The 57671-nt window shown below is 60.6% G+C and carries 41 protein-coding genes and 2 tRNA genes (2 of these 43 cut by a window edge); 15 read left to right on the top strand and 28 right to left on the bottom strand.

The annotated features are described in order from the left end of the window. Positions 1–710, top strand: the 3' portion of a protein-coding gene (locus BBSC_RS01305; RefSeq protein WP_033519736.1) for an AEC family transporter. It extends 220 nt beyond the left edge of the window; only the last 710 of its 930 coding nucleotides appear in the window; its start codon lies beyond the left edge, outside the window; its stop codon occupies positions 708–710. A gap of 853 nt (positions 711–1563) precedes the next feature. On the opposite strand, the gene BBSC_RS01300 is transcribed toward BBSC_RS01305, so the two are convergent. The 8 genes from BBSC_RS01300 to gluQRS all read right to left on the bottom strand — a co-directional run bounded on the left by BBSC_RS01300 (position 1564) and on the right by gluQRS (position 14979). Beyond that, a complete protein-coding gene (locus BBSC_RS01300) occupies positions 1564–2379 on the bottom strand; it encodes a fumarylacetoacetate hydrolase family protein (RefSeq protein ID WP_033519737.1) in 816 nt (271 codons plus the stop codon). Between the two features lie 10 nt (positions 2380–2389). Further along, positions 2390–3175, bottom strand: coding sequence for a hypothetical protein (locus tag BBSC_RS14135; protein WP_231649163.1), 786 nt, complete (start codon positions 3173–3175; stop codon positions 2390–2392). Between the two features lie 716 nt (positions 3176–3891). Beyond that, on the bottom strand, positions 3892–5073 hold the full coding sequence (locus BBSC_RS13550) for a hypothetical protein (RefSeq protein ID WP_144414385.1): 1182 nt from the start codon (positions 5071–5073) through the stop codon (positions 3892–3894). Between the two features lie 117 nt (positions 5074–5190). After that, entirely contained in the window at positions 5191–6717 is a 1527-nt protein-coding gene (locus BBSC_RS01290) for a SpaH/EbpB family LPXTG-anchored major pilin (protein ID WP_162180138.1), read from the bottom strand. A gap of 247 nt (positions 6718–6964) precedes the next feature. Further along, the gene (locus tag BBSC_RS01285) at positions 6965–10909 is read right to left on the bottom strand and encodes a DUF7604 domain-containing protein (protein WP_034535454.1); all 3945 of its coding nucleotides are present in this window, start codon (positions 10907–10909) and stop codon (positions 6965–6967) included. A gap of 503 nt (positions 10910–11412) precedes the next feature. Continuing rightward, on the bottom strand, positions 11413–12507 hold the full coding sequence (locus tag BBSC_RS01280) for a class C sortase (protein WP_033519742.1): 1095 nt from the start codon (positions 12505–12507) through the stop codon (positions 11413–11415). Positions 12508–12767: 260 nt separating this feature from the next. After that, complete coding sequence (locus BBSC_RS01275; protein WP_033519743.1) at positions 12768–13640, bottom strand: YggS family pyridoxal phosphate-dependent enzyme; 873 nt, start codon at positions 13638–13640, stop codon at positions 12768–12770. Between the two features lie 373 nt (positions 13641–14013). After that, positions 14014–14979, bottom strand: a complete 966-nt coding sequence (gene gluQRS, locus BBSC_RS01270; protein ID WP_033519744.1) for a tRNA glutamyl-Q(34) synthetase GluQRS — start codon at positions 14977–14979, stop codon at positions 14014–14016. Between the two features lie 707 nt (positions 14980–15686). On the opposite strand from gluQRS, the gene BBSC_RS13850 reads away from it, so the two are divergent. Both BBSC_RS13850 and BBSC_RS13095 read left to right on the top strand, forming a co-directional pair. After that, positions 15687–16046, top strand: coding sequence for a LacI family DNA-binding transcriptional regulator (locus BBSC_RS13850; RefSeq protein WP_161787665.1), 360 nt, complete (start codon positions 15687–15689; stop codon positions 16044–16046). Beyond that, the gene (locus tag BBSC_RS13095) at positions 16031–16981 is read left to right on the top strand and encodes a substrate-binding domain-containing protein (protein ID WP_081892956.1); all 951 of its coding nucleotides are present in this window, start codon (positions 16031–16033) and stop codon (positions 16979–16981) included. Before BBSC_RS13850 ends, BBSC_RS13095 begins: the two co-directional genes overlap by 16 nt. Here BBSC_RS13095 and BBSC_RS01260 read toward each other — a convergent pair. From BBSC_RS01260 to BBSC_RS01235, 6 genes are all read right to left on the bottom strand, one after another. Continuing rightward, positions 16863–17786: a carbohydrate ABC transporter permease gene (locus BBSC_RS01260; protein ID WP_033519745.1), complete on the bottom strand. Its 924-nt coding sequence runs from the start codon at positions 17784–17786 to the stop codon at positions 16863–16865. The two genes, BBSC_RS13095 and BBSC_RS01260, sit on opposite strands and share 119 nt — an antisense overlap. Next, positions 17783–18727, bottom strand: a complete 945-nt coding sequence (locus BBSC_RS01255; RefSeq protein ID WP_033519746.1) for a carbohydrate ABC transporter permease — start codon at positions 18725–18727, stop codon at positions 17783–17785. The genes BBSC_RS01260 and BBSC_RS01255 overlap by 4 nt, the downstream gene beginning before the upstream one ends. A gap of 69 nt (positions 18728–18796) precedes the next feature. After that, complete coding sequence (locus tag BBSC_RS01250) at positions 18797–20107, bottom strand: ABC transporter substrate-binding protein (RefSeq protein ID WP_033519747.1); 1311 nt, start codon at positions 20105–20107, stop codon at positions 18797–18799. Between the two features lie 444 nt (positions 20108–20551). Further along, on the bottom strand, positions 20552–21601 hold the full coding sequence (locus tag BBSC_RS01245; RefSeq protein ID WP_033519748.1) for a glycoside hydrolase family 43 protein: 1050 nt from the start codon (positions 21599–21601) through the stop codon (positions 20552–20554). A 404-nt stretch (positions 21602–22005) separates the two neighbouring features. Continuing rightward, positions 22006–23064 carry a LacI family DNA-binding transcriptional regulator gene (locus tag BBSC_RS01240; RefSeq protein WP_033519749.1) on the bottom strand — a complete coding sequence of 353 codons (1059 nt, stop codon included), beginning with the start codon at positions 23062–23064 and terminating at the stop codon, positions 22006–22008. Between the two features lie 96 nt (positions 23065–23160). Continuing rightward, positions 23161–25398 (bottom strand): family 43 glycosylhydrolase, encoded by a 2238-nt coding sequence (locus BBSC_RS01235; protein ID WP_033519750.1) that lies wholly within the window; start codon positions 25396–25398, stop codon positions 23161–23163. 200 nt (positions 25399–25598) lie between these two features. Between BBSC_RS01235 and BBSC_RS01230 the strand changes: the two genes are divergently transcribed. Together BBSC_RS01230 and BBSC_RS01225 are read left to right on the top strand one after the other, a co-directional pair. Then, a complete protein-coding gene (locus BBSC_RS01230) occupies positions 25599–27182 on the top strand; it encodes a glycoside hydrolase family 43 protein (protein WP_375713306.1) in 1584 nt (527 codons plus the stop codon). Positions 27183–27309: 127 nt separating this feature from the next. Further along, positions 27310–28875, top strand: coding sequence for a glycoside hydrolase family 43 protein (locus BBSC_RS01225; RefSeq protein ID WP_046726154.1), 1566 nt, complete (start codon positions 27310–27312; stop codon positions 28873–28875). Positions 28876–29271: 396 nt separating this feature from the next. Here BBSC_RS01225 and BBSC_RS01220 read toward each other — a convergent pair whose 3' ends face one another. From BBSC_RS01220 to rpsF, 10 genes are all read right to left on the bottom strand, one after another. Next, a complete protein-coding gene (locus tag BBSC_RS01220) occupies positions 29272–30006 on the bottom strand; it encodes an MIP/aquaporin family protein (protein WP_033516692.1) in 735 nt (244 codons plus the stop codon). Between the two features lie 85 nt (positions 30007–30091). Beyond that, positions 30092–31168 carry a class C sortase gene (locus BBSC_RS01215; protein WP_070098285.1) on the bottom strand — a complete coding sequence of 359 codons (1077 nt, stop codon included), beginning with the start codon at positions 31166–31168 and terminating at the stop codon, positions 30092–30094. Between the two features lie 226 nt (positions 31169–31394). After that, entirely contained in the window at positions 31395–32969 is a 1575-nt protein-coding gene (locus BBSC_RS01210) for a SpaH/EbpB family LPXTG-anchored major pilin (RefSeq protein WP_161787627.1), read from the bottom strand. Positions 32970–33052: 83 nt separating this feature from the next. Beyond that, positions 33053–34933: an MSCRAMM family protein gene (locus BBSC_RS14430; RefSeq protein ID WP_331386613.1), complete on the bottom strand. Its 1881-nt coding sequence runs from the start codon at positions 34931–34933 to the stop codon at positions 33053–33055. Further along, positions 34837–36339: a hypothetical protein gene (locus BBSC_RS14125; protein ID WP_033516721.1), complete on the bottom strand. Its 1503-nt coding sequence runs from the start codon at positions 36337–36339 to the stop codon at positions 34837–34839. The genes BBSC_RS14430 and BBSC_RS14125 overlap by 97 nt, the downstream gene beginning before the upstream one ends. 548 nt (positions 36340–36887) lie before the next feature. Beyond that, positions 36888–36961 (bottom strand) — tRNA-Lys (locus BBSC_RS01195). A 274-nt stretch (positions 36962–37235) separates the two neighbouring features. Further along, positions 37236–37682 (bottom strand): 50S ribosomal protein L9, encoded by a 447-nt coding sequence (rplI, locus tag BBSC_RS01190; RefSeq protein WP_033516724.1) that lies wholly within the window; start codon positions 37680–37682, stop codon positions 37236–37238. Between the two features lie 20 nt (positions 37683–37702). Continuing rightward, on the bottom strand, positions 37703–37951 hold the full coding sequence (gene rpsR, locus BBSC_RS01185) for a 30S ribosomal protein S18 (protein WP_003810112.1): 249 nt from the start codon (positions 37949–37951) through the stop codon (positions 37703–37705). 86 nt (positions 37952–38037) lie between these two features. After that, positions 38038–38670 (bottom strand): single-stranded DNA-binding protein, encoded by a 633-nt coding sequence (locus BBSC_RS01180; RefSeq protein WP_033516726.1) that lies wholly within the window; start codon positions 38668–38670, stop codon positions 38038–38040. A gap of 47 nt (positions 38671–38717) precedes the next feature. Then, complete coding sequence (gene rpsF, locus BBSC_RS01175; protein ID WP_033516727.1) at positions 38718–39014, bottom strand: 30S ribosomal protein S6; 297 nt, start codon at positions 39012–39014, stop codon at positions 38718–38720. A gap of 198 nt (positions 39015–39212) precedes the next feature. Between rpsF and BBSC_RS01170 the strand changes: the two genes are divergently transcribed. The 8 genes from BBSC_RS01170 (at position 39213) to BBSC_RS13845 (ending at position 47148) form a co-directional block, all read left to right on the top strand. After that, positions 39213–40226 carry a ribose-phosphate diphosphokinase gene (locus tag BBSC_RS01170; protein ID WP_033516734.1) on the top strand — a complete coding sequence of 338 codons (1014 nt, stop codon included), beginning with the start codon at positions 39213–39215 and terminating at the stop codon, positions 40224–40226. 117 nt (positions 40227–40343) lie between these two features. Next, positions 40344–41522 carry a UDP-galactopyranose mutase gene (gene glf, locus BBSC_RS01165; protein WP_033516736.1) on the top strand — a complete coding sequence of 393 codons (1179 nt, stop codon included), beginning with the start codon at positions 40344–40346 and terminating at the stop codon, positions 41520–41522. Between the two features lie 201 nt (positions 41523–41723). Next, complete coding sequence (gene rlmH, locus BBSC_RS01160) at positions 41724–42203, top strand: 23S rRNA (pseudouridine(1915)-N(3))-methyltransferase RlmH (protein ID WP_033516738.1); 480 nt, start codon at positions 41724–41726, stop codon at positions 42201–42203. A 1524-nt stretch (positions 42204–43727) separates the two neighbouring features. Further along, a complete protein-coding gene (locus BBSC_RS01150; protein WP_033516742.1) occupies positions 43728–44144 on the top strand; it encodes a hypothetical protein in 417 nt (138 codons plus the stop codon). A gap of 395 nt (positions 44145–44539) precedes the next feature. After that, a tRNA-Ser gene (locus tag BBSC_RS01145) sits at positions 44540–44624 on the top strand. A 386-nt stretch (positions 44625–45010) separates the two neighbouring features. Next, positions 45011–45724, top strand: coding sequence for a hypothetical protein (locus BBSC_RS01140; RefSeq protein WP_033516743.1), 714 nt, complete (start codon positions 45011–45013; stop codon positions 45722–45724). Next, on the top strand, positions 45721–46941 hold the full coding sequence (locus tag BBSC_RS13090; RefSeq protein WP_081892958.1) for a hypothetical protein: 1221 nt from the start codon (positions 45721–45723) through the stop codon (positions 46939–46941). The genes BBSC_RS01140 and BBSC_RS13090 overlap by 4 nt, the downstream gene beginning before the upstream one ends. A 69-nt stretch (positions 46942–47010) precedes the next feature. Then, the gene (locus BBSC_RS13845; RefSeq protein WP_156102376.1) at positions 47011–47148 is read left to right on the top strand and encodes a hypothetical protein; all 138 of its coding nucleotides are present in this window, start codon (positions 47011–47013) and stop codon (positions 47146–47148) included. Positions 47149–47404: 256 nt separating this feature from the next. Here BBSC_RS13845 and BBSC_RS13840 read toward each other — a convergent pair whose 3' ends face one another. After that, positions 47405–47554, bottom strand: a complete 150-nt coding sequence (locus BBSC_RS13840) for a hypothetical protein (protein ID WP_156102377.1) — start codon at positions 47552–47554, stop codon at positions 47405–47407. A gap of 224 nt (positions 47555–47778) precedes the next feature. Here BBSC_RS13840 and BBSC_RS01135 point away from each other — a divergent pair, with 224 nt between their 5' ends. After that, a complete protein-coding gene (locus BBSC_RS01135) occupies positions 47779–48111 on the top strand; it encodes a hypothetical protein (protein ID WP_144414383.1) in 333 nt (110 codons plus the stop codon). A gap of 670 nt (positions 48112–48781) precedes the next feature. Beyond that, positions 48782–51013, top strand: a complete 2232-nt coding sequence (locus BBSC_RS01130) for a hypothetical protein (RefSeq protein ID WP_033516746.1) — start codon at positions 48782–48784, stop codon at positions 51011–51013. Positions 51014–53362: 2349 nt separating this feature from the next. Here BBSC_RS01130 and BBSC_RS01125 read toward each other — a convergent pair. The 3 genes from BBSC_RS01125 to BBSC_RS01115 form a co-directional block, all read right to left on the bottom strand. Then, positions 53363–54100: a hypothetical protein gene (locus BBSC_RS01125; RefSeq protein ID WP_033516748.1), complete on the bottom strand. Its 738-nt coding sequence runs from the start codon at positions 54098–54100 to the stop codon at positions 53363–53365. 318 nt (positions 54101–54418) lie between these two features. Then, positions 54419–55711: a tyrosine-type recombinase/integrase gene (locus BBSC_RS01120; RefSeq protein WP_051923207.1), complete on the bottom strand. Its 1293-nt coding sequence runs from the start codon at positions 55709–55711 to the stop codon at positions 54419–54421. A gap of 520 nt (positions 55712–56231) precedes the next feature. Beyond that, a protein-coding gene (locus BBSC_RS01115; protein ID WP_033516849.1) for an RNA-binding domain-containing protein crosses the window boundary here: on the bottom strand, positions 56232–57671 show its 3' portion. 210 nt of this gene lie beyond the right edge of the window; only the last 1440 of its 1650 coding nucleotides appear in the window; the start codon falls outside the window, past its right edge — the gene reads right to left on this strand; it ends in the stop codon at positions 56232–56234.

Here is a 57671-nt window from a genome sequence, read left to right as displayed (position 1 = left end):
TCATCGTCTACTTCGGCTCGCGCGGCGACGAGCGCAACTACCGCGCGTTCCAGATGCTCAACGCGTCCGGCCTGAATCTGGGCGCGTTTTGCCTGCCGGTGGTGCAGACCTTCATGGGGCCGTCCGCGGGGCTGCCGGTCATCATGCTCGACATCGGCAACGCGACGGTGGCCACGGCCGGGTCGCTGACGATCACGCGCACGCTGCTCGGCATGGACGAGAACTTCAAATCGCTGCCGATGGTGCTGCGGCTGCGCAATATCGCGCGCGATTTCCTCGGCTCGATTTCCTTCGACATCTACATGCTGATGCTGGTGTTCATGTTCCTGCACATCACGGTTCCGCAGCCGATCATCACGCTGATCACGCCGTTCGCCAACGCGAACGCCTTCTGCGCGATGGCGATGATCGGGCTGATGATGGAGGTCCCCGGCGACCGCAAGGACCGGGTGGAACTGCTCAAGGTAATCGCGTGGCGCATGGTGTTCGGCGCGATCATCTCCGTCGCGGCGTGGTTTCTGCTGCCGTTCGACGAGCGGATCCGCGAGATCGTGGTGCTGGGGTCGTTCGCGCCCATCACGATCTTCTCGACCAAATTCACCGATTCGCTCACCGGCAACGCCAAGCTCGCCGGATTCTCGCTGACCGTCACCGCGGTCATCAGCCTCGTGGTGATGACCGCGCTGCACGCCCTGCTGCCGGCTGCGTGATGTGCGGGGCGGGGCGGCGCGCTACGGCGCGGCGGGAAAATCTCATTACGAGCCGACTCAGCGAGATAAAACAGCCGCTGCGAGGATCCGGTTTCTCGCCGAACAGTCCTTGGCGAGAAGCATTGGCCTCTAAGCGGCAACAATAGCTCGATGAGACACCGCGAGCGAGATAAAACAGCCAGTAAAAGGCACAGATCCCCCTCTGATAGATCTTGGCGAGAGGCATCATCCACCAAACGGCAACAACAGCTCGATAAAACGCTGTGAGCGAGATAAAACAGCCACTGTGAGGCAGAGCACTCTTGCCGAATATCCTCAGGGAGAGAGCCGAGCCATCAAGTGGCGGCTATGGCTCGCCAAGCACCCCCCCCAGCAAGCCGAAACAACCAGCAGAAGGCACAAGCCTCACGCCGAACAGGTACTAGCGAGAGGCATCAGCCGCCAAGCGGCAACGATGGCTCGATGAGCTACTGCGAGCGAGATAGAACAGCCACATAGCGGAACGGGCCACTTGCCAAATAAGCTCCAGCGAGACGCACCGGCCGCCGGGCGGCAGAGATAGCTCAATGCGCCGCCGTGAGCGAGATGAAACATCCAGCAAGTGGAGGGAATCACCTACGCACAGGCACAGCCATCCGCTATAAGGCGACAATGCGCGCAGTCCTCAACCCTCGATGGCTCCAAACACTCACAACCGCTCCAAGAGCAACAAACAACAACAAACAAAAAGGCGACCGGGCATGACGCTCAGCCGCCTCGGATGCTTCGTCGAGCACCGCAGCAGAAACGGATCGCGGAGGACCGCCGCCACTCGCGACCCGCCACTCGCGACGCGCGGCCCGCCACAGCCCAGCTACTCGGCCACGACCACGTTGCGCAGGGAGCCCACGCCTTCGATGTGGACGATGGCCTCGTCGCCGGGGCGCAGGGAACCGGAGGCGTTCGGCGTGCCGGTCATGATGACGTCGCCCGGCAGCAGCGTCGAGAACGAGGAAATCGCGGCGATCTGCTCGGGGATGCCGTGGATCAGGTTCGCCGTGGTCCCGGACGCCATGGCGACGTCCTTGCCGTTGAGCGTGAACGAGATCTTCGCGTCGCGCCAGTTCAGCTCGGTCTGGATCCACGGGCCGAGCGGGCAGGACGTATCGAAGCCCTTCGCGCGGGTCCACATCGGATCCATGCCCTGGATGTCGCGCAGCGTCACATCGTTGACGCACGTATAGCCGAGCACGTAGTCCATGGCCTTGTCCACCGGCACGTTCTTCGCGATGCGGCCGATCACCACGGCGACCTCCGGTTCGAAGTTCATGTCGTGGCTGTACTTGGGGAACACGATCGGGTCGTCGGGGCCGATCACCGAGGTGGCCGGCTTGGTGAAGATCACCATGTTTTCCGGTGCGTGCGCGATCTCCGACTTGCCCGCGGCGTGCATGAACTGGGCGTGCGCCTCGTAGTTCTTGGCCAGGCCATACACCTTGGAGGGGATGACCGGGGCAAGCAGACGCACCCCATCGGCGTCGACGGCGTATCGCTCGCCGGTCGGCTTGACGGCGGCCCGGCCAAGCGGGTAGCCGTCAAGTTCGATCAGATAGTCCTTGCCGTCCGTCGGATCAGCCTGAACGAACGCGTATCGCGGGGTATCGTTAATGGAAAACCGTGCAATTCTCATGCTTCCCAGTCTAACGTTCCGAATGCACATCCGTGCCCGGATTGTCGAGATTCACCTCAGCGGGCATTTCCGACTGCGAAATGGAAACCTCGGCAGGCCCGGCGTCCGGCATGACATCGGATACCGCATCGGGAGAAACGGCCGGCGACGAGTCGGCTTCGGGTACGGACATCGCACCGCCGGATTCCTCGATATCGGACAGGCCGGGGCGATCATCGCCACGATCATCCCCGCCGGACTCGGCAGGATGATTCGAGTGTGCCATCGGCCGCCGCGCCACGCCCAGCCGGGCGTCCCGCTCGCGAAGACGCGCACGCAGCACGTCGATGCGCTGTTCCAGCTCGTCGATGCGCCTGACCTGCTGGTAGATGAGCAGATCGCGCATGTCGATCTGCTTGCCTCCCCTTCGTGGAGGGAACGCGACCACTCTGGGCTCGGACTCGATATCGTCGATATCCTCGGCGGCAGAGGTGTCAGGCAGAGAATCTATACCCCCCCCCCGAGAAAGATTATCCCCACCATTTTTATCGAAAGACACGCCCGAGAGGGCATCGGCCTCGGTCTTGCGCCATCGGGCGAAGCAGCGCTCGATGCGCTTGTACCCGATCAGCGCCGGATCGAGTCCGGCCTCGCGGAACAGCTTGACCGGGGACTCCCCCGCCAGATACCTGCGCATGCAGGACGTCTTGAAGGCATCCGAATAGGTGATGCGCTTCTCGCTCGCCTCCGCCACGGCAGGCAGCGATTTGAGATACTTGACCTCCTCAGGGCTGAACACCCCTCCCCCGTTTGCCATAATGCACCCTCTTTCATGTACCGCCCATCGACCGAAAGCAGACACCGCGCAACACAGTCCATACATGCATCTTTGCAAGCACCGCAACCGTCACAGGCCTCGTACCCAGCGATGATAACCACACGACGACGACCGTACATACACCCTTGAGGGGGATATTCAATACCCCTTTATGCCCTCCTTACGCTGGGAGGGCGGCGCACGAGGACGACGTCCCCTATCCGCGCACCGGCATCAGCCTCAACGCCAAAACCAACGTCCTGCTCCGCTAGCTTGTTCGCCATGTCTGGCTCCCCTCTCTGAGGGGAGCTGTCCGCGAAGCGGACTGAGGGGAGGATTCCCAAACGCCTAGATCCAGCCGATATGCGCATGCTCCCCTCAGTCGGCTGCGCCGACAGCTCCCCTCAGAGAGGGGAGCCAGAATTAATACACGAACTTATGACGCGGGATACTAGCGTCCGTCTCGCCAGTGAGTTACGTACACCCCCGCTGGCGGGGGCTGTCGGCGAAGCCGACTGGGGGTGGTCGACACGCCTCAGCATCAAGCATCCAACCACCCTCCGGCGCTACGCGCCACCTCCCGCCAGCGGGAGGGCCAACCACTCAACCAATTGCGGGACAACCACTAGTCCAACAGATAAACATGCCATACACACTCACGCAATGAGCCCTTGCCATTGCCAGAGCTCATTGCCTCACCACACACCGACAGAAACTTACAGATAATATCGTCGAAGCAGCAACGACGGAGTTACCTCAAGATCATTTTCAAGGCGCCGAATACAACTAAACACTTGCTTGGTCCTTTCCGCTGAAATTGACTGGTTAGTCGTGTACTTTGACCAAAGAGCTTTCCACTTTTTATAAAAAACTTCAATATTGGAGTTACTCATTTTTTGATCGGGATTAATGATTTTTTCGATGTCAAATCCAATTGCATCATTAATATTCGAATCTGGATAAGCAGCTACCATAGTATTCAACTGCAGCCAATGAGGATCAAAATCCCGCGAGATAAGAACACAATCAATAGGTTTTCTCTTATCACTGTCTTCAGACAGTAAAGAACCGACCACACCAGTCTGATAATTTTTCAGATACTGTACATACAGCAAGTCCCAAGCCGCATTCCATGCATGCTCAGCTAAATCATCTGGATTGTACTGCTTATGATCATCAAGTTTAAAGAATTTCTTTGCCTGCGTACGATACCGCACATTCCGAGCTTCATCGCTCTTGCCCCTCGCCGTTCCACTATCTTTCCCAAAGAGAATGATCGCAAAAAGACATTGTTCATAGCCGAGGAGAAGATTCAAGTCCGTTCTCATCCAACTAATTTGACAATCATATAAATCAAACGGATCCCAATTGGACGTCCTACTATCGGTAATTAAACTGAGAAAGTGTAAAGCACTGCCATATAGCGGTAAAATCTGCAAGAGAACTTTATCCGCAATATCATCTATCACCTGCTGCCTTGCAGATGACGGTACTTCAGACCCTCTACTATGCCGCGACCCAACGAGAGCATCCAACTGCTCATTATTCATTAATAATATAGCTTTGATTGCATCCTCCCCATCTACCCAAGTCTGATATCTTGTGCCGAGGGTTCTCGAGCAATTCCTTTCGACGAGCCCAAAATCATATAAACATGCTAAACCTTTTATTGCAGGATTCTTGTACATATTTTCCAATTGGAATTTGATATATCTAATTACATCTAATACGTCCGAATTGGAACCATTATAATATAAATTATATATATTTGTGCAAACATTAGTATCCAATATCACACATGAATTTGTTATATCAACACCACTAAAGTGAATTAATCTGTATTTCCCAATAAAATCAGTTGTAGATGTACCATGTTGAATTTGCACTACAGATTTCATACCTATTACCTCATTGATCATAAATCTTGTTAACTTATATCTTAATAATTTTCATTATAAAAAAAAGGTTGGTCCGAAAAAATCAGACCAACCTTCTATTTTTTTAGACAGCCCAAATCAGGCGCGCAGGGCGCGCTTGGTCTCGCGGGACTTGAGCGCCACGGTCGCGGCGGCACCGGCCAGCAGCAGGCCGATCACCGTGAACAGCGCGGTGCCGGCGGCACCGGTCAGCGGCAGCTGGGTGATGGACTTGACGTTGGTCACGGTAACGGCGCCCTTGTCATCCTGCTTGACGAGGTCATAAGGATCAAGGGTCACGTTGTTGACCGTGTACTCGGCATCGGTCTTCTTGGTGGTCTCGTTGTAGGTCAGCTTGACCGTGAACTTGCCGGTCACGTTCTGGGCGCCGGTAGCCACCGTGGTCTCGGTTACGGTATAGGTGCCGTTCTTCAGACCGGAGAAGGAAACCTTGCCGTCGGCGTCGGGGCTGGCGGTCGCGACAACCTTGCCCGCTTCATCGGTGACGGTGAAGACGGCGCCGGTAAGACCTTCCTTGGAACCATCGGCGAACACCTTGGTGAAGTCGAACTTGTTGGAGTATAGCTCGACCGGAGTGCCCTGGCCCGAGGAGTTGCCGCCGTTGACGACCTCGGCGGAGTTGGTCACCGGGTTGGTCTTGGCGTCCTCGGTCACGGTGGCGTCGTACTTGACGACGAGCTTCTGGCCGGCAACGTTCTGCAGCTTGTCGAGAGCAGCCTTGGTCAGGGTGACGGAGAAGGTGACGTTCGTACCGTCGCCGGTCACGGTCTGACCGGCCGGGTCGACGGTGTACTCAGCGGCGTCAAGCTCGGTTTCGGCATCACCGGCGTAGACCTTGACGTTGGTCTTGGCGGTGTCGATCGACAGGCCGGCGGAGGCGTAATCCTTGAACACGTAGGTGTAGTCGGCACCCAAGCCGGTGGTGGACGGGACAGTGCCCTCGATGGTGTAGGACAGGGTATCGCCCACGGACACGGTCTTATCCGTATCGCCGGTCACGGTCTTGGTCGGGGGCACATTGGTCTTCTGGTTCTTCACCACGACCGTGCCGTCCGTGCCGAAGTTCTTGTTGGCCGTGCCGACCACCATCGCCAGGGACTTCTGCGTGGCGATGGCTCCCTCGGTGACGTCGACGACGACATAGAGGCCACCGGTCAGACCGCTGATCGTATACGGTTCGCCGTCGGCCGTCACCTCGGTGCCGTTCGCCTCGGCATACGCGACAAGGCTGTCCGCAAAGGTGCGGGACGACGCGGTGGAGCTCCACGGGAAAGCCGTGGACTGGTCAATCGGGGTGCCGCTGACGGCCTGGGCCCACACCAGCGGATCAGTGTCGGCGGGAACGGTCGTATTCAGCGCGGCTTCGACGGCGGACTTCACCGCATCCTTGGCGGCATCGACGGTCTGGATCTCATTGGAATCCGCATCCAGATACTCCGCGATCTGCACGTACTTGAACGTGTGACCGGCCACCACACCGCGGGAACCGGCCTGAATGGTGATCGTCTGATCCGTCGGCGCGGCCGCGTTGGCGGTGGTGGCGCCGAGGGCCAGACCACCCAGCATCGTCGCCGCAGCGACGACACCAGCGAAAAGTTTCCTCATCCTCATGAGAAATCCTCTCTTCCTTAACTTGTTATTTCCTACTGTTTTCTGCAATCGCGAAAGGCCGAGACCACACAAGCCTCTGCGATCCGCAAATCCTTATTAACTTTTCGGACCACCGGGGGCGATAGCTTCGCTCCCCTCAGTCCGCCTGTGGCGGCCAGCTCCCCTCTGTGAGGGGAGCCCGGACCACCCCCAGTCCGGCTCTCGCCGGACAGCCCCCGCCAGCGGGGGCACGACGGAACCGTCACACCAGCTGGCGCTTGCGCCAGATGGTGTAGCCGGCACCGGCAAGCAAAACCGCCAAGCCCATGCCACCGCCATAGACCAGCCAGTCACGAGCGGTCGTACCACCGGTCAAAGGCAGACTCGACACGGACACATACGTGTTCGTGAACGACGCGATCTTCAATTCGGTCACATCCGCGGCCGGCTTAAGTTCTTTGCCGTTGTCGTCCACGATCTGCTCGATCTTGGAAACCACGGCCTGAGCCTTGCCGTTCTGTTCGGACACGGTCACCGTGACCTGGTACTTCGCCTTGGAGTAGTTGAACCCACCCTTGACGCCACCGGCTTGGGCGGTGCCGTTGGCACCGTTCTCCACGACCGTGTACGTGTAGGTCTCAGTCTTGCCCTTGCCCGGATACGGGAACGCGATGCTGTTGAACGAACCGGTCCGCTCGTTCTTGTCGCCATCCTTAGACAGGGTCAGCGTCGACTGATCCTTGCCCTCGGCCTGCGGCATCGGAGCCTTGTCCTCGCCAGTAAGCGTGAACGAGAACGCCGTATCGGTCGGCCAATCCTTGCCTTTGACGATCTTCTTGACGTTCACGAACGCGGAACCGTCCAGCGTCACCGTCTTCTGCGTGTTTGTGATCGTGGCCGAAATCGTCTTGGTCGCATCCTTCCACACGTCCGTGGTGGTCAGCTCGCTGTCGTTGTCAGTCCAGACGACCTTCGACTCATAGTTGCCGACGGTTTCCTCCTTGACGACATACTTGCCCGGAGCGAGATGATCAACCGTAGCAGTCCAGTTGTTCTCGGCATTCAGCATCAACGGGTCACCGACCTGAGTCTCCTTGCCGTCAACGGACTTATACACCTTGACGGTCACGGAATCGGCACCCGGGGTAACCGGGTCCCAATCCTTCCTCACCTGCAACGAGCCATCAGCGGCCTGAACCACCGGGTGCCCGTAAGGATCGTTCTTCTCCTTGCCATCCGCCGTGTAGGTGACGTAGGCGTAGTCATTGCTGTGGAAACCACGCTGGCCGGAAGACGTCGGATTCTCGGTATTGATATCGGTATCATCGGCACCGGTTGTGGACTCCACATCGGTGCCATAGTTACCGCCGTTCGCCGCATACTCGTCGTAGGCGGTCTGGGTGAGATCCACGTTGTAGGACAACGTGTACGTCCAACCCTTCTGCAGCTTGTAACCGGAGGCAAACTGCACCTTCACCGTACCGTTGCCGGCCGGGTTGAACAGCAGCGTGTACTGATCCGAAGCAAGCGTCTGCTCGGCGCCACTAGCATCCTTGACAGTCAGCTTCACGCCGTCCGTCACCGTATGGAAGCCATTATCATCCGCATTGCCGGAGGTCTTGATGCCGGACTGCTGCACATACTTCGACAGCTCATCCGTGATCGACACGTTCGAATACGAGGTACCCGTCGTGATCTCCTGCTGAATCTCAGAGAAAATCTTGTTCAGATCATCGGCATTCGAAGCAGCCTTGTAATAGTCGCTGCCATCAGCACGCTGACCAAGATTGTTCCATGCCGTGGCATTCGGATAATTGCTGGAAACACCATGCATGTACGCATTGAAACGATTCTTCTGGTCGGTCGAGGTGTTGCTCGGATCAGCATCCGCGAACACGCCGATGGAATAGACCGTCGTCCCGGCATCCTTCAACGCCTTGGAATTCTTAATCGCATCATTCGCGACCGTATCCTCGAAGGAGTCGCTCGATGTCGGCTGACCATCCGTGAAGAAAATGACGACCTTCTTCGCATTGGGACGCGCACTCTGCAATGCGACCTGAGCCTTCTGGAAACCGTAATCAGCCCGCGTAGCACCTGCCGCATCAAGCGAAGTGACCGTATTCGCCAAACCAGAAAGATCCGACGTCAATTCACTCACAATCTGCGTGTTGTTGTAGGTATACCGACCATCGCGGTAATGATCGTTACCAACAGAATCCGACGTATTACCGGCGAACTTCACCAATGCGATTCGGTTCAGATCCCCTTGGCCTTGAGTCTGATCGTTAATCTTCGCATTCTCGGCAGCCGTCGCGCTGATGAAATTGTTCACAGCGGTCTTCAAAGCATCAATCTTCGAAGAAGGGGAATAGAACTGTGTGTGCGACTGATTCGTATCATCAGCACTCGTCCTCGGAGTCACGGTAACCCACTCCTGGCCACTTTGGTAACGCCATTGTTCACGTTTGCTGTTGTATGACACCTTTTCATACTGGCCGTCCACAAGCACGTAATACGAACTATCAGTGTCAAGGGCATACACCTCAGAGTAGGAATCGTCTCCCATAGGATCCGCCATAGAACCGGACACGTCCAGGACCAGAGCGATGTCCAGCGGCTGGACCGTGGTCGTGGTGGACTCGGTAGAATCACCCACCACGTCGAGGTTCAGCGTGTACGAACCATTGCCGTTGCTCAGAATCTTCTTGTGATGATCCGGCGCGCCAAGGGGCTTGACCGTATTGATGGTCACGGAATCGGTATCCGAGACGGTCTTGTCGCCGTCCGTGCCGGTTGCGGTCGCGGTGTTGGTGAACTTGCCGTCCTTGACCATGTCGTCGGTCAGGGTCAGCTCACCGGTGCAGGTCATCGGGTTGCCGGGAGCGAGCGGCGTGTTCGGGCAGGAGATATTCGAGATATTGGGATCGGTGACCGTCACGTTGTTCAGCGTGGTGGTGCCGCCGTTGGTCACAGTGAACACATACGGAACCGTGTCGCCGGACTTGAAGATATGGGTGTCCGCATCCGGGTACGCATCCTTGCTCACGGCCTTGACCAGATCGATGGCGGTCAGGCTCTTGACCGAGTGCGCGCTCAGGCCGCGGATCAGCTGGGCCTGGCTGGCCGCACCGGTGCCGGCGGAGAAACCGAACTTGATGGTAGTGGGCAGCTTGTAGTCAAGCGTATGAGACACCACCTGCGTGCCGTCAATGTAGACGGTGACAGTCTGGAATCCATCATCTGCGTTCGGCTCGGAGATCAGCACGCGAACCGTCTTGCCGTTGCTGTCATTCTCGGAGGTGGTGGCCGTACCGGTATGGAAGCTGCTGTCCTGCTGAGCGCCGGCGACGACGCAGTATCCGTTGTTCCACTTGCCGTTGTCATCCTGGGCACCCTTGCCACGCAAGGTCACCGTGTGGGGACCACCGTCATAGGGAACGGTGCAGTCGTTGCCGCCGGTGACGCGCTCCGTGCTGCCAGGAGAGTATATGGACTGCTTGCTGAAGTTGCCGAACTCGTCAAGACCGATGCCCAGAACACCCTGAGCGATGCCCTCCACACGAGCAGTCCCGCTGCCGGCACCGTCCTCATCCACGGACGCATAGCCCATGCCGGCGCCACCGGCACCGGTCTGGCTCAGCGTGGCGGCACCATCGGTCAGGAAGAAGCTGATGCCATCGCCATAGTTGCCGTCAAACGCATTACCGCCATACATGTAGTAATCAAAGGTGATGTCCAGACCATTGCCAGACGGGATCGCCTGATTGTACAGCACGGAACCCTTTTTGCTTGTGGAGCCATCCGTGAGCTGCAGGTAGCCCGTGCCATCGCCCTTCTGCTGAATGTCAGAAGTATCCATCGTGTTGGAGCAGCCGTTAGCGGTCAGGCACGCGCCATCCTTGGTCGACCACTTGGAGGGATCGGAGAACGTGCTGTTCTTGAACGTCTCATCAACCAGCAGCGAGCCGGTCGCGGCGCCATCGGCTGACGCATCGTCGTTGGTCGTGGCGGTGTCCGTGGTGGGGGTGGCCTGCTGCGTCGTCTGAACGTCAGGCGTCTGGCCTTCCTCGGCCATGGCGGTCATGCTCACGCCGGCAACGCCCCCAAGCATCGCTACTGCGGCGACCATGGCTACGATCTTCGTGCCAACGTTCCGGCACACCCCCGCCTTCGCCCCGGCGAACCAATCTGAGATCTTCTTCATAGTGTCGTCCATCTCTTACTGTCGTTCGCGCATACCAAAGCCCAGTATGCGCCTACAATGGGCGACGTTAATTGCGATTACCCCGGTTCGCGTACACCCTGACGGGGGAGTGAACTCCCCCTCGTGAATACCGAATATCGGATGATTTCGGGTGTTTGCAGCCCCTCGAAAGTTCACCCCTTCGAGACGAGATAAAATCGCCAAATTACGGAATGACACGCCGTACTACGGGGGACGAAGGAAATCTTAGCGCCAACTAAGCGTTTCTAAGAAATTCGAAGGTTTAGGGGAACGGGGAATTAGGGGATTACGGGGGTGCTGGATTGGGTTGGGGAGGCGGAGGCTGCGTGGCACGGGATTGATGTTTTTGCGACCATGACCACCCCCCAGTCGGCTGCGCCGACGGCCCCCGCCAGCGGGGGCGGAGGCTGGAGGACTTGGGCGGGAAGCATTGCTCCCCTCAGTCGGCTGCGCCGACGGCCCTCTCATGGACTGATACGGGGTCAGCGGGGGCGCCAGGCGGCGTGGCGCATGACGCGCCAGGGTAGGTGGCGCAGGCGCGTGATCAGGGCGGCCAGCAGCCAGCCGCCGAGCAGCAGGCAGGCGCCGACGATCACGCCCATATTGCGGCCGTCGTGCACGTCGCCCGGGTTGGGCGCGGGCAGCGGGATCTCCACGCGGTGGCCCGACACCAGCAGACGATGCGTGTTCACGCCATATGGCGTGCAGGTCATCAGCGTGACGCGGTCCTCGCCCGGCACGATCTTCAGCTGGCTCGTGTCGTCCGGCTCGATCACCGTGATGCGGTCGACCTCGTAGCCGAGCGTCTCGCCCATCACCTCTATATAAAAGAAGTCGCCCTTCTTCACCTCGTCGAGACGGGTGAACATCAGGGCCTCCACCAGGCCGCGGTGACCGGTGATCACCGAATGCGTCGAGTCGCCGCCTACCGGCAGGCTCGTACCATACAGATGGCCGGCTCCGGAGGCCAACGCCTCCTCGGACGTGCCGTGGTAGATCGGCAGCTCGATCGACACGCTCGGCACCTTGATGGTGCCCATCACGCCGTTGCCGCTGTCCAGCTGGGACTGGTACTCCTTATCCTTGGACGCGGCCGAATCCTCGCCTTTCGCATGCGATCCGCCCTGCGCCGACGAGAACGGGTCGACCGCCTCGCCCAACACCGGCTGACCGGACTCGGCAAGCTTGCGGTTGTACTCATGCGCGGACGCCAAGGAATCCTCGGCCTGAGGGTACGGCCAGCCCTCCACGTGCTGGGCGGCCTCGGTAGACGTCCTCGCCAATGCCAGCGAGCTGCGGTACTGCATGACCACGGGGAACCCCGCCACGGTGATGGACGCGATCAACAGCAGCAGCGCGATCACGCGCATGATCAGCAGCGAACGGCGCAGACGCTTGCGTTCCGTGACCACATCGGTGACATCGACGGTCTGTTCGAACGAATACGTGGAGTACGGGCGCGGACGAGGGGCTGCGGCACGCCTGCGCGCGCCCCTTGGCCGGCGCTGGGCATGATGACGGACCTGGCGCCTGGCGTCGGAATCCACCCCGCCGGTCTCACTCGCTTCGCGCACCATGCATCCTCCGTCCTATGCACCATCCGATGGCCGACCAGCGGCCAGCCGCAAGCTCTCCGCCGCATGACGGCCGGCATCGCGCCGGTCAGCCGGCGAATATCGCTGGCCTCCGCCGAACAGCCGCCGAATATTGTATGCCGCCGTCACGCGGCGGCCGGCCACGACTCGGCCGATCTTCGCACGACTACCACCCGATCATGGATAGTCTACCGCCGCATACTGTCAACGGCGACCCCCTCCTTGACCAAAGGGAGTATCGATCAGACGAACGCGCGCTGGCCGAAGATGGCCGTGCCGACGCGCACGATCGTCGATCCCTCGGCGATGGCGAGCGCCATATCGTGGGTCATGCCCATCGACAGCTCCGTGCAGCGCTCGGTGCCGGGCGCCTTCGCGTCGAGGATCTGGTCGCGCGTGCGGCGCAGATGCACGAATCCCTTGCGGATCGTGCGCTCGTCGTCGACATGCGCGCCGATGGTCATCAGCCCCTGCAGCTCGATGCCGTCCAGTGTGCCGATGCGCTGCGCCAGCATGATCGCGTGCGCCGGATCGCAGCCGGATTTCGAGGCCTCGCCGGATTCGTTGACCTCCAGGAGCACGCCGACCGTGACGCCGCGCATCACCGCGCGGCGGGAGATCTTCTCCGCGAGCTCGATGGAGTCCACGGATTCGATCGTGTCCACCACCGGCAGCACCTTGCCGATCTTGTTGCTCTGCAACTGGCCGATCAGGTGGAGGGGAATGTGCGTGGGGGCATTGCCTGTGCCGGATGTGCCGGATGTGGCGGCATCGGCGACATCGGCATTAGGCGTGACAGGGACTTCCTCGCCCACACCCAACGAGAACCCGCGCTGCGCGCATTGGCGCATCAGCCCGGAGGCCTTGACGGCCACCTCCTGCGGGCGGTTCTCGCCGATCATGCGCACGCCGGCGTCGATGGCGGCCATGATCTCGCCGACGTCGCGGGTCTTTGTGGCGGCCAGCAGACGCACCGAACCGCCGTCACGGCCGGCGTCGGATTCCGCCTTGGCCACGGAGTCCAGTACGCGGTGCACGTTGTCGGTTATCTCCTGCGCGCGCGCCGCATCGATCGTCTCGTTGGCAAGATCCTTGTGATCCATGTAAGCCGTCATGCCGCTCCCCTCGTCGTATGCACCACTATCGTAGCCTCACGGGGGAAGTTTTCGCCGGGTGTTGTCACGAGGCAGACGCGGGGGTGGGGTGTTGCAGAGAGACATACGGCACGTACTTCGATCCCGCTGGTGGGTGGCTGGTGGTGTGGCTGACTGGTGGTGTGGCTGACTGGGTATGCCTTGACCACAGCTTTTAACCACCCTCAGTCTCGCTTCGCGAGCCAGCTCCCGCCAGCGGGAGCATGCCAAACTGATTTGACGCGAGCTTTGCTTTCGCTCCCCTCAGGCCGCTTCGCGGCCAGCTCCCCTCAGAGAGGGGGCCCAATATCGAGGGCCACTTCGCGGTCAGACTGGCTGGGACAGCAGAGGAGGGTTACAGGGCGAAGGGGTTGTCGGGGATGGCGCGGTCTTGGGGATTGGCGGCGAGCGGAGACCATGAGAAGTTGGGCAGCAGGTCGCTTGGAGTGCAGGGGACGGGTTCGTCCACGAGCCGCAGCAGCCATGCGCAGTAGCCGATGACCTGCTGCGGGGTAACGCCGCGCGCCTTGAGCGCCCCCATGTCCAACGAACGCTCGCGCTTGGCGAGGCGTTTGCCGGCGGCGTTGTCGATGAGCGGCAAATGAGCGAAGGCCGGCGCCGGCACGGGTTCCCGATCGGACAGCAGTTCGCGGATGTGGAGCTGCAGGGCGGTGGAACGCAGCAGGTCGCGGCCTCGCACGATATCGGTCACGCCCATGTCGAGGTCATCCACCGTGACCGCCAACTGGTAGGAGAACAGGCTGTCCGCGCGGCGGATCACCGTATCCCCCAAGTCCCGCGCCAAGTCGAAGGACTGCGGGCCGAACACACGATCGTCGAAAGTCACCGCGGAGTCGCCTTCCTCTGGTTGAGGCACGGCAAGGCGCAGCGAGTGCTGGCGGCCGGCGGCAAGGCGGGCGCGCACCTCATCGGGGTTGCTCCGCAGCAATCGCCGGCATGTACCCGGGTACAGCACGAACCCATCGCCTTCATTCGGCGCGGATGCCGCGCGGATGTCGGCGCGCGAACAGAAGCATGGATAGATCACGCCGGCCTCGCGCAGCGCGGCCAACGCCTCCTCGTATCGATCCAGGCGGTCGGACTGGTAGACGGGGTCGCCGTCCCAGTCCATCCCGAGCCAAGCCAGATCGTCCATGATCCAGCGGTCGGCGTCCGGGAGCACGCGGGGTCGGTCGATATCCTCGATGCGCAGCACCATACGCTCGCCGCGGGAACGCGCGGACAGCCACGCGCCCAGCATCGCGTACACGTTGCCGATGTGCATGCGTCCCGATGGCGTCGGCGCGAATCGTCCGGTCATGGTCCCCCTCCGATGGCTGCCGCACAGCGGTTATGATGCGGTCTGATGCGGCTAGACGGCTATGCGGCTGACCATACCATTATCCGGCGTCCGGCGGGAAGGCGGGATGGCGAGGTAGCGGGATGGCGAGGTAGCGGGATGGCGAGGGTGACCGGTAATTGGACCGCCAGCCATCCGACCACCCTCCGGCGCTGCGCGCCACCTCCCGCCAGCGGGAGGAGCGACTGCAACCACCTGCCTCCGCTAAGGAATGGGCATGCCATGTTCCGGCACGGCACGCGGCGCGCCGCTTCGCGCACTGCTGTGGATACGACCATCCATCGGGAGGAACACCGATCAGCGCAAGCTCGATGAGCCGTAAATCACCAATCACAGGGCTTTCGGTATAAAAGGTTCGAGTTGTCGGTGCGTGGGTAAGTATCACAACCGGTTGTATGCCCGAAAATAGCGCTACAAAACGCCTAAAAACGCCTTCTCTCGGAACTCACGCACCGACAACTCGAGTCTTGCGCGCATTCGCCGCCTCTCATCCCCCTCAAAGACGCTCCATGCCACACCCGCGGCACGGCTGCAGCGCCCTGCAAAGGCAGATGGCCCGCTCGCGTGCCCCGCGCCGCGCACGGCACAGCGGTACAGTGGATATCGGGAACCATCGGGGCCGAGGCGCTGCGGCGCGCCACCCCATCGTTACGAACCGGAGAGGGATCATGGCCACGCAGAAACACGTTACGATGAACGATGTGGCGAAGTTGGCCGGCGTATCGCTGAAAACCGTCTCGAATGTGGTCAACGACTACGAATTCATCAAGGACTCCACGCGCCGCAAGGTGCTGGACGCCATCGACGAGCTTGGCTACGCCGTGAACGTGACGGCCAAGAACCTGCGCTCCGGCCGCAGCGACATCATCGGCCTGTGCATTCCCGATCCGCAGGTGCCGTATTTCGCCAAGCTGTTGTCCTTTGTCATACAGGAGGCCCAGGAGCGGGGCAAGCAGGTGATGTTCAGCCCGACCGGCACGAGCTCGACCTGCTGCACGGCCCGCTCGCATCCTTGGCGGCCGGTCTGATCATCAGCCCGCTGTTCCTGTCGGTGGAGGACGAGCCCAGCATCGACTTCGCCAAACCATTGGTCATCTTCGGCGATCAGCTGCCGCTGACGACTCATGACCGCGTGACCACCGAAAACATGGTCGGCGTGTACCGGGCCACGGCACGCCTCGCCGAACACGGGTGCCAGCGCATCGCCATCATCGGCGTGCATGAGGGGCAGACCGCGGGCGCCGCGCCCCGCCGGCTGCAAGGCTACCGGCAGGCGTTGCGCGACGCGGGATTGGAGCACGACCCGGCGCTGGAGATCCCCGCCGAGGTCTGGTATCAGCCGACGGGCGAGATGGCGGTGCGGAGCATGATCGAGCAGGGGCTGCGGCCTGACGGTATCGTCTGCATGAGCGATCTGCTGGCGGCCGGGGCGTTGCAGGAGCTGCGGCGGCAGGGCATCCGCGTGCCGCAGGATGTGAAGGTGTTCGGGTATGACGATTCGGTCGACTCCCAGTACCTGTACCCCGCGTTGAGCTCGGTGGATCCAAATCTGCGCGACGCGGCCCGGATCGCGGTGGATCTGCTGTGCGACCGCATCGAGGGGCGCGTGCCGGCCCTTGCGGCGCAGGCGGGGCATGGAGGCGGCGAGACCGGTGAGACTCGCGGAACTGACGGGAACGATCGCCCTAAGTTCGCGCAGGTGACGGTGCCTTCGATTCTGCGGGAGCGCGCTGAGTTACACGTAAAAAACGAGTGCCGTGCCGCAGGAGGAGCTGCGGCACGGCACTGCGAGGGTTCTCGGGCCGGACGGGAAGGAAAGCGCCCGGCTCGATCGAAGATGCGGCTTACTTCATGCCGGTCATCGCGATGCCTTCGACGAAGCGCTTCTGCACGAAGAAGAACACGACGAGCAGCGGCAGCGCGGAGATCAGCGCGCCGGCCATCACCACGCCGTATGGGGTGACGGACGATCCATGGCCGGTCAGCATGGCCAGACCGGCGGTGATGGTGCGGGTCTCCGGCTTGGAGGTCATGATCAACGGCCAGAGCAGGTCGTTCCAGTTGCCCATGAAGTTGAACATGCCCACGGTCAGGATCGCGGGAACCGCGTTCGGCAGGATGATCTGCGCGAAGATGCGGAACTCGCCGGCGCCGTCGATGCGGGCCGCGTTGTCGAGATCCTTCGGGATGGAGATGAAGAACTGGCGCAGCAGGAATATGCCGCCGACATCGGCCATACGCGGGATGATGATGCCGAGGTAGCTGTTGACCAGACCCATGTTGGCGAGCAGCTTGTAGACCGGGATGAGCAGGGCCATGCCCGGGATCATCATGGTGGCGATGAGCACGCCGAGCAGCAGGCCGCGACCCTTGAAGTCCACGCGGGACAGGCCGTAGGCGGCCAGCGAGTCGAAGAACACCGAGATGACGGTGACCGCGCCGGCGAAGACGACGGTGTTGAGCATCTCGCGGCCGATCGGCAGGCGGGAGAACAGGTCGGTGTAGTTGCTCAGCGTCCAGGCGCTCGGGATGATCTTCGGCGGCCAGGTCTGCGTGACCTCGTTCGGGGTGAAGGAGACCAGCACCACGATCACGAGCGGGAAGATCATCAGGACCGTGATGAGGATCAGGGCGAAGTAGCTGAAGCCCAGGCCGACGCGGCGGCGGGTGGTCGCCTTGCGGCGCAGCCGTTCGTTTTCGGCGTTGATGCGCGCGTTTTCCTGCTCCTGTGCGGCGGACAGGTTCGCGGCGGAGGTTGCGGCGCTCATGCGAGTTCCTCCTTCTCATGCTTGTTGTTGGTGTACAGCTGGATGAGGCCCACGATGAGCGTCATGATCAGCAGCACGTACGACAGCGCCGAGGCATAGCCCAGCTTGCCGTTGCCGAACGCTTCGGTGTAGATGCGGTACACGATGGTCTCGGTGGCGCGGGCGGGGCCGCCGGAGGTCAGGATGAAGATCTGGTCGAAGACCTGGAAGGAGCCGATCAGGCCGAAGATCACCACGTAGTTGAAGGTCGGGCGCAGGGCCGGCAGCGTGATGAAGCGGAACTTCTGCCAAGCGTTCGCGCCGTCGAGCGACGCGGCCTCGTAGAGTTCGGCGGAGATGCCCTGCAGGCCGGCAAGGAAGATGACCATGAAGTAGCCGAAGTTCTTCCACACGGTGATGAACACGATGGTGGCCATGGCGGTCTCGCGCGTGCCGAGCAGATCCATGTGCGCCTGCCCGCCGAGCAGCGAGATCCAGTACGGCACCAAGCCCAGCGACGGGGAGAGGATGAACTGCCATGCGATGGCGGCGACGGTCAGCGAGATGACGAACGGCAGGAACATGCAGGTGCGGAAGAACCCGACGAACTTCAGGTCCTTGCGGTTGAGCAGCAGCGCGAACGCGAGCGCGACGATCACGACGATCGGGGCGTAGAGCACCGCGTAGACGAGGGTGTTCTTGACGTCGGTCCAGAAGTCGGCGCTCTGGAACAGCTTGATGTAGTTGTCGAATCCGACGAACTTGCCGGAGCGGTTGATGCGATCGGACGTCAGCGAGGTGACGAAGGTCTTGATCGCGGGATAGAAGACGAAGATCGCGAGTACGATCAGCGCGGGCGCCGTGAACAGGATGCCGGTGCGCAGGTTGCGCGCCTGGATGGCTTTCTTGTTCTCCTTGGCGACCGCATGCGCCGTGCTGGGCGCGTGGTTTGCGGTGGTCATTTGCTCCTCCAAAAAGACACGGTGTACGGGGGCCGGCTCCCGGGCTCCGGGAGCCGGCGGTGGTCGGGATCAGTCCTCGGCGTACTCGTCGAGGTAGCCCTGGATCTTGGACTCGGCCTCGTCCAGCAGCGACTGGATGTCGTCGTCGGTGCGGGTGGTGTTGGAGGTCAGGGTGTCCAGCGTGGCGGAGATGTCACCGAAGCCGCCCTTCAGGCCGGCGATGCCGATGTAGGAGTTGTCGGTGTACTGGGAGATCTTCGCGATGAGCGGACGCTCGGAGAGCTCGTCGGCGGTGACGGTGGTGTTGTTCGGCGGGTAGGCGGAGCCGAGGGACCACTTCACCTGGTTGTCGTGGTTGTTGTAGAACTTGAAGAACTCGTAGATGCCGGGCAGCTTCTCGGAGTCGCCGACCTGCGAGGTGACCCACCAGTACAGGCCGGTGGAGCCGGTGTTGGAGCCGGAGTCGCCGGTGGAGTACTTGTAGGTGCCGTCGCCGTCCGGAACGGCGAAGGTGTCGTGGTTAATGCCCTTGTCGGTGGCGGCCTGGTCCTCCCACGGGCCGACGATCACCATCGCGGACTGGCCGGACTCGAAGGACTCGCGGGCCGCGGTGTCGTCCATGCCGGAGACGGTGTATCCGTCCTTGTAGAACTGGCGCATCTTCTCGAGGAAGGCCTTGTTCTCCGGGGAGTTGATGGAGACCTTGCCATCGGTGGTGTACAGACCGGTGCCGTTGCCCTTCATGAAGGCGGCCCAGCCGAGGTCGGAGAGGGCGATGCCGTACTGCGAGCCGTCGGACTTGGTGAGCTTCTTGGCGGTCTCGAGCAGCTGGTCCCAGGTGGTGGGGATGTCCTTGTCGGTCAGGCCGGCGGCCTTCCACATGTCGGTGTTGTACCACACGGAGGTCGGCGCGTAGCCCATCGGGACCGCGCACTTCTCCTCGCTGCCGTCGATGTTGAAGGTGATCTGGTCGACCACGGTGTCGATGTAGTTCTTCGTCTCGTACTTGTCATCGTCGTAGAAGTCGGAGACGCACTGGAAGGTGCCGTCGATGGACCAGCCCTGGCCGTTGTCGGCGCCGGTGGTCACGAAGTCGGGGCCGTCGCCGGAGGTGACCTTGGTGACCATGGTCTCGCCGATGGTGCTCCACGGCTGCAGCTGGGCGTCGATCTCGTACTTGTCCTGGGACTTGTTGAAGTCGTCGACGATGGACTCCAGCGTCTTGCCGTCGGCCTCGGAGAAGCCATGCCACATGGTGATCTTCACCTTGCCGTCGGCGGTCTTCTGCACGTCGCCGCCGGACGAGCCGCAGCCGGACAGGCCGAGCGTGGCGATCATCGAAAGCGCGACGCCCGCGACGAGGGTCTTTTTGAGGTTCATTTGATTTCTCCTTTGCTCCTGGTTGCCCAAGATCTGTTCGTTGCGCAGTGGCGGTTCCGGCGATTCGGGGTGATGAGGTGACGTCTATTGGCCTTGTGGGCCGGTTGCGGCATCGCTGCCGACACTCTGCATCCTGTCTCTCTTCTTGTGGAGCCTCAATGCTCATTTGCAACGTTGTATATTTGATTATAGCGTGTTTTCTAACGTTGTACAAATTAGTCGACACGCCAGAGGGAAAGACTGCGATTCCGCGGTTTTCCAGGCATTTACGGGACGGAAAGGGGCGCAAGAGCCCCACCCGATTGCGATTGGAGTTTTGGCGCTATCCGAAAAATGCGCCGGGGAGCGGCCGCGAATCGCGGCCTTTGGCGGGCGGACGGCATGAGCGGTGACGAGTTCCGCTCGCCGCGCCGCCCGCAAGGGTTTTCCGGATCTTCGGCGCGATCAGGACGCCAGCACTTCGGCCTTGGCCTCGGAAGCCTCGGCCACGGGGACCCCGGCCATCGGGCCGCCGTCGGCCGGCAGCACGTCGGTCGAATCGGGAGTCCACAGGGTATCCGCCTCGGGAACGCCGAAATCGGGGCCGGCATCGGTCCAGCGCACCACGCCGACGCGGGCGTGGCGGTTCGGGTCGAACAGCGGGTCGCCTTTGATGTCGGTGTAGTTGCGCGCGTGGTAGATCATCAGATCCTGCGAGCCATCCTCCGACTTGGTGAACGAGTTGTGCCCGGGGCCGTACTGGCCGTTCTCGGCGCAGGTCTTGAACACCGGGACCGGGCTCTTGGTCCAGCTCGCGGGATCGGTCAGGTCGCTGCCGCGATCGGCGGCCAGCAGGCCGACCGCATAGGGCACACCCGTACCGGACGCGGAGTAGGTGATGTAGATCTTGTCCTCGTGGAACAGGAATGCCGGCCCTTCGTTGACCAGGAAGTCGATGCATTCCCAGTCATACTCGGGCTTGGAGAGCATCACCGGATCGGCGGCCAGCGTCCACGGGTTGGCCATCGGGGCGATGTACAGGTTGGAGTTGCCCTCGATCGAGGGATCCTTCTGCGCCCAGACCAGGTACTGCACGCCGTCGATCACCTCGGTGGTGGCGTCGAGCGAGAACGAGTCGATCGGCGTCTTGATCTGGCCCTTCTCCACCCAGTTGTCTGAGGTCGGGTCGGCGTCGGTGTTCTCGAGCACGAACATGCGATGGGGCGGCAGGCCGGAATCCTCGAAGTCGGTTTCCGCGCCGGCGAAGTAGATGTACCACGCGCCGTTCACGCGGTGCAGCTCGGGCGCCCAGATGTACTTGCTGCAGGGACCGGATTCGTGCTTGCGCCAGACCACGGTCTCCGGGGCCTTCTGCAGGTCGTTGATCGCCGAGGCACGGCGGATGGCGATGGTGTTGTACTCGGGATCTGATCCGGTGAAGTAGTATTCGCCGTCGACGTTGAGCACCCACGGATCCGCACGCTGGAGCACGATCGGATTGTTATAAACAGCCATTGTTCATCCTTCTCAATCCAAGTGTTCATTGGTTTACATCGATGAATATAACAGATTTACATCGATGGAACAAGTCGGCGTTTTGCGGGGCGAGCGGGGAGGTTGAGGGAGAGAAGCGATGCGGGGCGCGTGGGCGGGCGGGGCAATCTCATTAGCATCTCGACGCCATGCCCCGTCAAGAGCCCGCCCAGCGGGCCAGAATCACCAGACACCAGAAGCATCGCCTCGCCAAGGATTCTCGAGCAAAGCAAAACCACCAGACCATAGAAGAATCCCCCTGCTGAGAGCACCCTCAGCAGGGCAACACGATTAGACCCTCACCGATCCGGAATGTCAAGAACCTCCCAGCGCAGCAAAACCACCAGACGCTAGAAGCAGCGCCTCGGAAAATCCGCGCCCGCGCCCTACATCGCGCGGGTGGATTGGCGGACCACCAGGGTCGAGGACACTTTGCGGAACACGGGGGCGGTGGAATCGCCGTCCAGCGGCGGCCGACCATCGATGCGGTTCTTAAGCACGCGCACCGCCAGACGCGCCACGGCGTCCAATCCGGGCGAGATCGTCGTCAGCGCCGGCGACAGGTACTGCGAGTCATCGGAGTTGTCGAAGCCGATCACGGAAATATCGTCGGGAATGCGCAGATCGCGCATCTGGATCGCGTGCATAACACCCGAGGCGAGCATGTCGTTGAGCGCCACCACACCATCGGGCACGCTGCCCGAATCGAACAGGCCATTCATCGCATGCACGCCGTCGATGCGGTGCCACATCCGCGACGGCACCACCAGCCGCTCGTCGAAATCGACGCCGGCCTCCTCCAGCGCCTCGCGGTACCCGCGGAATCGCAGCGCCGCCGAACCGACATCCTCGCCCTCATGCACGCCGACGACCGCGATGCGCCGGCACCCGGTCTGAATCAGGTACGAAGTGGCCCGCTTGGCTCCCTCCACGTTCTCGGTGGCGATATGGTCCACGGCCTTGGTGAAGATGCGCTCGCCCAGCAGCACCAGCGGGTAGTCGACGTTCAGCTCGCCCTCGTCGCTCGGGCCGAGCTCCAACGGGCTGTAGATCAGACCGTCCAGCATCGTGGTGCGCACGTCGTGCAGCACGTCGAGCTCGCCTTCGCGCGAATACAGCGTCGGCTCCACGATCACCCGCAGACCGACCTTCTTGGCCTCCTCGATCACCAGCGACGACAGCTGCGCGAAATACGGCATCTGCAGGTCGGGGATCGCCAGGCCGATGATGCCGGTCTGCCCGGTGCGCAGGTTGCGCGCGGACACGTTGACCGTGTACCCCAGCTCCTCGATGGCCTTGCTCACCTTCTCGCGCGTCGCGTCGGAGACGAATTCGTAATCGTTGACCACATTGGACACCGTTTTGATCGACACGCCGGCCGCCTTGGCGACGTCGCGCATCGTCACGACATGATCGCCGCCCTTGCCCGCTGCTTTCCTGACCATATTGCCCACCGTATTCTGTTCTCGTACTACAACCCACAACCATAGTGGGGCCTATGAATTCAAGCGCCGAAGGCGTATCATCGCCGGGCAGCGGCATCACTGCACAACGATGTTCATCCTTATACCAGCATAATCCGGGTTGAGTTCCTCATCGGACTGCATGTCCAGGATCGGCATGCCCTCCGCCGACCAGTGCACGCGGCGAACCTGCGCGTCCCGCCCGCCGTAGCGGCCGGATTCGTATTCGGCGTTGTGGAATACGTAGATCAGATTGCCGTCCTCGTCGTGCGACCACATGCCATGGCCGGTTCCGAGCTGCCATGCACCGTTGTACACGCCGGATTTCTGCAGCGGATAGTCGAGCTTGGTCCAGGTGGCGGGATCGGTCAGATCGGCCCGCTGACCGGCCGGCGCGGTCGCCAGCCCGGTCGTGTAGTCGATGCCGACCAGCGACCCCGAATAGATCAGGTAGATCCTGCCTTCGTGCACGAATGCGTTCGGCCCTTCGGCGATCATATTGTCCCACGCGAATTCGGGCACGATGATCTGTGCGGGCCGCGAGGTGAGGCGGGACGGGCGGGACGGGTCGAAGGAGGCGATCCACACGCTGCCGACCTGCTGCCAAGCGTAATACCAGCGCCCGGAATCCACGATCACGGTCATGTCGAGGCTGATGCGCTGCACCGGATTGAGCGCCTCGCCGTGCGCGCCGAGGATCGGCTCGGGCACGGTCCAGTGCGCCGGATCGCGCGGATCGAGGTCACGGCCGTCCGCATCCTGCCTGAGCTGCATGATATGGCAGATGCCGGTCCACATGTCGGGCTTGCCGGCACGGTCGTTCGCGGTGCCGTCGGGATTGGTCGGATCCCCGTCGAAGCAGGGCATGAACAGGATCGAGAGTTTGCCGCCGATCACATGCAGTTCGGGCGCCCAGAAGCAGCCGGTCATCGCACGGCCCTCCGAGTTCCGGTCGCCGCGCCGCAGCAGGTCGATCTCGCGTGCGCGCCCGCCAGCCGCGTCGGACAGCCCCTCGATGGTGGACGCGACGCGCAGCGGCATATGCGCGCGGCCGCCGCGCGGGTCGACGCAATTGCCGTCGGCATCCTCGGTCGCGATGAACAGGAACATCGGTTCGCCGTTGAAATTCCAAGCGAACACCGACGGATCGGCGCGCTCGACCGCGAAGGGGACCGGGTACACGCTCTGGCGGACCCGTCCGTCGACATGGCGGGTGTCGCCCGGGCGCAGCAGCCCTGCGGCGGCGTCATCGGCCAGCCGGGCGAGCTGGGACGCATCCCAGTCGACCGCGCGGACGGCGGTGGAGCCGTCGGAATAACGCAGCACGGCGACCGTCTTGCCCAAAACGCCGACCATCTCGCGTGCGTCCTCGCCGCGCAGACCCGCCGGCAACGTCGTCGGCCGCACGGACACGCCGGTGTTGTAGACGCGGCCGAATCGGGCGATCAGGGACGCGGCCTCCTTGGCGCCGATCTCGATCACGTTGCCGGGCACCGCGCCGGGAATATCGTGGGCGACGGCCGGCGCGGCATCGAACGCCGCATCGGCAACGACCGAGGACGACTCACCCGCAGCGCCAACGGCATTCGCAGCATCTCCGGCATCCGCGGCGGGCATGGCGATCACACGACCCGGAGCCTCGAGGATGTCGTCGACCACGGCGTGGCGCGCGCGGCCGCAGTCGTCGGTCCAACGGATCGCATACCGGCGGTTCGCGGCATCATACGAGACGCTTGGTGACCGCACGCCATCGGCCGTGTCCAGGCGGACCAATCCCAGCTGACGGTAAGTGAGCAAATCACGACTCACGGCCAGCAGGAAGGCCGACCGCTCGGAGCCGTCCGGCACGCCGTCGCGATCGGTACGCGTGGCCGCGATGCCGAAGCGGCCGTCCGCCAGGCGGAACAGGAACGGATCCTTGAGGCTTTTGAGCGCGATGTCGACGCCGGGCATCACCGCATCGTAGGCGACGGCTCCGCTGACCGGGCGGACGTCTCCCCCAGCCTCGCCGGCACCACCATTGGGCCCATCGGACCCGTCAGACCCGCCGGCCCTGCCGGCCTTGCCGGTCCCGACACAGGAATCAGCGCCTAAATCGGCCGCCGCGGTGCAGGCGCGCCGTGCGAGGGCGGGCACCGAAGCGTTCGGCACGCCGGCGGCGAAGAAGATGCCGTAGTTCTCGTTCAACGGCTCCCACTTGCCCGACACCGGCGAGCGCAGCGCCAGATGCATGCTCAGGGCGATATCGGCGTTGTTCGCCTCCTCGCGCGAGGTGGGGACACGCGTGTAGCACAGCAGTGAGTAGGGATTCGCCATCGCAACGCCCTTTCGGTTCGACTTTTCTTTTACATCGATGTACACTAGCATACAGGTGATTACATCGATGTACAAATGCGGCGTCGCTTCACCGATCCCCCGGCTCCATCCACCGCGATGCAGCCCGGCGACAACCCGAAACGACCCGACGGCATCCGCTCAATCCCGTTACCACACCGACCGAAGAGAGGTTCATCACCGTGATCAACTCAGCACGCAAAGCCCTCGCCGCGGCACTCAGCGCGGTGCTGCTGCTCGGCACGCTGGCCGGCTGCGCCGCCAGCGGCACCGACAAGGACGCGCACTCCGCCGACGGCGCGAACACCAGCGAGACCGCCACCAGCAGCATCAAGCGCGGCGAATCGCACGACCCGTCCATCGTCAAGGCCAACGGCAAGTACTACATCTTCGGATCGCATCTCGCATGGCTCAAAAGCGACGATCTGATCAACTGGACCAGCTTCAAGAACAACTTGAGCACCGACTACAAGACGATCTTCGCCGACATCTGGACCGACTGGTCCAAGCAGTCCTCCAACCCCGACGTCGACGGCAATATGTGGGCGCCCGACGTGGTTTGGAACGAGACGATGAAAAAGTGGTGCATGTACATGTCGATCAACGGCGCGAACTATCGCTCGGCGATCGTGCTGCTCACCGCAGACGACATCGAGGGCGACTGGACCTACGTGGGGCCGGTGGTCTACTCCGGATTCGAGAAGGTGAACGCCGCCAAGACCGACGTGTGGAAGGTGCTCGGCGAGGGGGCCGACCTGGCCCGCTACGCCTCGCAGACCGACACCGGCATCAACGCCATCGACCCGTGCGTGAAGACCGACGACAACGGCGACATGTGGATGACCTTCGGCTCGTGGTTCGGCGGCATGTGGATGTTCAAGCTCGACCCGTCGACCGGCCTGCGCGACTACAACGCCACCTATGAGACGGTGGCCAACCAGTCCGACGCCTACTACGGCGTCAAGCTCGGCGGCGGCTTCGGCAACTCCGGCGAGGGTTCCTACCTGCTGCACACGAACGGCTACTGGTACCTGTTCGCCTCCTACGGCAACCTGCAGCAGACCGGCGGCTACCAGATCCGCATGTTCCGCTCCGACAAGATCACCGGCCCGTACGTCGACGAAGCCGGCAACACGGCCGTCAGCACGCGCGCGATCGGCAACAACTGGCAGAGCGACATCGGCATCCGCCTGATGAGCTCGATCCAGTGGAGCGGCAACGACAACGCCAACATCGAGGTGGCGCAGGGCCACAACTCCGCGCTGGTGGACGACGACGGCACCGTCTACCTCGTCTACCACACCCGCTTCTCCGGCACCGGCGAGAAGCATGAGGTGCGCGTGCACGAACTGCTGCCGACCGACGACGGATGGCTGGCGGTCGCGCCGTACGAATACACCGGAACCAGGGCCGCCGACACCAAGTACACCGCCGACGACGTGACCGGCGACTACGAACTGGTGACCCACGAGCAGAATACCTCGTTCAAGGGTCCGAAGAAGGTCAACGAGAAGAACAGCACCGACTACCGCGGCGTCAACAAGCCCGTGAGCATCACGCTCAACGGCGACGGCACGGTCAGCGGCGACAAGACCGGCACCTGGAAGCTCGACAAGTCCGACGGTACCGGCGACGTGACCGTCACGCTCGGCGACGTGACCTACCACGGCGCGTTCGACAAGCTGCCGCGCGACAAGGACGGCAAGGACGTGATGACCTTCTCGGCGCTCGGCGGCAACGTGTGCGTCTGGGGCTCGCAGAAGTAGGCCCGTAGGGTGCGTGGCGCGCGGGCATCCGCGCGCCACGCACCCTACGGGCCCATACCCGCCGTCGTATCCGCATCCGCCGCATCCGCATCCTCCATACCCGCATCCGCACAAACAAGGAACATCCATGAGCGAACACGAACAATCCGGCGAGCGCCCGCTCGATAACGGCCATGTGGCGATCCACGACCCGGCCATCGTCGAGGACCACGGCGTGTACTACATCTTCGGCACGCACCGCCGCTGCGCGCGCAGCACCGACCTGGTCCACTGGGAACGCTTCGAGAACAACCTGAGCCGCGACCCGGCCTCGCTGCTCGGCGACGTCTGGCAGGCGTGGCCGCGCCAGCCCGAAAACCCGGATCTGGAAGGCAACACCTGGGCGCCGGATGTGATCTGGAACGACACAATGCGCCGCTGGTGCATGTACCTGTCGGTCAACGGCCACGAATTCCGCTCGGTGATCGTGCTGCTCACCGCCGAACGGCTCGACGGGGATTGGACCTACGTCGGGCCGGTGGTCTACTCCGGGTTCACGCCCGGCAACGTGGACCGCACCGACGTGCCGCGCGTGCTGGACGCCGCGGCGGACGCCGAGGGGCTGAAGCGGTACCAGTCGCTGAAGAACACGCGGATCAACGCCATCGACGCGGCGCCGATCCTGTGCGAGCACGGCGATATGTGGATGAGTTTCGGCTCGTGGTTCGGCGGCGTGTGGATGTTCAAGCTCGACCCGAAGACCGGCCTGCGCGACTACACGGTCCGCTACCCGCTCGTGCCCGATGCCGCCGACCCGTACTACGGCGTGAAGGTGGCCGGCGGCTACTGGAACTCGGGCGAGGGATCGTACTTCGTGCGCCACAACGGCTGGTGGTACCTGTTCATGGCCTATGGGTGGCTGGGGCGCACCGGCGGCTACCAAATCCGGCTGTTCCGCTCGAAGAACCTGGTCGGGCCGTATGTGGACCAGAACGGCAATCCGGCGATCTCCAACGGCGAGATCCCCGACAACCACGAAAAGGACACCGGCATCCGGCTCACGTCGTCGGTGATGTGGGGCGGCGGTCCTGCCTACGAGGCCGAGGTGGAAGTGTCTCAGGGGCACAACTCCGTGCTGCGGCGTTCCAGCGACGGACGGCTGTTCCTCGTCTACCACACGCGCTTCATCGGCCGGGACGACGGCGAGTACGAGGCTCATGTGCGCGAACTGCTGCCCACCGCCGACGGATGGCTGACCGCGGCGCCCTTCGCCTATCAGGGCGGGGACGCCCGCACCCCGGCCAACGCCGAATCCATCCTCGGGCAGTATGAGGTGGTGCGCCACGACCCGCACACCTTCTTCAACGGCACGCGCAACGAGGATGGCTCCTACTACGGCGTCAACCGGCCGGAGACGATCACGCTGGAGGCCGACGGGCGCGTTACCAGCGGCAGCGCCGTCAGCTTCTTCGACACCCCCGAGGCGAATCTGCCGCGCACCACCGACGGCCCGGCCACGCGCGGGGCGTGGAGGATACTCGGAACCAATCTCGCGGGCGTCAGCTGCTGCGACGGCGATATGGCCATCACGCTCGACGGCGTGACGTACACCGGCGTGTTCGCCACGCTGCCGCGCGAGGCGGATGGGGCCAGAACGGCCACCTTCTCCGCCATCGGCGGGAACCGCTCGATCTGGGGCGCGCGAATAGGGTGATTTCGGCATCTGAGCGGTGCCTCGATGCATGGTAGGTGCGAGTTGTCGGTGCGCGGGTTTCGAGACCGACCTATTTCGGGCAGATTATATCGTTCAAAAACGCGAAAATCGGCCTCCAGAGGCCTCGGTCTCCAACCGCACGCACCGACAACTCGCATCTGCATCGCATCAGGAGGTGATTCAGGCCGGGTCAAGGCATGCGCGAGGCCACAATAGGCCAAGATATGCGTGAGGCTCCGGTCCCGTAACGGGGACCGGAGCCTCACGCACACAATAAGCCGCAAAAAGCGGCGCTACACTTGGTTCCCCTCGCTGAGGGGAGCCAAGTGTAGAGACAGACCGCTTCGCGGCCAGCTCATCCTGCAATTAAGGACAGCCTTGTGACCGTGGCACCTATCAGACGGCGAAGAAGAACTGGAACAGCCAGGCGCCGATGATCGCGCCGACGATCGGGGCGACGACCGGGATCCACGCCTCGTTCCAGCGGGAGCTGCCCTTGGACGGGATCGGCAGGATGGCGTGCAGCAGGCGCGGCATCAGGTCGCGGGCCGGGTTCAGGCCGGGGCCGGTCGGGCCGCCCATGGAAGTCACGAGGCCCCACACGATGAAGCCGACCACGATGGCCGCGGCGGCCGGGTCCTTCTCGCCCCACGGGTCCATCAGGCAGCACAGCGCGCCGAACACGAGCACGAGCGTGCCGAACATCTCGTTGAGGAAGTAGTTGACCTTCTCGTTATCCGCGTCGGTGGTGCAGAAGGTGCCCAGGATCGCCTCGGCGTCCTCGGTCTCCTTGTAGTGCGGATAGTAGGTGATATAGACGATGAACTGGCCGAGCAGCGCGCCGAGCAGCTGCGCGATGATGTACGGGAGCACCTCGCCCCACGGGAACATGCCGTTGACGGCCTGGGCCAGGGTCATGGCCGGGTTGATGTGCGCGCCGGAAATGCCGCCGAACATGAGTACCGGGAACATGACGCCGAAGCCGTAGCCCATGGCGATGTTCAGCCAGCCGGCATGGTGGCCTTTGGTGTTCTTGAGTTCGACGTTGGCCACGGAGCCATTGCCGAAGATCATCAGGATGGCGGTGCCGAAGAACTCGGCGGCCAACTTGGTAAAGAGGGAATATTCCACTGGTGTTCCTTTTGCTTTCTTGGCTTCTCTCGAAAAAGTCCAACGATTAAGCTTACAGCAAGATATGTATTTTGCCGCGCCGTCATCAGGCATGGCGCCCGCGGCCTTTCCCAGCCTTCCGAGGCCCGGCTTTCCGCGGCCCGGCTTTCCGAGGCCCGGCTTTCCGCGGCCCGGCACCCTGCGACCCGCCTTCCCGGGACCCTTCATCCCGGACTCCGCCCTCTCGGGGTCCACCGTCCCGCGACTCGCCATCCCGCCCGGCCGGAACCGTGACGAAGCCCATGCGCCACTGGTAGAGCCCGACCAGCACAAGGGCGAGCCCGAGCCACACCGCCCACATGGGGAACGGCACGGCGATGTTCTTGCCCACATCGTCCTTGTCCCGCTGCGGCGTGGGCACCACGCGCTCCCCGGTGACGAGGATGCGGTGCGAGTTGATGCCGATCGGCGTGCACGTCACCAACGTCATCAGGTCCTTGCCCGGCTGCGTTTTAAGGTACTGGGTCTCGCTGGGTTCGACCACGCGCACGTCGAACACCCGGTAGGTGAACGCCTGCCCGAGTATCTCCACCACAAAGCTGTCCCCCGATACGATCCGGTCCAGATCGGTGAAAATCTTCGCGCTGGCCAGCCCCCGGTGCCCGGTGAGCACCGAATGGGTCGATTCGCCGCCGACCGGCAGCGACGTGCCTTCCAGATGCCCCACGCCTTTCAGCAACGTCTCTTCGGAGGTGCCGTGGTATATGGGCAGATCCACATCGATTTTCGGGATGCGTATGCGGCCCATGATGCCGGTCCCGTCGATGTTGAGCTGCTGATCGTACGGCAGGAGGCCGCCGTCCGTCATGCCGTTCGCATGGCCGTCCGCGATGGGCAGGCGCTCGTTGGCGCCCACGATCGCGCCGGACTGCAGCGCCTGGTTGTAGCGCAGCGCATTGTCGATCTGCTCGATGGCCGGCGGGGTGGCATGCCGCTCCTGCTCCTGCAGGTTCCTGAGGATCTGCACCTGATAGTACTGGTTGGTCCAGTTGGAGATGTCCGGATACAGAAAGATGACAACGCCGACGATGGCGACCACGCCGATCAGCGCGGCGACCTTGGAAAAGGTCCACGCCCGCAGGACGTCATAGCGTTCCGTTACATGATGGGCGATCACAGCCATTCCTCACACTCCTCACCGTGATGGGGCAACGGTGCCGGCAACGGCCGGCCCGGAGACAACAAGAGATGCGGCGCACGGCGTGACCATCGATATGGTCGCCGTGCGCCGCATCGGTACCTACGCCGGCCGATCCGGGAGACGGATGCCGGCCGGCATGCCCGGCGCCATCCGGCGCCTGTCAGGCATGCCCGTCAGCCTCCGCAGCCCCAGACCGAACCGGACGATATCACTGCTTGCCGCGGGCGCGGTGCTTGAACGCGGCGATGCCGGCGCCCATCACGAGTGCGCCACCGGCCAGCAGCATCAGGATGCGGCCGCTCGCACCGGTCAGAGGCAGGTTCGGGACCACGCCCTTGTTCGGTGTGTTCTCGATCGTCTTGTAGTTGGTGGCCACGTCGCCTGCACTCAGCGTGACCTCGGTAGTCCTGTGCGCTTCGTCGGGCGTCACGAAGCCGGCGGGAGCCTCGATCTCCACGATCTTGAACTTGCCGGTGTTCTGCTCGTGCAGCGAGAGCTCAACCTCGATGACGCCGTCATCGTTGGTCGTGAAGTAGTTGTCGGTGCCATTCATCACGGGGTCGGCGTTGCTGCCATCGCCCTTGACCGGGAAGATCTGGAACTTGGCGCCCTTCAGGGTCTTGGTGGTGTTGTCGGCGTCGACCTTGGTGATCTTCAGCTTGCCGACGTAGGTCGGGTTGGAGGGGATCTCAGGCGTATTCGTCGGAGGCGTCGGCGGGTTGTCCGGGGTCGGCGGGGTCGGCGGCGTGGTGCCGTCCACATCGGTCTCCACAGTCGGGTACGCCTTGTTGATGATGGTGCCGTCGCCGGCGCTCTTCAGTGTCGCCACGATATTGACATGCACGAAATGTCCACCCATATCCTTAACCTTCGTCAGGCCGGCCTCGGTGAGCACGATGCTGGCGTTGCTGCCGTTGGTATCGGCCGCAGGCGCGTACAGCTTGTAGTCGGTGTCCACGATCAGCTGGACGTCATCGGTCTTCTTGGTGTTCGCATCGACGACGCCGGCCGTCAGCGACTTGAACCGCACGGCGTCCGGCAGCGCATCCACGATCTGGATCTTGGTCAGCTTCTTGCCCGCAGCGACGCTGGGGATCTTGGTGTAGATGTCCCACTTGATGTCGTCGCCGACCTGCACGGTCTGGGAGGAGTCGGTCTTCTTGCTGGACTCGCTGACCTCGTTCTTCGGGTAGACGTGCACGTCGTACTGCCACTTTTTCGCCTCGGTGTCGCGCACCGGAACGGTCACGACGAACGGCACGGCCTTGCCGGTCACCTTCGCCGGAGCGCCCTTCTCGACCACGAGATACGCGCCGAGTGACACACCGGAGTCCTTGGTCATGCCCTGATCATCGGTCGCATTGGTATCGTGCGCGGTACCCAGGTTGTACTCGCCGATCCTCGCGTTACCGATCTTGGGGGCGCCTGCCTGGAAGTTCTTCGCGATCTTCGACAGCTCGGTAGCCTTGTTAAATCCATCGACGGTGGCGACATCGATGCCCTCAATCGGGTAGATGCTGAAGGTCACGCCGGCCAGCGGCTTCATGCCCTGGGGGATCGTGCTCGTGCCGTTGACCGAGAGCTTGGTCGTGTTGCCGATCTCCTCGTACTTGTGGATGGTGATGCTGCCGGTCGTGCCGGGAGTGATGTTGCCCAGCTCGCTCGCATCGATAGCGGTGGAACCGCCGCCGGGAGCGGCATGCGCGGTGCTGGCAAAGCCCAGCGCCGAGACCGCCACCACGGCGGCCAGCGCCATGACGCGCTTCATAACATTGTGCTTCATATTCTTGCTTTCTCTATTGTTGAATGGTCGTATATCGCTTGTCGGCTCTTGTTCCGCCGCAAGCCGTTCGCTCATGGAAACAGTTAGCGCCGCCTCCTTTTCCTGAACCAGTGGCCCATGATCAAAGCCGTTGAAATCATTCCCCCGCCCAAGACCAGGAACAGGGTTGACCCCTGCCCGCCGGTCAGCGGAAAATTCAATTGGAACCGCAACGGTATCGGGTCGTTGCCGATGCTCCAGTCGCGGCCTCTGCTCGATTCGCCGTTCGTAACGGTGAACTGCAGCGGTGCAGTCAGTTTCTGGTAGTACTGCGGCGCCTCGGTCTCGGTCAGCGTGTAACCGCCGTCCTCCAGCCCGACCACGCGGAACCGGCCCGGCGCCGGATCCTGGTCGGCAAGGCCCGAACAGTCGCCACCAGTGCAGTCGCGCACCTCGAGGCTGCCGCCGGGAACATGGTCGCCGGCGAGGGCCCACACGGATCCGCCCAACAACTTGGTATTGTTGGCGGCGTCCACCTTGGACCACTCAACCATGTTCGGCCGGTTGGTGATGGTGCACGCCACCGTGCCGGTCTTGTCGGCGGGCAGCCGCACACCCTGATGGATCGCGATGCCGCCGTTCTCGTCGAATGCGTAGTCCTTCACCTCCAGAGTTTCGGATCTCCCGCCCGCCATACGCACCACGCACTCGGTGACCGACCGGTAATCGGGGAGCACCGTCTTGGTGCCGGTCACCGCGGCGCCGTCCGGGTCGTCCGCCCGGGGAGCGTCGACCTGGATCTGCTTCGACGTGGTGGAGCCGGCCGGCGATTCGTCCACGCGATATACACTGCCCTGACGGGCGAGCGGCAACCGAACCGTACCGGTTCCGTTGTCGATCGTGCCGTCGCTGCCTGTGGTCCGCGTGGTAACCGAATTGCCGCGGTTCGCAATGGTCAGGTCAAATTGATCGCCGTTCCGCGCACGGCCGCCGTCCAGCACCTTGGTCAGCGTGATGGGCAAACCGCGAGGAACGTTGGCAATCGTGCAGTTGACCTGCACATTCTGCTTCTGCTGGCGCAATCTGTCCAGATACGAGTGCTGGAAGCTGCCGTAAGCGGGAAGCCGCATGGTCATGATTCCCGACCGCATGGTGGCGGTGAAGGGAGGAGCGCTTCTCACCAGCGCGCTGTTTGATTCGGGATCCAAAGCGCAGTAATAGAACGGCTCATAACCCGGAATCTGGTTGTCTGGATCCACGGTCACGTCGTTACCGTTCTCCATAAGCCGCTCGCCTACGGACGCCTGAGTCCCGAAAGACAAGTTTTGGCGGGTGACGGTACTATTACCCACGGTCGACCCCGTGCCGGTTGTGGTCGTCGTAGCCAGCTGCTGGTCCGCAAAGGTTCCGTTATCATCGGCGCTTCCCGCCTGCAGCATGAACTGTTCGTCACCCCAGCGCGAGGCGGACTGAACGCTGGCGCGAGGATCGGCGGCATTACCCACCGAGGAGTTCCCGCGCACCGTGACCAGCTTCTTGGTCACGGTCAGATCGATTTTGACCGTGCTCGTGGGACGGTTGACGAAGGTCAGATACACGATGTCGCTCTTCGCGCTCTCGGGGATCGTGACCCGGGCCTGCCAGCGAGTGGCGCCTCCGGTATCCACCCATTGCGGTTCCGTGACGACGCCAGCCGGGCATGAGGTGGTTCCATCCGCGCCGACGCAACGGAGCTCGGGCTTGGCGTAATGCCGCCGATCGCCTACGTTGCCGGTGGACGGGGTGACGGCATTGCCCTCCGTGACCAGGTAGGTCACGCCCTTGGTAATGGTGGCCTGCGCCTTGCGGTCCTGCAAGCCGACATCCGGACCATTCGTCTTGACGGCGTTCAACGTCTCCCAGGAGCCCATCCTGTTCTCGAGGATTCCCAACGAGACGTTGTCCCTCGGGGAATAGCGACCGTCCGGATAGTCCTTCTGCAGCACAAGCGTGACCGGCTTGGGGTCGGGCTTGCCGCATCCGGCAAGGTCGACGATCTCTTCTGGCGACGACTGCACATCATGCACGCGGGTGTTCCCCGTGTACCATTGCGACTTGCCTGGCATGAAATCGCCCACGACGTTGCGGTGGGCACTGTTGGTGCCGTTACCGTTAAATGCGCCGCCGATATAGAGATATAGAGATGGCCGCTGCCGACATCGGCCAGACCATCGAGACGGAAGCCCGAGGTACCCTTGGTCACTATCGTGGACCTGCCATTGGCGCCAAATTGCCCCATCCAGCCAGATCCCGGCCTTGCCGAGTTATAGTTCAGGCTCTTCCCGCCGGGGCGAACCGCCTGATCGCTATTCCTGGCAACGTTGGCATAACCGCCCCCAACCGCCATCTCCTTTTGCCGGAACGAGTCGATCTGCGCGTTGATAGGCGCGTCCGCGGCGACACTGAGCGCCGCAGCCCGGTTCAGTTCGGCTGCCGGCAAGAAATCCAGCTTGTTCTCCTCCGTACCGATATCGGCTTTCTGATACAGAAAATACAGATCGCCATTGTCGTTGAATGCGATGTCGCCGGTCCGGGACCCGGAATCCTGGAGGGTTTCACGCCGACCGATCGTATACCAGCCGACGAAATCGACGTTCCAGCCATTGGATTCGTCCAGTCGATAGAGATACGCACCCATGTTGTTGAGCACCTGCGGGCTGCGCCCCGCGGGAATGTATTGGGCCTTGACCACCAGAGCGGCGAAATAATACTTGCCGTCCTTTGGATTGACGGCGCCGCCGCGAATTCGGTACGCGGAGATGTGGTAGTTCTTCTTATCGGGAATATTGCCACTGAACACACGCGCATTCGCCCGGCGAAGATCCAGGGGGCCGGATTGCGTGAAGCTCCCGTCCGCAGAGCGCTTGACGATCGTATACTCCGCCAAGTCCTCATTGGTGAATGTAGGACGCTGGCCCCGCTTGAGCCGAGCGATCTGATCCAAGCCGATCTTGGGCTTCACCGCATAGGCCGCCCCCGCACTGCCGTTGGAGCCGCCATTGACGCCGAGCGCCTCGTAGGAACCGCTGCCGAACTGCTTGCTGAAGCTGAACCAGTAATTCTTGTCGGCTTCGCCCTTCTGGGTAAAGTTCTCGGCGGCGCCGGTCATCTGGCCACGATTGTCGTTGACGGACTTGTACGAATACACATCGCCGCCGCGGGTCAATGCGGAAAACTTGCCCTCACAGCCATCGGTGTTGCTGGCGGGGCGGGTACGGTGCACCGAACCCGGCGCGGCGGACGCGACCGGCGCGGCGGCGGTCGAACCGGCCATGGCTATCCCGGTCCCCAGGCACACGGCGACGGCCATGATCCCCATGACCAGCCTGCGCGTCATATTTCCACGAATCATTCCGTGTCCTTCCCCACAACGGCATCCGCACCGCAGCATTCGCGATTCGTCGAATCCCCTCAGACGATCATGCGCGATAACGGCCGTCTCCTTCGATGCACCGCAACAACATGCGGCTTGCACGCGAAGGCGAACGGCGTTCCTCTCCATGCGGCAGCAGCCTATGCAACTTACCCAAGCATGATTCAAGCCGCTTCCCGAATCCGCTTCAACCCCCGAGAACGGCTACACCCTTCATTTGAGCACCCCTATATGTCGCGGTACGCCGCGCATCGCACGTTGTCAAAAGCTCGTCCTTTGTCAACAACTCACCCCAACTTCGTCGACGTACGACGTGTCGCCGCGCCACAATTCAGCTGAGCGCAACATTTCTTGAAGAACCCGCCGATGTGTTACGCCGCGTTATGCGATGTCACGCAGGGTTATGCGGCTACGACCGGGGATGGGTGCTCAATCCGCGAGACAGGAATCAGGGGACATAGGCCATGCGAATGCAAAAACCGCTGGGATACGAAAAAAGGCACTGTCTTTCGACAGTGCCTTGAAGGTGCCCCCTCAGGGATTCGAACCCTGGACACGCTGATTAAGAGTCAGCTGCTCTAACCAACTGAGCTAAAGGGGCGTTGGTCATTTCTTGAGCCGAGTAAGTACTATACTCGGATTCTCTTCGAACTCAAGCCACGGCGTGTCGCCAATGATTCCAAGGGTTTCGTTTCAGCACCCCGACCACCGAACAACCCGAAGTGGCCCATACCGGACCGTCGATACCCGAAAAAAGATGATAAAAAAAGCCCTTCGGCGTGTCGAAACACGCACGAAGGGCAATGCTTAAGCTCAGACTATCGCGGCCATGGCGGCCGCAGTCTGGATGATTCCGGCGAGCCGGAACCGGTGGGTCACTCGGCGACGACCTTCACGAAGAAGGACGCGGTGATCTCCGGGTGCAGGGCGACCTTGGCCGGGAAGTCACCGGTGGTCTTGATGGTCTCGACCTCGATGTTCTTCGGGTTGACGGCGGCCTTGCTGGACAGGGCGATCGCGATCTTCTCGGCGGAGATGCCGCCGAAGAGCTTGCCGGACTCGGAAACCTTGGCGGCGATCTCGATGGTGGTGCCCTCGATGAGCTGCTTGGCGGCGACGGCCTCTTCGCGGGTGGCGACGGCCTTGGCCAGACGGGCGCGCTTCATCGACTCGATCTGAGCGGCGGCACCCTTGGACCACGCGAAGGCGAGGCCCTGCGGGATCAGGTAGTTGCGGGCGTAGCCGGCCTTGACCTCGACGACGTCACCGGAGTGACCGAGGTTGGCGACGGTGGCGGTGAGAATAACCTTGGTATCAGCCATGATTGTCTTTACTCCTCAACTCAGCGACCGGAAGTGGCGTACGGCAGCAAAGCCATCTCGCGGGCGTTCTTGATCGCCTTCGAGATCTCGCGCTGCTCCTGCACGGTCACGCCGGTGATACGGCGGGAACGGATCTTGCCGCGATCGGAGATGAACTTGCGCAGCAGCGCAACGTCCTTGTAATCGATCTCGGTGACCTTGGCGGCCTTCAGCGGATTCGGCTTCTTCTTGAACGGCTTGACCGGCGGTTGCGGCCTCTTGCGGGACATGATGTTCTCCTTACAAACTATGAAATGACGCTTCGTAAATAAGTGCGGCACGCACTGGCGTGCCCGGCTGGGCGCAACGGCCCGGATCAGAACTCGGGCTCGTCGGAACCGCCGAAATCGGAGCTGCCACCGAAGGTGGTGAACCCGTCATTCGACGAGGGCGCGCTCCACGGGTCGGCGGCCGGCGCCTGGGGCGCGGCCGGGGCCTGCTGGGCGGGGGCGCCGCCGGCGTAGCCTGCGCCACCCTGGTATCCGCCGCCGGAGTAGCCGCCGTTGCCGCCGAAGCCCGAGTTGCCAGCGTTCTGGTTGCCGGAGAATCCACCGGCATTGCGGCCGGCGAATCCACCCTGGCCGCTCGACTGGCGAGTCACCTGGGCGGTGGCGTAACGCAGCGACGGGCCGATCTCATCGACCTGCAGCTCCACGACGGTACGGTTCGAACCGTCCTGAGCCTGGTAGCTGCGCTGCTGAAGACGGCCCTGGGCGATCACGCGCATGCCCTTGGACAGGGACTGCGCGCAGTGATCGGCCAGATCGCGCCAGGCGGAACAGCGCAGGAACAACGCATTGCCATCCTCGAACTGGTTGGTGTTGCGGTTGAATGTGCGCGGGGTCGAGGCGATGGTGAAGCTCGCGACGGTTGCGCCGGAGCCGATGGTACGCAGCTCGGGATCGGACGTGAGGTTGCCGATCACGGTGATTATCGTTTCGCCTGCCATGACGTTACCTTCTTACTTACGTATTCAGCGTGACGCTGAGGGAAGCTTTACTTGGCGTCCTTACGAAGGATCTTCGTACGGATCACGGATTCGTTGAGGTTCAGCACACGGTCGAGCTCATCGCTGACAGCGGACTCGCAGGTGTAGTTCACCACGACGTAGTTGCCTTCGGTCTTGCCGGCGATCTCGTAAGCGAGCTTGCGGCGTCCCCAAATATCGGTGTTCTCGACGGAACCACCTTCCTTGGTGACGAGTTCCAGATACTGCTCGGTCAACTTCTTCAGACCGCGCTCATCCAGCTCGGGATCGGCAATGAACATCAGTTCGTACTTATGCGCAGACATCACCCACCTCCTTCGGACTATTCGGCCACGGACGTTCCGTGGCAGGAGTGTGTATACGCGCTGCCCGCATGCGCGCGGGCAACCTGTACAGGCTATCCCAACAGGCCGACAGGAGCGGCATGCGTGTTCATACACCGTCGTTGTTATATTTGAATACGGCTCTTTTTTCTCGTACAACCAGACTTGGGAAGGCGAACTATGTCGGCGATTCTCGAAGGCACCCCGGATAAGCGACTTGCGCTGGTGACAGGCCGCGCATACCCGGAGCTGGCGGCGGAGGTCGCCGAATGCCTGGGCACGCAAGTGCTGGAGACCACCGCCTACGACTTCGCCAACGGCGAGATGTACGTGCGCTACACCGAGCCGGTGCGCGGCGCGGACGTGTTCGTGCTGCAGTGCCACACCGACCCGATCAACAAGTGGATCATGGAGCAGCTGCTCATGATCGACGCGCTCAAGCGCGCCTCCGCGCGGTCGATCACCGTGGTCGCCCCGTTCCTCGGCTATTCGCGCCAGGACAAGAAGCACCTGGGCCGCGAGCCCATCACCGCACGCCTCGTGTTCGATCTCTTCCGCACCGCCGGCGCCGACCGCATGATGACGATCGACCTGCACGCCGCGCAGGAGCAGGGCTTCTTCGACGGTCCGGTCGATCACCTGACCGCGCTGCCGGTGCTGCTCGACTACGTGCGCACCAACGTGCCGATGGAGCACGCCACGATCGTCTCCCCCGACGCCGGGCGCATCAAGGTCTCCGAGCAGTGGGCCGCCAAGCTGGGCAACCTGCCGCTCGCGTTCATCCACAAGACCCGCGACACGACCCGCCCGAACCATGCCACCGCGCACGGCATCATCGGCGAGGTCGAGGGGCGCGACTGCGTGGTCGTCGACGACATGATCGACACGGCCGGCACGATCTGCGAGGCGGTGCGCACGCTGCGCAACGCGGGCGCCGCGTCGGTGACGCTGGTGGCCACGCACGGCCTGCTGTCCGGCCCCGCGATCGAGCGGCTGTCCGGCTGCGGCGCGCGCGAGATCATCGTGACGAACACCGTGCCGGTGCCCGACGAGAAGCGTCTGCAGAACATGACCGTGCTGTCGGTGGCGCCGCTGCTGGCGGCCGGCATCCGTTCCGTGTTCGAATCCCGCTCGGTCACGCACCTGCTGGAGGGGCTGCCCTCCGACATGCGCCCGCGCAATATCTACGCGTGATGCGCCGGCCGATCCGCCGCGGTCCCGCGCCATGCGCGAGAGGCCGCGGCGGTTTGCTATAGACCCTCTGCGGTAAGCTGGCGCTGAAACAGCACACGAATCGTGGAAGGTTTACCCATGGCGGAAAATTCGCAGTATCCGGATCTGGTGATCGTCGGCGCCGGCCTGTTCGGCCTGACGGTCGCGCAGCAGGCGGTGGAGCGCACCGGGGCAAGCGTACGGATCATCGACGTGCGCGACCACATCGGCGGCAATGCCTACTCGTACATGGACGAGGCCACCGGCGCGGAGATCCACAAGTACGGCGCCCACCTGTTCCATACGAGCAACAAGCGCGTGTGGGAGTATGTCAATCGGTTCACCAGCTTCACCGACTACGTGCACCGCGTGTACGCCACGCATGACGGCGAAGTCTACCCGCTGCCGATCAATCTGGGCACGATCAACCAGTTCTTCCGCGCGTCCTACACGCCGGCCGAAGCGAAGAAGCTCATTGAGGAGCAGGCCGGCGAGCTGGCCGGAACGGACCCGGCGAACCTCAACGACAAGGGCATCCAGCTGATCGGGCGCCCGCTGTACGAGGCGTTCATCAAGAACTACACGGGCAAGCAGTGGCAGACCGACCCGGCCGAGCTGCCGGCCGACATCATCAAGCGCCTGCCGGTGCGGTTCAACTACGACAACCGCTACTTCAAGGACACCTGGGAGGGCCTGCCGACCGACGGCTACACCAAGTGGATGGAGCGCATGATCGACGATCCGCGCATCGAGGTGTCGCTTGGCGTGGACTTCTTCGACGAGTCGCAGCCTTTCAACAAGAAGGCGCTGCAGGCGGCCGGCGTGCCGGTCGTGTACACGGGCCCGGTCGACCGCTACTTCGATTACGAGCTGGGCGATCTCAAGTGGCGCACCGTGGACTTCAAGGAAGTGCGCTACGCGGAGGACGACCACTTCGGCTGCCCGGTGATGAACTACTCGGACGCCGACGTGCCCTACACCCGCGCGATCGAGTTCAAGAACTTCAACCCGGAGCGCTACGACTCCCAGAACCACGAGCAGACCGTGGTGTGGGAGGAGTACTCGCGCTTCGCCGAGCGCAGCGACGAGCCGTACTACCCGGTCAACACGGACGCCGACAAGGCGCTGTACGCGCAGTATGCCGCCAAGGCGGCCGCCGAGCCGAAGGTCGTGTTCGGCGGGCGTCTGGGCACGTACAAGTACTACGACATGCACAACGTGATCGATACGGCGCTCACCGCCTTCGACGAGCAGGTGCTGCCGCTGATCGCGAAGTAGGCGCGTTCCGGGGTGTTGAAGCCGGCAGCGGGGGCTGGCGGCTTGGGCGCCTTGGTAAAGTCCGGTCGGATGACCGACTGATCGGCCGGTGCGGGGCGGTTACGTCCGGCACCGGCCGATTGCGCATCAAGGCATGCGGCGCGGATCGGCGCACACGGAGCGGATCCACGCACGCGATACGGATCGACCACGAAAGGCATTATGCAAATCGACATCGTCGCCGTCGGCAAGGTCAAGGAACGGTACCTGCGCGACGCCATCGACGAATACAGCAAGAGACTGAGCCGCTACTGCAAGCTCGACATCATCGAGGTCGCCGACGAGAAGACGCCCGACCATGCCAGCGAGGCCGTCGAACGGCAGATCCGCGGCAAAGAGGGCGAACGCATCGCCAAGCATCTGCGCGACGGGGCGTTTGTGATCGCGCTGGCGATCGACGGCACGATGCTCACCTCGGAGGGGCTGGCCGACAAGATCAACCAGCTGGGATTGCGCGGCGTGAGCCATATCCAGCTGGTGATCGGTGGGTCGATCGGACTGGATGACGCGATTCTGCGCCGTGCGGATTATCGGCTGAGCTTTTCGAAGATGACTTTTCCCCACCAGTTGATGCGGGTGATCCTGCTCGAGCAGATCTATCGCGCATACAAGATCAACGCGCACGAGCCGTACCACAAGTAGGCAGCGGGCCATTCGGAGCATCGGGTTTCGAGCGCCGCCGGACCATCCGGACAGCGAGAAGATCGACCGATCAGCCATGTACAAAACAGGCCACTAGCGCCTCGATGACGTTTACCCTCGAGTTGTCGGTGCGCGGGGTCGGAGCAATGGACCGACAACTCCGTTTTTCCTCGCTTTTTATCGTTCCAAATACGCTTCTCTCGCAGCCCGCGCACCGACAACTCGAGGTTTCCATACCAGAAGGCGAAATTCGAACCGGTTCCGCCCGCTGTTCATCGATTTCCGCCCGCACATTCACCCGTGCAATGCGTGATATTGCGAGGAGTACCGCATCCGCGGCGTTCGGCCCCGCTGCGGCATGGAATCATCCCCTTCGGCGGGGATCGGCGCCGCAACGCCGGCACCCGGGTCATTTCCATTCGCTTCTGGCGGCACGACGACGGTCCTTGTTCCCGAAGCGGGAACGGAGGCATAGGTGCTGCCGCATACTCTGACGGCCGCGGTAACGACAGGACGCATGCGCCCCGTGCTGGCGGGGAAGAAACTGGGCGGCAGAGGCTTGGAATCATCAGGATGCGTGTCATGCTCCGGGGAGGAGACACCGGCCCCTGCCCCATCAGGATCGGCGTATTCGCCATCGGGCACCGGCAGCGGACGAGGCGTCGGAGCCGTCATAACGGTGTAATCGCTGTCGCGCCAAGCACCAGGATCGGGGAGGTACCCGTCATGGTCCGCCTCGCCGCCGGCGTTTTCGAGGCCGCCGGGACTTGCCGCTTCGCCGGTTCCGCCGGATCCATGACGGCCCGCGGCCAAACCATCGCAACCGCGAGTCCGGGCCCGCGCGCGGGCGAATGCTTCGGTATGCGTGCTGTCCGCACCGCTGATGGCACCATCCACAGGAGGATCCATCTCGGGACGGGGAATCAACCGGGTCGGCATCGATTCATCCGCGACGACACCGCCATGCCCCGCACACCCGTCTAACTCTGACATGCCGTCTCCCGGTCCGCACGTATACGTCACACAACTGGTATTGAGCGTAATGCGTCGATACGTCAAGCAGGCAAATTATGTCCTTTTATGCGCAACTTCACCACCGGAGCTCCACTCTTCCCTCAAAATTGGCATGCTCGCGGACCGCTAATGCCACACATCGCCACATGCTGTGCATGCTGTGCATCGGCATGAGGATCGAATATGTCCGCCGACTTGCCACACGACACGCCGACAATACATAAAAACGAACATGCTTTATGTTCGTTTTTGTCATATGCAAACATGGTCATCGCATGCATATTTCACAACGCTTTCCGAACACCCAAGCACTCTACCGCTTGCCACAAACCGAACATTCTCAGTGTTTTTCGCACATACAATCCATGCTAGCTTTAGTCGTGGCGCAATAAGCACCACCAATAACTCCCACAATATATGATTCATTTACCTGTTAGAAATAACATGCAAATGTTCATTTCAACCATGTCTGCGGCAGCGCGGACCGGGAACCGACGTAAGGACACTCTTATGGCAGAAGCAAAGACCATCACCGTCAACACCGCGATGTTCGGACAGGACGCCGACGCGAAAACCGCAGCCGCGAACAAGGTGGCCAAGGAATTCGGCATCAGCGACGAGGCGCTTGCCGCCGTCGAGGATTTCAAAAGCCAGCTGACCTACCACAACGCTTGGGACTTGCCGTTCATGGGTTACGTGAACGAGGAGGGATACGGGTACGCCTATGTGCCCGATCAGGCCATCGCCCCACCGAGCTGGGATGCGCACAAGGCGTTCAAGAACCTGCCGATCGACGTGCAGACCGCCTTTGCGATCCGCATGCTGTTCACGCACCGCGACGTGGACCGCTACGGCGCCAACATGTACCTGCACTACGAGCGCGGGTTCAACGTCCACTTCGAGGGACCGGGATCGAACAACTACTGATCGGCACCGTTCGGCGACGAACGGCGCCCCGCATCGGTTCGCGCCGAACCGCGCCGAAACACGCCGAACCGCACGAACCTCGATCAGAGTCAGACGACCCCCACCCGCCCCGCCTTCGGGCGACAGGCAACCACAAGCGAGTCCGCGTTGAACAACGGCGTTCGGCGTGGACCCATTCTTCCAGTCATTGACGGCCCCGCTCGGCCGAAACAGACCATCCACCCCTTCTCGCGCGCATATGCAACCGTTCCTTTCGCCACCAGTCGAAAAACACCGTGAAACTCTCCGTGAAACGGCGGTACGCGACACGCCACGCGGGCGAATTTTGTTTATCCCATTGATGTGCTATTCTCTACAAATTGTGTGCTGATGCTTTACGCATCAACAGGCACCATGGAGGATTCGCCTAGTGGTCTATGGCGCACGCTTGGAAAGCGTGTTGGTGTAACAGCCTCACGAGTTCGAATCTCGTATCCTCCGCCCTCGCCGGAGGCCTTATTTTTCTAGGGCTTCCGGCTTTTTTGTTCTCTCCGTTTTTCCGTTTGTTGTTATTATTTTGTCGTCGTTCCGTACTTCGCCCCCGCTCTGGGTATTCTCGGGCGTGTCGCGGTGCCTCGTTCTCCAGTCGGGAGAGGGGTTTTCGGCGCTCAGCAAATAGTCGGTGATGTGTGGCACGTACACTTGGGGTTATCGAATGAGCCAACGAAAGGGCATGGGATATGTGCGCAGGTGGACTTAGAACACACCTTACCGAGGCCGACACGGTCAAAGGAGTGGAAGCACTAAGGTCTTGGGGCGTTAGAGATGCACAGTATAGAGAGATAGTGCTTGCCCCTCTTCGTACTGCGATGGAGTATCAGCCTAAGATGGGGACGGGTAGTGCCGTCTCGCTTCCTGACTTCATCGACTTGTACTCGACTGACCCTTTGTATCACTGGATGGGACTCGATAATGAGTTAATGTACCTCGCTGCGAAGGCAGGCGGCGGCCAGACTTCTATCTATAGGCACCTTGGTGACGGCATGGAGCGTCTAGTGCGGCAAATCTTTATAGACGAGTACTGCCTTACGGAAGAAGAAGCGAACTGGGGTTATGTCATTACTGAGGACAACGGTACTCAGACGCATAGGACACTGGATGGCCGTCTTGACCTAGGCATGGTTGGACCTACTGAAAAAGGAGAGGTCTTGGCCGATTGGCTGAACTCCGTGAAAGAGGCACAGGGTACCCAGTTTGATCTGCAAGGGGCGGTATTCGAGATTCGCCAAGGCTACAAGAGCCAAGACAGTAAGCGTGCCAAGGGTGATATAGTTAATGGCTCTCATGCTCTTAATTCGGCCTATCAGATGTTCGTCATGGTGATGAGTATGCAGATACCCAACGCTATACGTAACCGCTATGAACGGTCGAATATCTGCGTAATGACGGGTAATCTACAAGATGATAACCCCCTAACCAGTACCTATGCTTTCTTCAGACAGGTGGTCGGCTACGACCTAGCGGGGTTCTTCGAGAGGAACTCGCAGGTGTTCCGTGATCAGACCCACGCCATTCTCACATCTATTCTGGAGACCCAGTGAAGCAAACTGCCTTACGACAGCGATCTGATTACACATACAAGGCGAACATTAAGGCGGGCCGTCACGGATGGCTCCGCCTTACCCCCGCGTATGGCATTAACCTTGTTTATGGGGAACTTTCCAAGTTGCCCGAAGGCAGCAAGGTTATAGAGCCTTTCTCAGGTAGTGGCACAACTCCGTTAGCTGCATCCGAACTGGGGTTGTCCTGCAATGCACGGGAGATTAACCCGTTCCTCGTATGGTTGGGCAATGCCAAACTGGATTCCTATAGCAAGGAAGAAGACGAAGCCACTATAGAAGCAGCACATTCGGTCATATCCGAGGCTTCTAAATTTGAGGGGCTGGACGACCTATGGGTTCCTCCCATGCACAACATCACTAGGTGGTGGGATCAGGCTTCATTGGAGGCTCTGGCCGCGCTTCGACATGAGATAGATAAGCGAAGCGGCAAGGTGAGAACCCTTCTGGATGTAGCTTTCTGCCGTCTGCTTATAGGACTTAGCGCAGCTGCCTTCAATCACCAGAGCATGTCTTTTAAAGACCAAGAAACCCTCTTTGGGTATTCACGAGAGGATTTTCTCCATAACGTCAGAAGCTATGCAACTGAAGTGAAGGATGTCGTAGCGAAGGCAATGAACGATATCCCTGTAGGGGAAGCCTCCGTGGAGCATGGTGATTCTACGCTACCATTTACTGGATATGAGCCGGCTGATCTAGTAATCACGTCACCGCCGTATGCAAACCGCATGTCGTATATCCGCGAGCTTCGTCCTTACATGTATTGGATGCGCTATCTTACCTCTGGGGAACAGGCCGGAGAGATGGATTGGAGAACCATAGGCGGCACATGGGGCTCGGTTGGCACCAAACTACGTGCTCGTGTCTCTCCGCATGAATCGCCTATTGATGCCACACTCAGTGATGTGTGCGAAAAGATACTTCAGGGAAAGAGTGGAGAAATCCTATCTCCGTATGTATATAAGTATTTTGACGATATGTGGTCACATTTCAAGGCTATTACGCCAGCAGTTAAAGAGGGTGGAAAATTGTGCTATATCGTAGGCAATTCTACATTCTCCGGTATTGAGGTGCCAGCGCATACATGGTATGCGGAGATGATGAAAGCACTCGGGTACCATGATGTTAAGGCCACAGCTATACGTAAACGCAACAGCAACAAGCAGCTTTACGAATATGCAGTGACGGCAACTAAATAGTGAAGTGCGCTTTCTTTAAATCCCTTCTTTTGTCTACTGGCAAGTAATGCGTCTCTCCCGGAGACCGCTATGCTGTACAGCGCCACAATCAAGCGCATCAGGAAGAACCTGTCGCACAGCGTCGAGCAGCCGAGGCCTCCGTTCGGATTCGCCTGCCCGGTGCCGTTCGGCGCTTCCGATGACGATGACGAGGACGACGAGGACTGACCCACCTAGGGTATTCTTCACAAGCAATCTCCCTTGATTCAAGGGAGATTGCTTTTTTATTCCAGCGCCATGAATGGTTGCAGCAGGAACACCCTCCACGGGTATTCCAACCCACCGCGATTCGGCCGTTTCCCCTCACCGACAACCTGCCGGATACATGCCTGTCAGGGCGTGGATTGCAGCGGCTTTCTCCTTCAACCACAAGCTCATACGACGGCATGTCAGGGATGATTCCCCTCACGAAAGCCGTAGTTTCTCATGTTGTTTCGATGACTTGTTTCTTCTTCCATATCACCACCGGTAAGGAGGACAGGTCATGTTGAATCAGGCCAGCAGGAACCGAGCCATGAGTCTCCGCGAACTGGTAGACCAGCCAAGCCGAGAATCCTCCGAAGATGATGGACATAAGCCAGCACCCCGCAGGAGGCATGGAAGGGCTTTCATTCGAGGGAGGGCGGTGCCCGACCCGACGGATGCGCTGTATGACGCCGCAGTGGGTCGCATCACCGTATGGTACGGATACTATTTCGGCGGGGATAACGCCTCGATCAACGATGATTGCAGCTTTCTTAAGCCTCAGGGTATTCAGGAGGACACGAAATGACACAGCTCACCAAGAAGCAACTGGCGATGAGGACATGGGACAGCGACGTGAAGTACAGGTACGCCCAAGGGTACATCCTCTCCGCCCTCAAAGGGAACGAGGACGTTCCCGCATACATCACCGACATCATCCACGGGAAGAGCCCGGACTACTGGCTGTCATCCGACTCCTACGACGCCGAGCTCTTCATCTTCACCGCCATGCAGCCCACCCCATCCGTGCTGTTCTACGTACCGGAACTGGGTGGCATAGTGACTCGCTACCCCCGCTTCCTCGAGGAGTCGGACAAGGTGAGGGAACCCCAGCCGGACGAGGACAAGCCGGAGACGTATGGGCTGGTGAGCTACCCGTTCTACTGACGGATGACCCACGGATTCCCTTTCATACGACTCCTCTATATGGAACCGAACGTGGGTATTACCGGAAGGGAAACCTGTATCTTGTTTCAGCCGTTTCCAATTGTTACGAGTATGTAAATTTTTTGGATTTGCCTATAAGACGCACGGCTTCCACAAACGCCCTCATCGGTGCCGCTCCTGCGCCCATCCGCTTCGCGCCATAATAATAAATTTTCTACTTTTGTCATTTTTAGGTTTTTTTCATCTCAAAGTTAATAACGAAGCTATGTGATAATAAATGATTTTTCAAGTACGGTTTGATACGTGTCCATGGGACTCTGTCAATTTCCGTAATCAAATTTCCGCCTTCACCCTCCGTGGGTATTCAATCCCACGGCTGTGTGTCACAACGAACAACCACCAAGTTAAGAACCCGCCCACCGGCGGGTTTTTTATTGCCCACGTCTCCACACCCTGTAACCCCTCAGGGTATTCAACCACACCCCCACTTCACCCCTTTTAATCGACGTCAACGCCCCCTTGATTAACCCCGACAAGTTTTCTGCAACCCGTCCAATATCCCCTAATGCCTAATCGAGTTTTCTCCCATCTTTCCAGCCTGCGTCCTTGACTCCTGTGTTTCCCATCAGCCCCATCCGGGGTATTCACCTTGATTTATTTAGGAGAACTAATGCTCATAAAGAGAATACGAGCGGCATTGACCCTCATACTGGCTTTCGCCACCCTCGGGGTATTCACCCCGACAGCCAACGCCGGTGGCATGGGCTACGATTACGATCTGAACATCAAGCCCGACTTCATCTGTGAAAGCCCGTCAGTCCAAGCGGACATCACGCTAAGCGGCTGGTCAAACACCATGTATTTCATGATTACGGCCTACTGGCAGCCCAATACTGCTTCCACCACCTCCACCACCAAGGGTATTGAGGACGATTTCAACCCTGACACAGCCCAGCCATTGTCGCACTCATACTCATGGCAGGAACCGGATACCACACCGGTAAGGCTGGAGCCCACGAAGGAGCAGATGGAAAGCTGGGGGAACGACCCAACGAGCCATCCGGTATTGGAGACACCCACATACTATCTGTCCGCAGACATGAAGCAAGGCAGGGTATTCTTCAAGGCCGAACTCCACGAGCGCAAGGCCGACGGTTCGGATTCGCTCATAATGTCCAAAATGGCCTCCCAGCGAATAAGCGACCCATGCTGCCATCCAGGAGGCGCAGCCGTAGTGCCCTACGAGGTGGGTATTAAGTCCACAGCCCCTAAGTCCTTCAAGAAAGGCGAGGAGATCACCGACACCATCACGACGTTCAAGCCCGAGAACTCCGGCAGCATTGACTGGAACCCCATCAAGTTGGAGCAGGACGACTGGAAAAGCTACGGGTATTCGGACGACGACCTTCAGTCCGTGAACGCGACCTACTCCAACGGAAGCAAGTGCGTGCCGGACGCGGACAACCCGGGTATCGGCACGCAGCAGCAAACCACCTACGTCGAGACCCCTCAGCCAATAAAAGTAACGGGCTACCTGTTCAAGGGCACTAAGGACACGTTCAAGGAGCAGATTTCCCCTGACGCCAAGGAGCCCGTGGCCGATTACATCAACCGTCTGAAGAAGGTGGCAGGAGAACCCATCGCCACGGTGAGCCTGTTCACCGCCGGATTCGGCAAGTCCTATACAGTCAGCTCGGGTATTCAGTCGCCCGCCGATGGAACATACGTGAACTGGGTGTGGACGGTAACGCAGGCTGACCAGCCCACATATCAGGTTGACGGCAAGACGTACCACATGGTGATTTTGAGAAGGGATTTCGCCGAGCCGTTCGGGTTGCCCGAGCAAACCAGCGAATTACCCAAGGAGCAGACCCCGGTCACCATCACAAGCAACGCCTCCAAGCCCACGGTCACCATTGGCTCCGAAATCCATGACACGCTCCACATCAAGGGCCTGCCCACCGACTTCGGGCAGTTCAAGGGTATTCCAAGCAACCCAGACATGCTTGCCGACGCCACCAAGTTCAAGGTGAGCGTGTGGTGGTACGATCAGCCATTCGATGAGAAGTATAACGGCGTCGTGATCGAGAACGGCGTCATCCCCGTCATGCAGGAGGACGACCACCACAAGAAGGTGGCATCCAACGAGTATGACCTGCTCCCGTTAATCAAGGACAAGAAGAACTTCGACGGCTCCCTTGATTTTCAGGTCTACGGCAAGGATGGCATAGCCACCGTCAACGGGGAACATCCCACCGTCAAGGCATCCAAGGCCGGGTATTACGTGTTCGTGGCGCTCATGGACTACGACTACATCGGCACGCCGAGGATTAGGTGGGTGAACTCCGACAACAAGAAGATTCTCTGGACTTCCCCCAACGACAAGGCCGAGACAGTGGAAGTCAAGGAGATTCCGCCGACCCTCACCACGAAGGTATCTTCCTCCACGGTCTACCAAGGCGGGGTATTCCATGACACGGCTACGCTCACAGGCACCATCCCGGAGGGCAGCTACCTAGAGTTTGTCGCATACCAGCCCCAGTCCGGCAAGTTCGATAAGTCCACGGCCAAGCCCCTGTCCGGTTTCCCGCAGAAGATTCCTCTCACCGCAGAACAAATAACTGCCGCCTCCCAGTCCAAGGGTATTCAGGTAAACAGCAACAGCACCTCCACCACGACAGCGGGGAACGTGTACTGGCAAGCCACCCTCAAAGACAAGGACAACAACGTTCTGGCCACCCACGATGTGGGTATTCCCGAGGAGACCGTCACCGTCAAGCAGCGTATCGGCAATCTGCCCGTCACCGGCGTCAACACGTTCGATATGGTGCTGGCGGCTATCTGGGCGGCTGTCTGCGGTATCGGCTCGATCATCGCCCGCAGACTGGGCATGAAGGGCTAGCCTAGTGGAACCCCTGCGGCGCAGAACGTCTGCCCGCGCAGCGCTGGTCGGGAAGCCTCTTCTTTATTGTCGGAGGGGCTTCCTTACTCCCTCTGCAATCGGGGTTCTCCTAACCTGGTAGTTGCTACAGACCGCATCCCTGACACCACTCCCCTCACGGGGAGAGGGATGCGGTCTTTTCTATTCCCCTGATGGCGTCCGTTCCGCCAGTCCCCGTCATCAACAAGGTTGTTGGTGGGTGGAAGCCGTTGTGGTCTTGAATCGCCCGCAACAGCTTTCATCTCCTAGTATTGATTAATTGATTACACTGCCCCGCCAGTCCCGCATAGCTGGCGGGGTTTCTCATACCCAGCGGGGTATTCGGCCCTCCCTCTGCCAGCCTGTTCGCATTGGTTCGGAAGTATTGGCGCATCCCGTCCACAGGCCATGCAACAAGCACCCACACTTCCAGCCGAAAGCCACTGTCACCAGCCCATGAGGACGGCTTTCCCAGTGAAGGGACGTTCCCCCGTACCGTCCAAGCCATGACCCCGCCACCGGATGCCGTGGCCTCTTCCTCCACTGCCTGAGGCTCCTAGGGTATTCATGGCGTTCTGACTGGATCGGAAGTATTGTTTTTAGATCGGAAGTATTGGCGCTCCCCACCCACAAGCCCCAACGCAAGACGATTGCACAAGTGCAGTTAGCCTGTTTCCGCCCAGTCCATTGCCGAGCCTCGAAGCGTGCGACTTGTATACGATCCCATCCAGCAGGCTGGGTATTCACCCCGACCCGTCATGACGCCCGAACCCTGCCTGCGGCCTGTATTGAGCCTCCAATAATTAGTTCGGAAGTATTCAACTTTACATAGGAAGAATCATTAACTGGTTCCGAACAATCACTTTTTACATCGGAAGTATCCACCGGTTTCCCTCACCCAGCCCAAGGCTGTTCCCACCTAAACTCCCATAATTCCACCGGAAACGATTCGTTCCAGTCGTATATGTTCCCGCCGATCAACCTGCCGTCCGACATGATTCGATTCCGTGCCCGACCCCACCAGACAGCGGGTATTCCCCCACCGCCCGTCCGATGCCGATGCCGAGAATTTTAGTTCGGAAGTATTCAACTTTACATAGGAAGAATCATTAACTGGTTCCGAACAATCACTTTTTACATCGGAAGTATTCACCCGCCGCTTCCACCGCGGGCAGGCCACCCAGCAAGCCGTCCGTCACCTGCCGATGAGGACTCTCCCGTCCCCACCAACGGCACCGCCATCCTCGACCGGCTTCCCCACGCCAAACCCACCAAGGGTATTCCCCGCCACGGGTTTCCACCGCCGACCTTCAGCACGCCTCCGTTTTCCCACCGTCTTGAAACTGGTTCCGAAGTATTCCACCGCCTCAAGTGGACGACGCTTCATCCGGCCTGTCGATCACGCTTTTCCGGCGTTCCGCATGCCGTTTCGCGCCGGTTTCCCCTCAAGATTTTGGGTAGGCTATGGCGCTTTTCTTGGGTAGGCCGCTTACCCTTATTTTCTGTCCTCGCCCTCCTGCGCGGCCTTTTATGCCTTGTGCCGCCTAGGGCGTGCGTTTCGCTCCGAACTGCTTTGGGTGTTTTGGTTGGGTAGGTTCTCGGGTATTCCGCCCGCCCTTGTCCGCCGCGTCCGCAAGACGAGACGCCAACCGGAAACCCACCGGCCAACCGCAGTCCGCTCACCGATTTTTCCTCACCGGTTCACCGGTTTTTTCTCACGACAAAAACGATTCCCGACCGGTTTCCCGCTTTCCCCACCGCCGAAAAACCGTGATTCCCATAAACCGGTCGAAAACCCGAACACGGAACCCGACCCCCCAATCCAACCGCAATCCCCCGTCATACCCGGTCGAAACGCCTGAACCAACCCCCCCCTCACCGTCTCCCGCGAATGCCCCCTTATTCCTGCCTCATCAGCGGGAGGAAACGGTGAACCCGATGACCCGTTCCACGAATCCTTCCACGATTCACAGCCCGTTCCGATGAAGACCTCGCGTCGCCCACACCGCTCCTAAAATAACCGCTTTCTCAACGGAGTCGCTTTGTGTGCGTTCGTGATGCTTTTCTCATGCATTCCTGATGCTTTTTTGCGCGTTTCTGATGCTTTTTATGTGCGGTTGAAACCCCTCCGAAGGGGTATTTACGACAGTTGGGGAAGTCAATCAGGGAAGTTTATTTGGGAAAAGTCTATTTGGGAAGTTTATTTGGGCGAGCACATGGACACAGAAATCCTATTCGGGACATAGGAAGGGGACAAAAACGACCAGAAGGGTCGCCAGTGCCGATTTCAGGCATAAAAAAGGAGGCGCTTCCACGCCTCCCGAAGAACGCCTACCAGTTTTCAGTTTTGTCTTTTCCAAAAATCGCAAGCGCTAAACGGAAAGAGCTTTCCTCTTCCCTTGCTCTCTTGGAACCGGGCTTCGCCGGTCGGCGGGATTTCCACTTCTTTTCCTTGAGCACGTCTAGCCTGCCGGGGTATTTATCCGCTCTCCGCTTGGAGTCCGGCCGCTCTGGGTAGACCAGCTCCACCTCATCGATAAGGTAAAGTCGGGAGCCACCCAGCTTCACTGAGGTGAACCCGACATTAGTCGAATAGGGGTGCCTGTGATAGCGGTAGAGGGTTTTCGCTGAGACCTTGTAGAACCGGGCAAGGTCAGCCGCCTTCGCCCATATCGGGTATCCATCAATGGCATGACCGATTTCCGCGGACATGTTGAAGTCATAGATGTCTTCTATGACGCAAGGAAGGTATGCCCAGAAAAACAGCCGCGCGTCCACTATAGTGCGCGGTCTCGGATGCGGCAGGCACGAATCCAGAAAGGCGTTGATGGCTTCATCAACCATTTCGTCAATCTGACTATAATCATCGAGCTTTTTGATCGTTTCAGGATTTTCTTCCATGAAGCGTTCACGCTCGGTATCGTGGAAATTATCAATGATCATCGCTCGCAGTTTCTGCTCGTCTTGGAAGAGACGACGAACGGTCTCCATGTTCAGGCCGATGTACCTAGCCAATTTACGGTATGAGGTTCTGTAATTCTTCCTATCCTTAAAGCAATCCAACAGCATGGTCGGAACTCATTCCTGAGCTGCTCACGGCCACCCTGTGTGACTCGTTGCGGGCTCAGGGGCTAACCCACCCGCAACGAGTTGTCCGCATAGAAACCGTGCTCCCGCACTCTGAAACAGACCCGCGCACAAGAATCTTCACACCGCGCACACATTTCAAACCGCCCGCATACTTTCGAAAACCCGTGGCCATAAATCCCTTTTATGACCGCATAAATCAGATTTATGACCCCACACGCTCCGAAACGGCAACCAATAGAAAAGACCCCACCGGGATAATCCCAGTGGGGTCACGTCAGGCACGAAGAGGGTATTCCGTCACTCCTTCTTCTCAGCGCCAAGCTCAGCCAGTTGTTCGGACAGCCGCCTGTTCTCTTCCAACAGTTGCTTCACCATGGAAGTAAGGTCTTCGCCATCCTGCTTCGGGTTCTCGCCACGCATGACCTTGTCGAGCGCATCCGCGATCTGCTGCTGCCTGTCCAACGTCGAATGAGCGTAATGCAAGGCCATGGTCGGCGTAGTCCAGCCACCACGCTTCTGCAAATCGGCAACCGTGGCGACACCGGTCTGGATGGCGAACGTGTTGCCCGTATGCCTAAGGTCATGGAACCGCAACTCCGGGCAACCGGCCTGTTTCCTAGCCTCAATGAATGGCTTTTCAATCTCACTCTGGTGGAGATAATTCCCAGTGCTGGTGCAGAACAGCAGTGCGTCCTTGTCCTTGCCGACATGCCTCTTCATATGTTCTTGGATTTCGGGTATTAACGCCGATGGGATGGCTACCACACGGTTGCCGGCGGCGGTCTTGGGCGTGGATTCCACGAAACCATGCTGTTTGGTGTATGTCACGTTGTGTTGGATATGCACAGTCCGCTTCTTCAGGCCGAAGTCGCTCTTCCGCAACGCCCTGACCTCTCCCGATCTCAGTGACAGCCAAGCCGCCAGCAGGACGGCAAGCCGGTATTTGCCGGGCATAGCGTCCGCCAGCTTTGCCACCTGTTCCGGCGTCGCCACCGGACGCTCCCCACCGGCATGCTTCGCCCCACCTTTAATCTGGCAAGGGTTATAGGTAAGAACCGGATTCGGTGGAGTACAGGCCACATCAAGTATCTGCTTGAGCAGACCGTAGGCGTTGCCTCGGGCACTCGGGGTATTCCCCATGTCGTCGTACCACTCGCCCACATCATCCACGCTAACCTCATTCAAAGGTGTCTCGCAGAACGTCGGCAATATGTAAGTGTCGAGCAGCTGCCTGTAGGTCTGCTCCGTCCTAGGCTTCCACCGATTGACGTTCCGCTCGAACCATCGCTCCGCGTAATCGCCAAACGTCATCTTGCGGGAGCGCTCCACCTCCCTCTCCTCAAGGGCGGCCTTCGCCCTCACGTTGGGATGAGTCCACTGCCCCGAGCTGATGAGCTTGTGCTCAGCGTCCAGCCACTGCCGGGCGTCCATCTTGTAGTCGAACGCATGCGGTGCCTTTATCCGCTCCTCTTTATCAAAGGGGTTGAGATATGAGGCGTAGTATACCCACCGCTTGCCGCCGTTTATTCGATCTTTGACCTGTGCTTTCCTCAGCCAGCCGAAACCGCTGGCACCTTTCGTCTTGGCCATGTTGACTTCCTTAACCGGAACCCGCCGCACCACTTTGCCTGCGAGGTTCGGGTAAGCCAAGCATACTCTCGTTGTTATTATTTTGTTATTAGTCTGACCCAAACCGTCGGAAATGTCCCTTACTGACTTTTTCACGACTCCCCAAGAAAGGCTTAAATCCAGCCGTCAAGCCCGGCGTGTCAGCATTCGCGTGGTTTCGCCCTCTTGCTAGTTCGAATCTCGTATCCTCCGCCCTCGCCGGAGGCCTTGTTTTTCTAGGGCTTCCGGCCTTTTTGTTTCCCTTCGTTTTCCCCTCTGGTTCCTTTAGTGTTCCGGTTTCCTGCACTCCGGTGCCATCGCTCCCCCACTCCGGGCCTATAGGCCATAGATTCATCAGCATGGCCGGTCAGTCCCTGTGCCCACAGCCTATCTTGATCGCGCATAATCCTGTCGTTTACGGCCTCGACTCGCACGTTAAACAGGCCTAAACGGATGACCCCGGATTCACCCAAAAGAACGATGAACGTCATTCGACGCACGACTATAGGATCGTATAGCGTGCCCCCTTGCCACGACCAACGCTTCTCAGCCTCCCCGCCTTAACAAGCTTGGACAACTGGTAGTACGCTTGGTTAGCATCGATATGCAGCAATTCTATGACGTCTGCCCGCGTGGCGCCTCCCTGCTCTGCAACCAACTTCATGATGAGCTCCGGCCAGCGCACACGATCGATGTCCGTCTGACGCACATATTCAATGGTCTTGCCACTTCGCCTATACACCTTGGACCCCAAAGTGTAGGCGCGACGGGAGCCATTGCCGGAACCTTCGATCAGACCGGATTCCGTAAGCTGGCCGAGCATGGCACGCAGACGCTGCTCGCTCATATCGAGTTCTTTGTCCAGGGTCTCGAAAGTGCAACGCCGCTCATTCTTGAGCATGTTCAGAATCAGCAAACCATTGACCGGCATCGTCTTGCCGGTACGCTCCTGTTCCTCGGCAAGCATCCTCACGAATTCAACGTCGGGCGCACTACGCTGCAGATATACGGACACGTTGCGTTCGTTCGACGCCGTATAATCAGGCAACGGTCGACCGTAATGCAACGAACCTTCGTAGATGCGGTCAATGCCACGGCCCGTACGCTCGGCCAATCCGGTGCGCTTGAGCGCATCCATCAAGCAGGGGTTGCGCCCGTGTGGCTCGGCAGTGAGTAGGTTATGAATATTGATACCCTCCACGAAACCGCCAGGATTGGCGATAGTCAGTCCAGCATCGTCCAATTGCACACGCACACGTCCGAGTAGGGTGTAGTCGCGATGGCCGAACGCGTTCACCAACGCCTCACGGAATGCCCTATGGTCAAACTCCGGCACCATCGTAGAGAACAGCCCAACGAACAGTTCGACGCTCGGATTCCATGGGGAAAACATATCATTGATCTGCTCGATGGACTTCAGCAACGGCCCACTGCAATCTTGATTAACCTTGATGTCCGTACCGGACATGACTTGAAAGGATGCCCGATGGGTAGGAACGAAACGTTTCAGCGATTCCTCTTTACCCAACAGCAGTAGACCAGTCAGCGTCGGCACGATCTTACCGTCGACGGTCATCGTCAATTGCAGGGACTGCTCCAGCTCCTCGTCGGTAAGTTCCAACAAATTGCGGTCACTGGACTGATAGGTACCGATAATTCGGCGCAGACGCTCGCGCTCAAGGGGATCGAAATCATCACGGGTTGCGTCCGGCACCGGCTGCGCTGAAAAGTCCAAGCGCCCCAAATCGGACAGGCGTGTGACAATCTCATACGGATACATCGGCACGCTCTCCGGAGTACCATCCACCTTCATACGGCGCCGCAGCACCTTCCCCGATTTGGTGGAGACAACACTGCGCGATTTCGGCACATCAATCTGCATCACCGGTACTTCCGGAGTCCCAACTATCTGCGCACGCGCAGAGACCGGTGGAACCGTACG

It is taken from the genome of Bifidobacterium scardovii JCM 12489 = DSM 13734 (assembly GCF_001042635.1).
Taxonomy (GTDB): domain Bacteria; phylum Actinomycetota; class Actinomycetes; order Actinomycetales; family Bifidobacteriaceae; genus Bifidobacterium; species Bifidobacterium scardovii.
The sequence above is the reverse complement of the archived record's forward strand: the minus strand, read 5'-3'. Positions and strand labels throughout refer to the sequence as shown.

Bases quoted from the DNA above. Each gene is read 5' to 3' on its own strand.
- BBSC_RS01225 (WP_046726154.1), top strand. From the start codon at position 27,310: ATGAGCGAACACGAACAATCCGGCGAGCGCCCGCTCGATAACGGCCAT.
- BBSC_RS01120 (WP_051923207.1), bottom strand. From the start codon at position 55,711: ATGGCCAAGACGAAAGGTGCCAGCGGTTTCGGCTGGCTGAGGAAAGCA.
- rpsF (WP_033516727.1), bottom strand. From the start codon at position 39,014: ATGTCTGCGCATAAGTACGAACTGATGTTCATTGCCGATCCCGAGCTG.
- BBSC_RS13850 (WP_161787665.1), top strand. From the start codon at position 15,687: ATGGCCACGCAGAAACACGTTACGATGAACGATGTGGCGAAGTTGGCC.
- BBSC_RS01285 (WP_034535454.1), bottom strand. From the start codon at position 10,909: ATGAAGAAGATCTCAGATTGGTTCGCCGGGGCGAAGGCGGGGGTGTGC.
- rpsR (WP_003810112.1), bottom strand. From the start codon at position 37,951: ATGTCCCGCAAGAGGCCGCAACCGCCGGTCAAGCCGTTCAAGAAGAAG.
- BBSC_RS01260 (WP_033519745.1), bottom strand. From the start codon at position 17,786: ATGAGCGCCGCAACCTCCGCCGCGAACCTGTCCGCCGCACAGGAGCAG.
- BBSC_RS01275 (WP_033519743.1), bottom strand. From the start codon at position 13,640: ATGACGGCTTACATGGATCACAAGGATCTTGCCAACGAGACGATCGAT.
- BBSC_RS01300 (WP_033519737.1), bottom strand. From the start codon at position 2,379: ATGAGAATTGCACGGTTTTCCATTAACGATACCCCGCGATACGCGTTC.
- BBSC_RS01215 (WP_070098285.1), bottom strand. From the start codon at position 31,168: ATGGCTGTGATCGCCCATCATGTAACGGAACGCTATGACGTCCTGCGG.
- BBSC_RS01250 (WP_033519747.1), bottom strand. From the start codon at position 20,107: ATGAACCTCAAAAAGACCCTCGTCGCGGGCGTCGCGCTTTCGATGATC.
- BBSC_RS01180 (WP_033516726.1), bottom strand. From the start codon at position 38,670: ATGGCAGGCGAAACGATAATCACCGTGATCGGCAACCTCACGTCCGAT.
- BBSC_RS01140 (WP_033516743.1), top strand. From the start codon at position 45,011: ATGGGGACGGGTAGTGCCGTCTCGCTTCCTGACTTCATCGACTTGTAC.
- BBSC_RS01240 (WP_033519749.1), bottom strand. From the start codon at position 23,064: ATGGTCAGGAAAGCAGCGGGCAAGGGCGGCGATCATGTCGTGACGATG.
- BBSC_RS01150 (WP_033516742.1), top strand. From the start codon at position 43,728: ATGGCAGAAGCAAAGACCATCACCGTCAACACCGCGATGTTCGGACAG.
- BBSC_RS01245 (WP_033519748.1), bottom strand. From the start codon at position 21,601: ATGGCTGTTTATAACAATCCGATCGTGCTCCAGCGTGCGGATCCGTGG.
- gluQRS (WP_033519744.1), bottom strand. From the start codon at position 14,979: ATGACCGGACGATTCGCGCCGACGCCATCGGGACGCATGCACATCGGC.
- BBSC_RS14125 (WP_033516721.1), bottom strand. From the start codon at position 36,339: ATGATTCGTGGAAATATGACGCGCAGGCTGGTCATGGGGATCATGGCC.
- BBSC_RS13845 (WP_156102376.1), top strand. From the start codon at position 47,011: ATGCTGTACAGCGCCACAATCAAGCGCATCAGGAAGAACCTGTCGCAC.
- BBSC_RS01290 (WP_162180138.1), bottom strand. From the start codon at position 6,717: ATGAGGAAACTTTTCGCTGGTGTCGTCGCTGCGGCGACGATGCTGGGT.
- glf (WP_033516736.1), top strand. From the start codon at position 40,344: ATGGCGGAAAATTCGCAGTATCCGGATCTGGTGATCGTCGGCGCCGGC.
- BBSC_RS01255 (WP_033519746.1), bottom strand. From the start codon at position 18,727: ATGACCACCGCAAACCACGCGCCCAGCACGGCGCATGCGGTCGCCAAG.
- BBSC_RS13550 (WP_144414385.1), bottom strand. From the start codon at position 5,073: ATGAAATCTGTAGTGCAAATTCAACATGGTACATCTACAACTGATTTT.
- rlmH (WP_033516738.1), top strand. From the start codon at position 41,724: ATGCAAATCGACATCGTCGCCGTCGGCAAGGTCAAGGAACGGTACCTG.
- BBSC_RS01125 (WP_033516748.1), bottom strand. From the start codon at position 54,100: ATGCTGTTGGATTGCTTTAAGGATAGGAAGAATTACAGAACCTCATAC.
- BBSC_RS01210 (WP_161787627.1), bottom strand. From the start codon at position 32,969: ATGAAGCACAATGTTATGAAGCGCGTCATGGCGCTGGCCGCCGTGGTG.
- rplI (WP_033516724.1), bottom strand. From the start codon at position 37,682: ATGGCTGATACCAAGGTTATTCTCACCGCCACCGTCGCCAACCTCGGT.
- BBSC_RS13840 (WP_156102377.1), bottom strand. From the start codon at position 47,554: ATGTCCATCATCTTCGGAGGATTCTCGGCTTGGCTGGTCTACCAGTTC.
- BBSC_RS01130 (WP_033516746.1), top strand. From the start codon at position 48,782: ATGCTCATAAAGAGAATACGAGCGGCATTGACCCTCATACTGGCTTTC.
- BBSC_RS01170 (WP_033516734.1), top strand. From the start codon at position 39,213: ATGTCGGCGATTCTCGAAGGCACCCCGGATAAGCGACTTGCGCTGGTG.
- BBSC_RS14135 (WP_231649163.1), bottom strand. From the start codon at position 3,175: ATGGCAAACGGGGGAGGGGTGTTCAGCCCTGAGGAGGTCAAGTATCTC.
- BBSC_RS01280 (WP_033519742.1), bottom strand. From the start codon at position 12,507: ATGGTGCGCGAAGCGAGTGAGACCGGCGGGGTGGATTCCGACGCCAGG.
- BBSC_RS01235 (WP_033519750.1), bottom strand. From the start codon at position 25,398: ATGGCGAATCCCTACTCACTGCTGTGCTACACGCGTGTCCCCACCTCG.
- BBSC_RS01135 (WP_144414383.1), top strand. From the start codon at position 47,779: ATGAGGACATGGGACAGCGACGTGAAGTACAGGTACGCCCAAGGGTAC.